The following is a 57671-nucleotide window of genomic DNA, read 5'->3' on the forward strand; positions in this document are numbered from 1 at the left end:
ATCGTGCCCAGATTGCCACGGAGTTTAGAAACTGCGGACTGGAACCTCTGGTTACCGACTATATTGTGTACAAACGTTAAGACCGTTAGGATGCCTTTTGCCTAACTGTTAAGCAGGATTTCGACGCCTTCAACATTACCCTGCTGTACCGCCAGGTCCAGCGCTGTATGTCCTCTGTGATCTTTGATCTGTTTGTCTGCGCCGTAACTCAACAAAAGCTGCAGAACGTTATTCCGGCCAAACATTGCCGCGAACATCAGCGCCGTGCCACCGTTGCCATGCTGCCTATTGAGATCCGCCCCGCCGCTGATCAACAGTTCCACGATTTCGACATAGCCCTTGAAGCAGGCGCCCATAAGGGCCGTATTACCGCCATGATCCTGCTTGTTCGCGTCGGCTCCTGCTTCCAGGAGCAGGACAGCGGCTTCCCGCTGCCCGTTATAGCAGGCGATGATCAGGGGTGTGTAGCCCCGCGGGTCTTCCTGGTTGAGGTCTATCCCAGAAGCTATGGCATTTTTGAGCTCCCGGATGTCGCCGCTACGGGCTGCTGCAAAAATCGCTGTATTTGCCAATGTATCCATATGCTACCCTGCTTTCCTCTGCCCTTAATAAGGTTTAGATGGCTTCGCCTTATCCTCAGCCATGTCGACCGCCTGATTCGCATCGCCCACAGCGCCTGCCGTCTCTTTCATCCTTTCGGCTGCCGCCTGCAGACCGTCGGCCACACGCTGTCCGTATTCCTGATCACACTGAAAGAACATGCCCACCATCTTCTCCTGTATAGTTGTGTTGCAGTGCGACAACGCATCGGTAAGGTTAGCGATAAGATCGTCCTTCTCCCACTGTTCCATATTCCGATAGGTCTCTCCTGCCTGCTTGAAGTCGTTCTGACGGTCGATCTTCTGCCGTACGAGCCGGGCCTCATAAAGCGGGTTATAATCTTTACCTGCTTTTGGTGCCTCGCGGAGCCCTCCCAACGACGAAGGTTCGTAATTGACGTGCGGGTTGGTGCCCGGGGCAATGTCCTGGTGGTAGGCCATCTGCCCGTCGCGTTGGTTGGTGGCAACATGAGCGATCGGGCGATTTATTGGCAGCTGCAGGTAATTTGTTCCCACCCGGTAACGCTGCGTGTCCGAATAGGAAAATGTCCGGCCTTGGAGCATCTTATCATCCGAAAAATCAAGCCCATCCACCAGCACGCCGGTTCCAAATGCAGACTGCTCTACCTCGGCGAAATAGTTGACCGGATTCCGGTTTAATGTCATCTTGCCTACGGGATACCATGGAAACTGTTCCTTCGGCCATAGCTTTGTATCGTCCAACGGGTCAAAATCCAGCTCGGGGTGGTCGTCGTCGCTCATTATCTGCACACATAGCTCCCACTCCGGATATTCCCCTCTTTCGATAGCCTCATAAAGATCCTGCGTAGCGTGGTTGAAGTTCTTTCCCTGGATTTCCTGCGCCTGCTGCGTCGTTAGGTTCTTTATACCCTGAAGGGGTTCCCAATGATACTTAACCAGAACCGCTTCGCCTTCTTTGTTCACCCACTTATAGGTGTTCACCCCCGAACCCTGCATATGCCGGTACGTCGCCGGAATTCCCCAGGGGGAGAACAAAAAGGTAATCATGTGCATAGCTTCCGGGGTATGGCTGATGAAATCGAACTGGCGTTCCGGATCCTGAATATTGGTTACTGGATCTGGTTTAAAGGCGTGTATAAAATCCGGAAACTTGATGGCATCCCGTATAAAAAAAATCTTCAGATTGTTGCCTACCAGGTCCCAGTTGCCCTCCTCGGTGTACATTTTCACAGCAAACCCGCGTGGGTCGCGCAATGTCTCCGGCGAGTGGTTTCCGTGTATCACCGTCGAAAATCGAACAAACAGCGGAGTCGTCTTGCCTTTTTCCTGCAGAAACTTAGCCCGCGTATACTTCGATATAGGCTCGTCGCCTACGGTACCATACGCTTCAAAGACACCATGGGCACCCGCCCCGCGGGCATGAACAACGCGTTCAGGAACCCGCTCTCTGTCGAAGTGCGACATCTTTTCTAAAAACTGGTAGTTTTCCAAAGTCGCCGGGCCACGGTTGCCTACGGTGCGTAGGTTCTGATTGTCGTATACCGGATGTCCCTGCCGCGTCGTCAAGATTGTTGAATTTTCCGCAGTAGGATCAGCTTGTCCCTGCCCCTCAGGCTTCCCTGAATTTATGCCGGAAGAAGAATGTTCTTTCATAGCCTTAAAGTTTATATGTCGAAATCCACGCCCACATATAACAGCCCCGCTGCGCTTCATAGGCGTTCTTAGGCTATAGAACGGGGCTAAGGACAAAGGGTTTTAAAGTTTGTGAATTAGGCGAAACCAGCGCCAATCTTTACGTTTTTTTAAACTACTTTCCCATGAACAATGTAGGATAAACTAAAGATATTCTATATTTTAGATGAACGTCGCATCATCGAGCCTGCTGCCGGACAGCCGACGAAGCCCGGATGTTATTGAAATGATTAACAACAGACATATGAAAAGCATTTTATTAAGTATTGTACTGACTGCACTCGCTTGTCCGTCCTTTGCAACACAGCCCCTCAGGCTGGCCATCGCGGGATTAAGCCATGGACATGTAGACTGGATTTTCAACCGGAAAGACAAAGACGATGTGCAGATAGCCGGTATATACGAGACAAATCCACAGCTGATAGCGCGTTATGCATCGCGCTACCAGCTGGACACGGCCCTCTTCTTTACCGATCTAAATCAAATGCTTGATCAGGTGAAGCCCGATGCCGTGTCAGCCTTCGGCGCTATCAGCGAACATATCGCTGTAGTGCGGGCGTGTGCGCCGCGACGGATACATGTGATGGTGGAAAAGCCTTTGGCAACTACCCTCGAGGATGCCAAGGAGATAAGAGACCTGGCCGAGCAGCATCAGATACATGTGCTGACAAATTTCGAAACGTCCTGGTACGAGAGCAACCAACAGATCAAAAGATTGCTTGACGACGGGCGCTTAGGTGAGGTGCGGAAAGTTATAGTGAACGACGGGCATCAGGGGCCGAAAGAAATAGGCGTGAGCACTGCGTTTTTCGACATCCTGACCGATCCTAAGAAGAATGGAGCAGGCGCATTGGTCGATTTCGGGTGTTATGGGGCTAACCTCATGACCTGGCTGATGGGCGGCGAGCGGCCGATATCCGTCACGGCCGTGGCACACCAAAATAAGCCGGACATCTATAAAGACGTGGACGACGAAGCCACCATCATTGTGCAATACCCGCGGGCGCAATGCATCATTCAGGCGTCCTGGAATTGGCCCTTTTCCAGAAAAGATATGGAAGTATACGGTACGGAAGGCTACGCAATTGCTGCTGATGCGACCACGGTCCATCAACGTTTGGCTGACAGTCGTTCCTTAACAACCACGCGGCTACCGTCACGGCCGGCGCCGTTCGACGACCCGTTTTCTGTGTTAGCCCATGTGGTGAACGGCACACTGGTATTGGATAAGACCGATCACTATGGATTAGCGGTTAACGTCGTCGCGGTGGAAATCCTCGAGGCTGCAATAAGGTCGGCGGCGGAAAGGAAAACTGTATTCCTGAAGAAATAGGCTGGGATAAAAAGCAGCAGATAAGCGCGGGCGGTCATGGTCCGATGGCAGCCGGCGCCGAAAAATTGAGATGTTAAAATCGGGTAATGATTAGCTAAAATAGACCTATGGACGTGTCGCTATTGTCACTAGTTTTATAAAATTAAAAATAACGGCTTCGGATCATGTTCAAACAGTATTGCACGCTTCCATCCGTATACAAGGGAGAAGGTGCGTGACAGACGACGACGTAGTCGCGGGCAGTCAAGGACGCACTGTTCGCCCCAGAAGCCGGTATTAACGGACAATAATTTAACGACATGTATAACCTATTCTTGCGCATTATTCTTATAGCTCTTCTGGCCCATGTGCATACCGCCGGCAGAGCACAAAACGGCGACCAGATACTAGACGGTATCGGCGAGACGGGCATGATAGCACGTTATTTATTTAACGGCGACCTGAAAGACTGGTCTCGAAATAGCCTACATGCAAAACACCCCGGTGACGGCGGCGCTAAATTTGTCAAGGACGACCAATTTGGACAGGTATTGTCGCTCGCCGGAAGTAGTGATGATTTTGTTTCCATTCCCGGCGAGGCACTGAACGATCTGGAGTCACTGAGCGTATCGGGCTGGATATATCTACGCACAGATCAGCCCGGACAACGTTTTTTTGATTTCGGTCAGGATGCTACCAGGCATTTCTCTGCCGCGCCCGTGGGAGCAGATGGACAGAAAGGCTTTTTAACATTGATCACCTCAGAAAACGGCAGGCAGGCCCGCACGACCGCCCCTTCAATAGCCACAAACAGGTGGGTTCATCTTGCCTTCGTAATTGATGTTCCTGCCAAATCCATGATGGTCTACGCCGACGGCAAACGAATCGGCGGAGCCGACGATACTCCATCAGAGCTGACAACACTATTCGGGCCGCAACCGGCCAACCGGCATCTGTACATAGGCAAGTCCCTGTCGCCCGGATCGCCGAACCTTCACGCTCTAGTGCACGACTTCCGCATCTACCGCGTTCCACTAAGCAGCGGCCAGGTTGCCAGAATCTACTCCAACGCACTAAAGGACATCCACGAAGATCCAGCCGGTATGGGCAAGACCGAGGACGATCTGCCAAAGTACCCATTAACCAAAGCACAGCTATATAATGCCTACCTGGTTGAGGTGGCTGACGTGGAAGTAGAAACGCAGGTCGGCGAATTGCCACGGCTGCCAAGCTACGTACAAGGAACCTATCGGGACGGAATGGTCGGCCCAAAAGTGCGTGTGCTCTGGCCGGCACCAACCGACAATGGCGAGGTCCTTCATGTCGGACGTTACACCATTACGGGACGCGTTCCGGGAACGACCCTATCGCCCAGAGCAACCGTAACCGTAAAAGGCTCTAAAAGGACAGCAGCCCCCAAACCGACGTTAGCCGCTTTCGCCCTGCACGACGTGTCCTTAGACTCCGATATGCGCGGCGACGCGACCAAGTTCGTCGAAAACCGCGATAAATTTATCACGACACTCGCACAGACCGATCCCAATTCATTTCTCTATATGTTCCGACATGCGTTCGGCCAACAACAACCTGAAGGAGCAAAACCGTTGGGCGTATGGGACAGCCAGGACACCAAACTCAGAGGACATGCTACCGGCCACTACCTTACCGCCATTGCCCAGGCCTACAGCAGCACCGGATACGATAAGGCGCTCCAGGCGAACTTCGCCGGAAAAATGGAATATATGGTAAACACCCTCTATACGTTATCCCGACTATCCGGACAACCGAGAGAAGCGGGCGGCCCCTATGTATCTGACCCGACAGCCGTACCACACGGGCCTGGAAAGTCAGCCTACGACTCGGATCTTAGCAACGAAGGAATCCGTACCGACTATTGGAACTGGGGCAAGGGCTTCATCAGCGCGTACCCGCCGGACCAGTTTATCATGTTAGAACACGGCGCGAAATATGGTGGACAGAAAAACCAAGTATGGGCTCCTTATTATACCCTTCACAAGATCCTGGCCGGTTTGCTGGATGTGTACGAGGTAAGCGGAAACCAGAAAGCTCTCACCGTTGCAAAGGACATGGGCGACTGGGTATATGCGCGCTTAAGCAAGCTTCCAACCGAAACACTAATAAAGATGTGGAACACTTATATCGCCGGCGAATACGGGGGCATGAACGAGGCGATGGCCCGACTTTATCATATAACAAAGGAGCCAGCCTATCTAAAAACGGCCCGGTTATTTGATAACGTCGATATGTTCTTCGGCGATTCGACCCGTACCCACGGCCTTGCGAAAAACGTAGACACCTTCCGCGGGCTCCATGCGAACCAGCACATACCGCAGATCGTGGGAAGCATCGAAACCTATGCCGTGTCCGGCGACCCTGCATATTATAAGGTGGCCGACAACTTTTGGTATAAAGCTGTAAACGACTATATGTATAGTATAGGCGGCGTCGCCGGAGCCCGAAACCCGGCGAACGCAGAATGTTTCATCAGTCAGCCCGCTACACTCTACGAAAATGGCTTTTCTGCCGGCGGTCAAAATGAAACCTGCGCCACCTACAATATGCTGAAATTAACAAAGAACCTGTTTCTATATGACCAACGGACGGAGCTAATGGATTATTACGAACGCGGACTATATAACCACATATTGGCATCCGTAGCGGAAGACAGCCCCGCCAATACGTACCATGTGCCCCTAAGGCCGGGATCCATGAAACAGTTCAGCAACGCAAACATGACCGGCTTTACCTGTTGCAATGGAACAGCCATAGAAAGCAGCACGAAACTTCAAAGCGCAATTTACTTTAGGAGCACAGACAACAAGACCCTATATGTCAATCTTTTTATACCGTCGACGCTGCAATGGACAGAGCGCGCCGTGACGATTCAGCAGACAACCAATTTCCCGAAAGAAGATCGCACACAACTGACCGTCAAAGGCTCAGGAAAATTCGATATTAAGGTACGCGTGCCCAGCTGGGCGACAAAAGGATTCTCTGTACGGATAAACGGCAAACTTCAGGAGCTGCATGCACAGGCCGGCAGCTATGTAACCATCAGCCGGCGATGGAAGGATGGCGATGTTATTTCGTTGGAAATGCCTTTCCAGTTTCACCTACATCCCGTGATGGACCAACCAAACATAGCTAGCCTGTTCTATGGACCAATTCTTTTGGCAGCACAGGAGGACGAGGCCCGAAAAGACTGGCGCAAAGTAACCCTAGACGCAGAAGACATCAGCAAATCCATAGAAGGAGACCCTTCGCGACTGCGGTTTTCCATCGGCGACGTCTTGTTTAAACCGTTCTACGAAACCTACGGTCGCCATTCGGTATACCTCGATGTCACGCTCAGGTAGCCCCGGTTAACAACGACGACCTATACTGCACCTGAAATAGCGGACGGCCCGGGGCATGGCCCGACCCGTCCGCTATTTCAGATTTTCAGTCGTCCAGTCCTTTTCCGTCGAGAATTTTCGGAATGTATTTGTCGATTCTGGATTCCCGTGTCGTGGGTTGTTTCGCCGTAGAAAAATAAAAAAGGTAGGCACGCTGTCTGCCCGGTGTTAACTTTGCGAAAGCCTCCCTTAACATATCGCTTTCATCCAGCCGGCGTTGGAACTCTTCGGGAACCGTATAGTCCGACGTTTTTTTCAACACCACCGTCTTGCCGGACCTTTCGACGTCTATTGCCTGTCGTATGAAGCTTTCTATGACATACCGTTGCTCTTCGATCTGGTCAAGAGAGGTGAAACGCAGCTGCCGGGCGGCCTGAACATTTTCGGTCTGCTGAATAAGTATACCTTCCGGGTCGCTTAACAACGCGCCCTTATGGAAGAGCAAAGCACAATAGGCCTTAAAATCGTGTATCAAAACCACGTTCTTTCCGTTAAAGGTATAGCACGGATGCATCCATTTATAATCTTCGCGGAGCTCTTCTATACCGGCAACGATGTCACGCAACAGTGACATCTCTTTCTGCCATCTTCCAGCCTTGTGCAGAAATTCATCCACACGGGGGTCTGCCATTACATGCATATCTATATATTGTATAATATTATATTATCTACCATAATTTCCGGCCAACACCTCCTCCTGGTCATGGATCGGCTATCTGTACGCTATCGTCCATACACGCTTCACCAAACTTCCTACCGGCATCGACGATCGCTACGATCTGACAGACCGGTAGCTCATTATGCCTGACGAAGCGACAACCGCACGTGTCCCGGGATACGCAATTTACAGACATATTTTGGCAAGATCGACAGTCCTGCCACCCTGCCATGGCAGGGCAAATGTTAAAAAACATTAAAAGTAGCCATCGTGGCAGTGGAACAACGATGTCTTTGCACGAAACTCAATAAAACACACAAATATCTAACACACAATGATTTATCATGTAACAAGTAAGATACATTTCCTTTAAGAAAAATATTTTTAAGACAAGATGCTAAAAAAAATAGCAGGATTACGGCATGAAATTTGGAAAACCACCAATTGTAAAAAAAGTATTACAATTGTATTTGTGCGTATCCATCTTTAAAGTGATTAATTAAAAATATTATCTGAAAGCTATTCTTTATGAGTTACATGGAAAAAACCCCAACGTTAGGCTTCAAAAACCGTTATTTATTTGAGCCGTCCCCATCGACAATGCACAAGCCATCGATGATGCAAAAAGAAGACTTCAACCCAATCAAAAAGGGCAGATTCGGTATTTGGGAATACGTCGTATTAAGCGCGACATTTCTTCTACTCTTCAGTTCCGTCTATGCGGTGTACCTCTTACAGCCCCAGTTCGAGGAACTTCATTTAGAAAGGATGAACACGCCTCTCGGAATCTTTATTATAGGCCTCGGTCTTTTCCTTCTGGCAGTTAAATTAAGTTTCCTGCTGTATCTATTCGTTCTTTATCTACGCTACAAGCCCGTTGCTTCGGTAACCGACGAGGAGCTACCGACCTGTACGGTTATTGTCCCTGCCTACAATGAAGGGCAGCTGGTTTATCAGACACTACACAGCTTGGCGAATAGTGACTACCCGCATGATAAGATGCAGATCATTGCAATTGACGACGGAAGCAAGGACGACACGTGGACATGGATACAGAAGGCGAAAGCAGAGCTTGGCGAACGGGTTATCATCTGCCAACAGCCCGTAAATAAAGGTAAACGTCACGCATTGTATCGAGGCTTTCACCTCGGCACCGGCGAAATTTTTGTCACGGTAGACAGCGATTCCGTGGTCAAAAAAGACACCTTACGCAACATGACCAGCCCCTTCGTTGTCAACGAGAAATGTGGGGCCGTAGCCGGTAATGTCCGAGTGTTAAACAACGAGAAAGCGCTGATTCCGCGTATGCTGAATGTAAGCTTTGTATTTAGTTTCGAATTTGTGAGATCTGCGCAGAGCATGTTAGGATCGGTTCTCTGTACGCCGGGGGCGCTGTCTGCCTACCGCAAGGAGGCCGTGATGGCTTGCCTCCCCGACTGGATTAACCAGACTTTCATGGGGCAACCTTCTGATATCGGCGAAGATAGGGCCATGACAAATATGATCCTGAAACAGGGTTATCATGTGCAGTTTCAGGAAAATGCCTACGTGTACACCAATATCCCGAAACGCTATAAAAACCTCTACAAGATGTTCATCCGCTGGGAGAGAAGCAATGTGCGCGAGAACATCATGATGAGTAAATTCGCGTTTACGGATTTCCGTGAAGGATCGAAAGTAGGACCAAGGATCTTATTGACCATGCAGTGGCTAAAATTAGCTTTATCGTACCCGCTGATTCTCCTGATGCTGTGGTTTATCCTTAACTATCCGATCCTATTTTTGAGCTCGACGTTCCTGAGTATTCTGGTATTCTCAAGCGTGCAGGCTTTCTTTTTCGCCAAGCGCAACAACAATGTACCCGAATCGTTCTGGGCATATACCTATAGTATATTCTATGCATTTACATTGTTTTGGATTACTCCCTATGCAATTGCAACGGCCAGGAGACGCGGCTGGCTGACCCGTGACTTGGCTATCAAGAAGTAATTAGCTTTCAGACAACAGGGAAAAGGCTCGCTCCGGTAATGGGGCGAGCCTTTCCTATTAACGAGTTGCAGTTAATAGCTATTGGCAGATGGCAAATGGCAGATGGCAGATGGCTAATGGCTAATGGCAAATGGCTGATAGCAGATAGCAGATAGCAGATGGCGAATGGCAGATGGCTATAAGCTGTAAAGGTGTTAATCTGTAAAGTCGTAAAGCGAGAGGTTAATAGCGGATGGCGAATGGCAGATGGCGAATGGCAGATGGCAGATAGCAGATAGCAGATGGCTATAAGCCGTAAAGTCGTTGATTCGTAAAGATGTAAAGGCCCGAACTCCTACGATGAACCGAAAATTACCTCATACCTAGTTTCTAACTACTCAAATCTCACTACTCAAATCTAATTTCTAACTTCTCAATACTCAAATCTCACGTCTAATATCTGACTTCTAACTTCTCACTTCTCCATCTGAGCACTTCGACAGGCTCAGTACAGGCCCGTCGAAGCCCAAGATGGCACATTGCCCATACCCGTAGTTCCGCACGATCTGATCTATCGCGATACCTCTCTCCCCTACACGGCTATATGCGCTGTAAGCGGTTCACGATCCCAGTTCCGGTGTTTCGCCAATGCATCGGCGATGTCGGCTGGATCTCCATTCAGAAAGATCGCCTCATCGCCGTCGAAATCCTTCGCCGCAGACAGCTGCCACAGCTCTTGTGCTTCGTCGTCAAAGGCCACTGCTTTACAGTGTTTCAATGCCTCGTTTATAAACTTGATGATCTTACCTTCTGCTTTCAACGCTTCGATGCTTGCCTTTCCTCCCGGAATATATACCGCATCATATAAAACACTCTCTGTGGTCATCAGCGCTGCATCTACCGGGTGGTTCATCTGCTTATCGCAGCGTACCGTTCCGCCATGAGGTGCAATTAGGTGCATGACTACTCCCCTTTTTGTCAGGTAGCTCTGCATTTTCTCGAACTTATCCATATTGAAGCCGGCAGCAACGAGTACAGCTACCTTTCGAGCCTCGATGCCTGCTGATAGGCGATAGCCCTGACTTAGCGCTTCCGATTTATCAAGGTAGTTTTTGGCGGGCACAGGTTCATACTTCAGCGGATCGGCGTCGGCACCAATATTTTGGTTGACCGGCTTTTCAATCGAATTGGGGATGTCCAGCCCCAGCCGCATTGCAACTTCCTGTGCCAGCTCCGCGTTAATCTGCGCTAGCAGCCAAAGCATACGTTGCTTTATATGATCATGGACACATTTGCCCAGCTCGAATGCGTAGGCGTTTATCATATGCCTTTTCTCCCAGCTTGTTAAACTGCGGAAAAACAGAGCAGGCTGAGAAAAATGGTCACTGAAGCTCGTGCTGCGGTCGCGTATTTTCTTTCCATCGATACGCTCTTCGTACGAGGTGAATCCGCCCTCAGCCATTTTTGCGAGGTACGGGCAACCACCTCCCAACGTATTCGGAAAATAGGAAGCTTTTCCTTTGTCTATTGTCATCCGCATCTGGGCATCCCGTTGGTTGTTATAAACCGGATTTAGCGGCCTATTGATCGGAATCTCGTGGAAATTGGGTCCGCCGAGACGGGAGAGCTGCGTATCGGTATACGAGAAAAGCCGTCCTTGCAGCAGCGGGTCGTTAGTGAAGTCAATGCCGGGGACAATATGGCCGGGATGAAAAGCCACCTGTTCGGTTTCGGCAAAAAAGTTGTCGGGATTGCGGTTTAGCACCAAACGTCCCACCGTCCTTACAGGAACAAGTTCTTCGGGCAGGAACTTCGTTGCATCCAGCAAGTCAAACTCATACTTGTGTTCATCGGCTTCGGGAATAATCTGCAGTCCTAGTTCCCATTCTGGATAATGTCCAGCCTCAATCGCGTCCCATAGGTCGCGGCGATGGAAATCGGGATCAGCCCCATTGATCTTCACCGCCTCGTCCCACGTCACGGAGTGAACCCCCAGCTTGGGCTTCCAATGAAACTTAACAAAGTGCGCCTCTCCCTGGGCATTCACCAGCCGGAATGTGTGTATACCAAATCCCTCCATCATACGGTAGCTGCGCGGTATGGCCCTGTCGCTCATTGCCCACATGTGGTTATGCAAGGCTTCGGGAGCCAACGAAATAAAGTCGTAAAACGTGTCGTGAGCAGACGCAGCCTGCGGTATCTCCCGGTCAGGCTCCGGCTTGACCGCATGAATGATATCGGGAAACTTCATCGCATCCTGTATAAAAAATACGGGCGTATTGTTCCCTACCAAGTCAAACACACCTTCCTCGGTGTAAAACTTCACCGCAAATCCACGAATATCCCGTGCCAGATCTGCCGATCCGCGGCTCCCCGCGACTGTGGAAAACCGGACGAACACCGGCGTTATCCGCGACGTGTCCGTTAAGAAACCGGCGCGGGTGTACCGGCTTAGATCCTCATACAGCTCGAAGAATCCGTGAGCTGCACTACCTCTCGCATGGACGATTCGCTCAGGAATCCGCTCATGGTCAAAATGCGTGATTTTCTCCCGAAGAATAAAATCTTCAAGTAGGGTTGCTCCACGTTCGCCGGACTTAAGAGAATTGGCATCATCGTTGATTTTCACGCCCTGATTGGTCGTCATGTTCTTACCGTCGCCAGAGCTGACGTACTGCTGCAGGTCCTCCGTCTTCGCATTTGTGGCGGACTTGCCGGCTGTTGGTTCGTTTTTCATGTTAGCTATGTTTTATTAAGGATAAAAAATATGCTATGTTCCAGTAGTATAACCCGTTTACTTCCGAAACGTTTTATATAATTTACCTTTAACTTGCCAAACTTTACGTCCCAGCATGCAGCTCCACGGAAATACTAAAAAAAGTGAAATATTTTTTTATTCAAATCTTGGAGAATTTAAAATTATTTTATAGCTTTAAGTGCGTCAAAAATGATCCACCAATAGTGGAGTAAATCTAGTAGGAATTCCCCGTCGTGAGATAGGGAATTTTTTTTATCAAAGAAGTGTGTCGGCCGAAGGCCGCTGTGAACCAAACCAATCTATCCAGGAAATGCGAATTGGTGTCAATATTTAGCCGGGACCCTTATGGCGCGATAAGCTTTACGGTTTCACGAATCAACCACTTTACATCTCTACCATATCTGCATACTCGCTACTTACTCCACTCACGATTTAAATACTGCAGAATACCCATTACATCGTCGGCACCATAACCGGCCTTGCTGGCAGCGGAGAAGGTCGACAATAATGTATCTCCAATCGGAAAATCGGCTCCTGCATCTTTTGCCAGACGAAGATCCTTGAGCATCAGGTCTAGCGAAAATGCCGGTTCAAACCGGTTAGTAAGCAGCATCGGTGTCTTTACGCGCGTTGCGCCGCTTCCGCTGGCACTTCCATTGACGATATCGAGCATGGTCTCCCTATCGATACCAAGTTTATCGGAGAAGAGCACCATCTCAGCCAGGCCCTGATAGATGGTCGCCAGAAAGTAGTTTATGGCAATTTTAGCCGCCAGCCCCTTCCCTTGTTCGCCCAGATGCTTGATGGTTTTACCCATCGTTTTCAGGTACGGCAAGGCCCTCTGGAAGTCCGGCTGTTGGCCGCCAACCATAATAATGAGCGTTCCCTCAGCCGCAGGTACCGTGCTCCCCGCCACAGGCGCATCAAGGAATGATGCTCCCTTCACAGAAAGCGCGTGGCTGATCGCCACAGACGCCTCTCTGGAGATAGTGCTCATATCAACAAACAGCTTTCCGACCAGCTCCAGCTGCAAAATCGCTTCATATACTTCTTTCACCGCCCGGTCGTCGGTCAGCATCGTAAAAATCACGTCGCTGTGGTGTACCAGCTCGGCGATTGTTGTACAGACAGTGGTTGTCACCTCAAACCCCGCAGATTTTGAGGGTGTCCTGTTATACACAGAAAGATGAAAGCCTGCCCGCTCCAAGTTCTTTGCCATGGGGTAGCCCATGTTTCCAAGACCTATAAATCCTATTTTCTCCATATACTAAAATACTATTTATCCGTCACTCTATCCGGCCACATATGAGGTAGTTCGCCACTAAACCCCATTTGCGGCAATGTGTTGATTTGCTCCATTTCCGCATCGGTCAATTCAAAATCGAAAATATCCAGATTTTCCCGTATGCGGGAAAGGGAGGCCGATTTTGGAATAACGACGACGCCATGCTGAATCACCCATCTCAGACACACCTGCGATACCGTCTTTCTATGTTTATTCGCTATATCTTCTAAAACTTCGTTGCCGAACACCTTTCCCCGGGCTAACGGCGACCATGCCTGCACGGTAATTCCCCGCTGTCGGCAAAACTCAACCACTTCGGGTTGCCAGTATCCCGGATGAAATTCGATCTGGTTGACAGCGGGCATGACACGCGCCGTGCGTGATAGCGCCTCCAAATGCTCAGGCCAAAAGTTGCTGACGCCTATCGAACGCACCTTTCCCTCGGCCTGAAGCTCTTCCATAGCGAGCCATGCGTCTGCATTTGCGCGCTCCCAATCAGCATAATTCTTCGCGTTTGCCGGCCAGTGGATGAGATACAGATCGATATAACGTAGATCCAGCTTTCTCAACGACTCCGCAAAGGCCTCCTTTGCTTCCTCATAACCTAAGTTTTCCCGCCAAAGTTTTGTGGTAACGACAATTTCTTCGCGTGGTACCCCGCTCTGGCGGATAGCCCGGCCGACCTGCTCCTCGTTCTGATATTTAGCGGCAGTGTCGATTAGGCGATAACCGCTCGCGAGGGCAGCCTGAACAGACTCCACCCCGATTTCTTCTGTTGCTTTGTACGTTCCCAGTCCAAGTAAGGGAATCTTATTACCATCGTTTAATGTGATGTATTGCATGCTTCGCTTCTTGTTAATGTCCAATATCTTCTCACGGAAAACCTATCTTAGTGCGGATGGTCATTAAATATGTCCACATCCCGCACCCTTCCGTCGGCCAGAAAAGATAAAAGAAATCTTTTCCCCTGGCAAATTTTATCACGATTTTGAGATGTCCCGGAACATGGACGTCTTTTTATACGTTTTCCCCTCCACCTGGTGAAGCCGCTAAAAACCGGGGACTGCCAGGTATAACACCATCCGGAAAGTTTGTAACATGCTGATGGCCTGTAACGACTTCGCTTCGCCAGCGCTGACCACCTATAAGCCAGGCCGACAATTTACGTAGTTGCCAGAAGAGCGTGCGCATAGTATCCCCGGAGGCAGCATCACCGTTCTTTGCCGGAAGTCCGGCGGCATTCAGACATATTTTCGTATTTTTGGCGTCATGATGACCATTGAAGAGTTGAAAAATGAATTGCTGGGACGTACTTACCCTGAGCGTGTGCAGATATCTCCCGACCAGGTCGTGCTCGACGCCGAAACATTTTTAAGAATACAATTCATCGAGCTGGAAGCTTGGAAAAAGGAACTCGAAAAATGTCCTGCCTACCTCCGGCTGGTCCGCTTCCGCGACGCCGTCAATGCGGGCGGCGGGTAACGAGGCTCGTCTCTATTGGTTTTCGTTCGTAGGAAAGCTGTCGATGTCGGCACTTAGGCCGAGCAGGATTTCCTTTGTTGAGGCCTCCGAGAACTGCGGAGACGACTGCCCCCGCCAGATATTTATCAGCCCCGCGTTCTGTTGTAGTTTGGCAATCTGCCGCAGAGGTTGCGTGAGTTTGTTCTGATATGGGTAGGGCAGCACGTAGCCCGAGTCCTGTAAAAGGTCGACGAACGCATTGCGCAGCCCTCTGGCCGGTCTGCCTGTAAAAGTATCCGTTAAGACAACGTCAGTCTCTTTCGTTCTGCGTAGCTGTTCTTTTTCAAACGGAAGCAGCGCACTTTCCCGGCTGCACAACAACATGCTACCCACCTGCACGGCATCGGCTCCGAGCAGATGTGCGGCCTTGGCGGTTCTCCCGCCATATACTCCCCCGGCGTATATCAGCGGCGTGTCCACATGATCGCGGACCTGCGACAGTAAAGACAGTCCTCCGATTTGCGGGTAGCGTCCTCCCAGAAAGCTTCCCCGATGTCCGCCGGCTTCTATCCCCTGCACAATTATTATATCCATCCCAATGCGCTGCAGGTGCAGAGCCTCCTCTACGGATGTGCAGGTTCCCATAAGTACGACACCTTCATCTTTCAATCGGTCAATACTCACTGGGTCTAAACATCCAAACGTGACGCTCAACAGCCTGCAACCTTCTTCGATAATGACGTCCAGCTGGTCGCGATAATCAGTAAACTGTAGATCGTCCGCTTCAGGAAACACCACCTCCAGCTGTTGCTCCGCCGCCAGACGTTCCAAAAAATCCTTCGTACGGTTATACTGGATTCTCAGATCCCCAGTTAACAAAGGAATGTGATGCGAAAACAGATTCACAGCAAACGGACGCTCCGTTAACTTTTTTGTTGCCCGTATAAGCTGTTCGCATGTTGCCGGAGCGAGATCGCCCAGCGCCAGCGAACCAAGCGCGCCGGCATCATTTGCAGCCGCTACCATTTCCGGCGTGGTAACGCCTAACATCGGCGCTTGTACTAAACGTGACTTTGTGCTCAGCTGTCTACGGATAAAGTTGTCTTTCCTTTCCATATTCGATAAGTTAAGAACGTAAACCTGTGTTATTCAAAGGTATGAAGCTACACGTATAATACCTACGACTTTGGCAAATAAGTTAGACCGGAAGAAGGGCAACCATGTTTTTAAAGGTCGTGGTATTTCCTTACCTTAGCCTGCACATCTGTACACGATAGAATCAATACGCTGTCGGTCCGTACACCACGAGGTTCACATGAGATTGCCCACAAACGAATACGTACTTGACCCTTTCGATGTCCACACGTTGAAGGAAATCGATTTATTGTCGCATTACCGCCTTGCCCAAATCCCCGACCGGAATGATGTGTATCGCCTTCGGGTTCTGGAGTTGGTTGTAGATAAAGCCGTATTCTCGTTTGGCGATCCAATCGTAACGGATCTAACACATGTTTCGATCAGGAAAACCGGCGACCGGCTGTACCTAGCCTGTTCCTGCACGTATCAGGAAGACGCGCTCTGCCCGCATGCATGGACTGCGGTGACCGCAATTTTAAACGTACGGGTGTATCGCCCTTTTTTTGATCGGCAGGCACGGCAGGAGCTGTTTGCCGCACACGGGGCAGCATACGGCCTCCAGGATGAACCGGAGCTCGACAACCTTTTCACGCTGCAGTATGACGAAGGAAACCTTTTAGTACAGCCGATAGATGACAACGTGTTATTCGTTGCAAGTTCGGCCGATGGGAGTCAATTTCCCATACTGCCGGCAGTCGGACCAAGACCTCCGCAGGGACGCTCCGAAAACCGCATACTGGTCATTGGCCGCCACCGCTTTTACAGGCAGCTCCGGTTTGAGTTGATAGACGTCGAATGGACTAAAGCCGGCAAGATCAAAAGCATTACGGAGTTCATCGATCCGGCGGCCCATGTATGGAAAACGGAGGACGCCGACGCTGTAAAATTCTATGCTGCAATACAGACTTTCCAGAACAGCTACGACGAAGAGAACAGTGTAGCGGATCTTGAGGCGCTGAAAGCTATCCAGCGAAATCCGCTGAACATACCCTTCTATTATCATCATCGAGAGTTGTCGGAGAAGATCAACGGCCGATCGCTTACGCCGATCGGGATGCAGCTGCTGGAGGCTGATCTTGTCTTATCGGTATTTAAACGTAAGCCGTTCTATGAGATCGACGCTTCGCTCGAATGGATGGGCCGCCGCTATCCGGTGCGTCAGCTCCGGTTTCGGCACCGGTATTTTTTAGCCGACGACGATCAGCTGTTTCTTATTGCTGACCAGCAGTTACTACAGCTGCTGGAGCATTTTAGAAACGGTCCGGAGCGATTTCTTGTACACGAGACGCAATTCGAAGACTTTAAGACAGGACGGCTGGATCCGCTTGCCGAGAAAATCAAGATCCACTATGCCTATATCCGGCCAGCTACAGCAGTAGAAGCAGCCCTTTTAACGGACGACCGCGAACGCATACTTTATATATCCCAGGAGGGCAGCTATATCGTGCTTACACCGGTGATGCGATACGGTGGTGTCGAAGTAGCCCTATACTCCAAGAAGGAAATCCTTGTAGAAGATGCTAACGGAAACCTTGTCCGGATTGCACGCGATCTCGATGCCGAGGACATCTTTAAAGAGCGCGTCGTGTCCCAGCACGCCGACTTTAAAAAACAGTTGGGGGAACCTCACTTTTTTTATCTCCATCACCGGGAATTTCTGGATGGCGAATGGTTCCTTGACGCCTTCGATTTCTGGCGGAACGAGGGGATTACACTCCTTGGGTTTGAACAGCTCAACATAACAAAAATGAGCCCGCACAAAGCAAAAATAGATATTAAAGTTGTTAGCGGCACAGACTGGTTTAACGCCAAACTGAAAGTTAGCTTTGGGCAACAGCAGGCATCCATGAAGCAGCTTTACCGTGCTATACGCAACGAGACCAGATATGTACAGCTGGACGATGGTGCTACGGGAATCCTACCCGAGGCATGGCTGGAGAAAATTGCCGCCTACTTCCGTCTGTCCGTTCTGGAAGGGGATCTCCTACGGATACCTAAAGCAGCGTATGCCGAACTAGGTGATGTGTTCGAATCCGGTATGTTATCCGACGAGGTCCGGGAAGCTATAGCAGGCTATGAAAAAAAACTGCGCCTGGCGAAAACCGGCGCTTCGGCGTCTGTGGTCCCCAAGGATTTAAACACGGAATTAAGACCCTATCAGCGGGAGGGGCTGCACTGGCTATTACAACTCGACGAGCTGGGCTTCGGAGGCTGCCTTGCCGATGATATGGGATTGGGCAAGACGGTACAGATTATCGCTTTTTTATTAGCACAACGAGAGAAGCGGGGACAAACGGCAAACCTCGTTGTGACATCGACCTCCCTGATCTTCAACTGGTATCGGGAGCTTCAGCAGTTTGCGCCGACGCTGCGCGTACTTATCGTCAGCGGAAGCCGCCGCAACGGACTTTGGCAACAGGCATCCGGGTACGACGTGATATTAACGACGTACGGCGTCGTACATGCTGACATACAACACCTAAAAAAAATCTTTTTTAACAGTATTATCCTGGATGAGTCGCAAACCATTAAGAATCCCAGCTCCGAGCGTTATAAGGCCGTGTCCTTTCTACGTGCACGTGTCCGGTTTGCGCTGACGGGGACACCTGTTGAGAACAACACGTTCGACCTCTACGGGCAACTATCCATTGTCTGTCCCGGCCTGTTGGGAAGCAAGCAGTATTTTAGTAATACCTACGCCATACCAATTGATAGGTTCGGGGACGGAAAACGATCGCTGTCGCTGCAGCAAAAAATCGCTCCGTTCATCCTACGCCGGACAAAAGCACAGGTTGCAAAAGACTTACCCGACAAAAACGAAATGCTGATCTATTGTGAAATGGGCGAACAGCAACGGGCGATCTATACTTCATATGAGCAGGAGTTACGCGATTTTATTGCCGGCATCGACGACGATGAGCTGGGCAGACGGCGGATGCACGTCCTTGCCGGACTTACCAAGCTGCGTCAGATATGCAACGCTCCCGCGTTGCTTAAGGAGGGGTACGACCGGCGTCTATCGGCCAAGATAGATGTATTGCTCGAACAGCTTGAAATCATCGCTACCAACCACAAAGTAGTGGTTTTTTCCCAGTTTGTCGAGATGCTCAACCTGATAAAAGAGCGGCTCGACGGGCAACAGATCGGCTACGCATACCTGACGGGGGCAACAAAAGACCGGGGGAGTGTGGTACAGCAGTTTCAGGATGATCCTCACTCACGCATTTTTTTAATAAGCCTCAAGGCCGGAGGAACCGGCCTAAACCTCACCGCCGCCGCGTACGTGTTTTTGGTAGACCCTTGGTGGAATCCGGCGGTAGAAAATCAGGCGATCGACAGAATATATCGTATCGGCCAGAACAAACAGGTTTTCGCCGTTCGCCTCCTAACGCCCGATACCATAGAAGAAAAAATCCGAAGCCTGCAGGAGAAAAAACAACAGCTGGCCACTGACGTCGTGAAGGTGGATCTCGACGTTGTGAACAAGTTCAACAAGCACGAGTGGCTACAACTTCTGTCTTAGTGGGCGAACATATCCCGGCCTTCCGCCGCGACAAATGCGGTTCCGGGTGTCAATCTTTGATTGGCGTCAGCGTGTAACCTTCATCTCTCAACAGCTGGATGACGCCATTCCGGCCCAGCAGATGTCCGGCTCCCACAGCAAAAAAACAGGCGCCGTCGGCCATCATATCCGGCATCCGCTTAAGCCAGTTATGGTTCCTGATACTTAACAGTTGGTTCTGCTTTTCCGGAGAAAGATAAGCCGCGTTAAACATGATTTCCTCCAATTTGTTGAGATCTTCGGCAAAATATGCTGCGACCATGTCTTTTGTCATGGCCTTAGCATCCACCTCGCCGGTAAAGTATGTATAAAGATCCTCTGCCGAAAAAAGGCTATCTAACAGTCCCATCTGAAACGTGACGCTTTCCAGCTCCGCGATAGGTTTTCCCTGTGCTTCCTTTAACTTCGCCAACTCGACCTCCATCATCCGCATGTCGCCCACATCGGCACAGTCGAATCCTTTGATCGTGATCAGAGATACCACCACCGATGGCGATACCTGATCGAATATCGTTACCGGAATGCCGTTCGCCAGCAACGCACTATCCACAGCCTGCTTTTTCCGGGCGTCTAGACCATCAAAGAAGTGGGGAGCGGGCTTCAGGTGGCTTTGTATCAGGGCGATATTCTCCTTTTTCATTAGGTCTACTTCGAATGCTATACGTTCCGCTTTCGCGAGCGCGCCTTTGACCTTCTCCGCAATCTGAAAATCGGCACTGCAGGCCATATGGAGCGTACCAAAAAGATAAGATTCTGTTTTCAAACCATTACCGGATATTTTCCAAAGTAATGTATTATCCTGTGCCACAGCGCTGAACCCCGCAAGGAGCAGATAGAAAATCGTAAGCAATTGTTTCATTGGTCACCTCGTTTAGTTAGTAGTTCAGACTAAAGATACGTATTTTATCGTTAGTTTCTCATTCTATTTAAACCGTCGTTTTGTCACGCTTCTACATAGCCCGTTATACATCTTCCCCATTTAACACGCTCTAAATTAGCCTTCAAATTCCGACAATAAAAGCTTATCTTTGCACTATGATTAATGTATCAAATCTGAGTCTTCGCTTTGGCAAACGTGTGCTGTTCGAAGATGTAAACTTGAAATTTACTTCAGGAAACTGTTACGGTATTATCGGTGCTAATGGAGCGGGAAAATCCACTTTCCTAAAAATTATATCAGGCGAAGTCGACCCTACTACCGGGTCTGTAGCCTTTACCCCCGGTGAGCGGATGTCGGTGCTGAAGCAAAACCACTATGAATTTGATGAGTTTAGCGTCCTGGAGACGGTGATGATGGGCAACCAGGAGCTCTACAAGGTGATGAAAGAAAAGGACGCCATCTATATGAAGGAAGATTTTACCGATGCAGACGGCGAGCGTGCCGGAGAGCTGGAGAGTCTTTTCGCCGAGATGGACGGTTGGAATGCTGAAGCAAACGCGGCGACGTTACTGAGCAATCTGGGTATTAAAGAAGACCTGCACTATAAATTGGTGAAGGAGCTTGATGGTAACGAAAAGGTGCGGGTACTTTTGGCACAGGCGCTTTTCGGCAACCCCGACATATTAATTCTGGATGAGCCTACAAACGACCTGGATATTAACACGATTGCATGGCTGGAGGATTTCCTTGCAGGCTATGAGGCAATCGTATTGGTCGTGTCCCACGACCGTCACTTCCTCGACCATGTGTGTACCCATATCGTGGATATCGACTTTGGAAAGATGACCATCTACACCGGAAACTATTCGTTCTGGTATGAGTCGTCTCAGCTGGCTCTGAAACAACGTTCAGACCAGAACAAGAAGATGGAAGACAAAATCAAGGAACTACAGGAGTTTATCCGCCGTTTCTCCGCAAATGCTTCCAAATCAAAACAGGCTACTTCGCGTAAAAAGGCACTTGACAAGCTGAATGTGGAGGAAATTAAACCCTCGAACCGGAAGTATCCAGCGATTATGTTCAATCAGATGGATAGAGAGCCGGGAGATCAAATCTTAAACGTCGAGGGATTAACGAAAAAGGTTAACGGCGAGGTATACTTTAAAGATATCACCTTTATGGTAAATAAGGGCGACAAAATAACAGTACTCTCGGACAACTCCTTGGTGACGACGGCCTTCTACGATATTCTGACGGGACGCGATAACGATTTCGAGGGCGAGTTCAAATGGGGCGTTACGATAACGCCTGCAGATATGCCGATAGAAAATGCTTCATATTTTGAAGGAAGCAACGAAAATCTTGTGGACTGGCTGCGTAACTACACCAGCAAACCGGAAGCAGACGAACAGTTCATCCGTGGGTTTCTCGGTAAAATGTTATTCTCTGGCGAAGAGGTTATGAAAAAGGTATCCGTATTATCGGGTGGTGAAAAAATGCGGTGTATGTTCTCCAAAATGATGCTTCAGGGGGCAAACTTTTTGATCTTTGATGAACCGACCAACCACTTGGATCTGGAGTCTATCACAGCGCTGAACAACGGCATGAAAGACTTCAAGGGATCCATGCTGTTTACCTCCCGTGACCACGAGCTGACCGAAACGGTCGCCAACCGTGTTATTGAACTGACTCCGAACGGAATCATCGATAAACTGATGACATACGATGAGTACATTCATTCAGACGCAGTAAAAGCACAGCGCGAAGAGATGTACGGTAAAAAGAAGTAAAACAGTATAGCTGTTTTTATTGAGAGGCTCTTCCAGTCTATCCGCCCCGCGGACGATCATGGTGAGCCTCTCTTTCTCTCCCAAAGATAGGCCCTCAACCTAAACAGACCTATTTTAACTTTCAGCCCACAACTAATTAATATGATTTCGGAACCCGACTTGCTGCCGTAGCGGCCAGGCTTTTCGATGATATGAACTATAAAACTTGTCGGTCCCCGATAAACTAAAATCTAACTAAAGGAAATTTTGTCGTATGTACCAACACAACTTTTACATTTTCACAGGCGGCCCCGGTGCCGGCAAAACAACTGTACTTAATGAACTCGCCGGCAGAGGATATTGCCGTGTTGAGGAAGATGCCCGCCGCATTATACAGGAACAGCTTGACAAAGATGGCACAGCCCTGCCATGGAAAGACAAGGCACAGTATACGCAGCTTATGCTCACGGCAGCTGTCGCAAGCTACAGGGCAGCAGGCAGCTTTTTAGACAGTCCAGTGTTCTTCGATCGGAGTCTGGTCGATAGTTATGCTTACGCAACACTGGAAGATATCAGGTTGTCGGATGCAGACCTCATGATTGCTGATCAGATCCGCTACAACAGCAAAGTGTTTTTCTTTCCCCCCTGGCCGGAGATTTATCAAAATGACGCGGCCAGGAAACAAACCTTTGACGAAGCTGTACTAACGTCGAAAATACTTCGTACTGTCTATGAAGACCATGGCTATGATCTCGTGGATGTACCAAAGGCAGACGTCGTACAACGGGCCGACTTTATCTTACAGCACATTTAAGTTAGTGCACCCAATTTTTATAGGTACCTTCCTTCGGCTTCTCTTCAAGGTCGATCAGATAGCCATTCACGACTGCGTATCGCAGCGTCGCTCCGCTACCTAGGAAAAAGTTGCTGGTGCCGCTCAGGGCTATCTGCCTTGTTGGCGTAAAGTTTTGCTGTGTAAATACCACCAAAGGAAGGTTGTGCAGGCGATTCTGTCCTTTTGACGCAACCCTAACAGCGATAAACCCTTGTTTCAGTAAGTCCCAGGCGTTGTCGAAGGAGATCTGATCGGCCGTTTTGAAAACATCTGGGTAGACCTTTCCCGGAATAAAAGACCAGCCTTCCGCGTCCAACTCGTCATATCCATATGCTTCGTCGAGATCGCCGATATCTTCTATCCTTCCCTGGACAAAGTAATCGCGTTCTACGGTTACCTCGCCTCTGCGGATAGCAATATCCGTCTTCAACGGGACAGCATCATGATCCAGACGTACATTCCTTAGCATCACATCATGCAATTGAGATGCATTAAACGGTATTTTTTCATATCCGGCAGGGTCGTACTTCTGATAGGACCCCTGGGCAATTTCCAGCAATGCATTCAATATGATTGCGAAGTTCAGTCTTCTGATTTCCTGCTTTTCGGGGTCGCCCTTCTTACCTCCTGACTCTATAAGTACTGTGCTTGCTCCCCATGCCTGAAAGTTATCTCCAAAACCGCGCGGCGTATGCGTATCGTCGTATTTCGCGACGGCATCAGGAACATATTGCTGTAAGATGTTGTTCATACCCACAATGAGCTGCATCGCTCCCCTACGGACATCATTAACTTCACGTTCATGGTTATAGGCAGGCGCCAACAATGAAATCGTCACCGGGTTTTTGGTGTTCGGCACGTTGTAATATATATTTTGGTCATGCAGGTTGAAGCCATACCGGGGCTGTATTTCTTTAGCCATCCGTTTAAGCAACGCGCCTTCGACTGTTTGTCCATCGCGGGCATCTCTATTCAGATCGATGTGCTGGGCGTTTCGACGTGCGAAACGTTCGGCGCCGTCGGGGTTCAGCATAGGAATAAAATGCAATTGCAGATTTTGCTTCAGCAGCATGCGCACCGAATCCATTCCATCCTCCTTTCCTTCAAGAAAGTTGAAAATATCAAATAGAGCCATCGTGGCCGTCGGCTCGTCCCCATGCATCTGCGACCAGAGCATCACCTTTTTTTGTCCTTCTCCATACTGCAGCTTATATATTGAACGCCCTTCCACTGATGTCCCTATTGCCTGCACAGCCAGCACGTTATTTTGCCGGTGCTTCTGTACCAGCGAATCGATGTCCTCGTGTTTAAAACGCCGGTGGTACAGCGCTGGCTCTCTGTATTTTTCGTGTAACGTATTGAATTGGCTGGTATCGAGTGTCATAGCATCAGTATATTCGGAATCCGAGTGGCTTGCAATCTGTGTGCAAGACTGGAGGGTAGTGATGATACCCAACATCAAAAAGGTTCTTTTCATAAGTAAATGATCTGTCTTTCAATGGTCGTAGGCCATACGCTATATTAACGCATCGAAATATGCGTATTCTGCCGGTAAATTTATCCAATAATCGCGGAAACCGAAAGTTGGCTCCGCATTAAAGTAACGCTTTTTCAGTTAGCTGTATTGTCCCCTTATCAGCATCCAGACGAGCCCTTACCCCAACGGGCAGAATAAACTGGTCAGCGATATGTCCTATCCGGGCCCCTGTATACGCCGGAATCCCCAACGGCTCGATATAGTCTGCAAACAGCTGATCCAACGTTAGGGAGCCGTAGCCGGAAGACGGTTTACATCGGGTACAATGCCCAAAGACAAAACCTTTAATGACCGACAAAATGCCGGCATTTTTAAGCTGGCAGAACATACGATCTAAGCGGGAAATATCTTCGTCTACCTCTTCGAGAAACAGAATTGCATCCTTAAAGTCAGGAAGGTAAGGCGATCCGCACAGACCCGAAATCAACGTCAGGTTACCACCAAGAAGCGTCCCTTCTGCCACGCCCGGATGCAACGTTCTGATACGGTCGTTATATTGGATGAAGTTATCCCCTTTGTCGGAAGGATTCTGGAAGTGCAACAGGCCATTATCGATGAACTGTTGCTGAAAGGCTGTTGCCAGCCTGTTCGTCCAGGTACTTGTACCTACCGCTCCGTGAAATGACACCAGCCCCGATTTTGCGTAAAAGGCCATGAGAAGAGCCGTTACGTCACTGTATCCGAGCACCACTTTCGGGTTGTTGGCAATCAGCTTATAATCCAACCGATCGAGGAGCCTGGAGGCGCCATTTCCGCCACGGATGCATACTATGCCGTTGACTTCAGGGTCGGCAAACATAGCATGAATATCTGCTATCCGTTCTTCGTCTGTTCCAGCGAGATGACCATACCGCGCCCGGATGTTTTTTCCTTCCCGCACATTGAACCCTAGTTTCTCCATAACCTCACGGCTTGTTGCAATCGCTTCCTCCTCGTTCAAAGCACCGGCCGGCGTTATCAAGCCCACGGTATCTCCCTCTTTCAGCGGGACAGGCTTTAATTTCTTGGGCGTCTCCCTTTCAGCGGGAAAACCCGGTAACGGAGCCGCCCCAACAGCTGCCGTCCCGATGGCGAGTGCTCTCAGAAAACTCCTCTTATCCATATTTAACGGTTAAAAAGCAGGCGATGTCCTGTGCCCACCTCCAGAATCCGTCCGTCGGTATAGGCCAGGTTTCCGGAAACGATGGTATGCGCCACTGTAGCGGAAAACGTATGTCCTTCAAATGGCGACCACCCACATTTTGACAAAATGTTATCTTTCGTTACCGTATAGGGGCGATTCAGGTCGACCAGCACGAGGTCTGCCCAATAGCCTTCGCGTATATAACCCCTACTCTCTATCTGGAACAGCGTCGCGGTATTGTGGGCCGTTTTCTGCACAAGTTGTTCCAGCGTCAGCTTGCCCTGTTTTACCATATCCAACAATGCCTGCAGTGCGTGCTGAACCAAAGGCCCACCAGAGGGGGCCTGTGCGTAGGGGCGCGACTTCTCCTCCAGCGTGTGAGGAGCATGGTCTGTGGCGATGACGTCAATGCGCCCATCAAGCACTGCAGCTAAGATCCCCTCCCTATCCTGTGCCGTCTTCACTGCCGGATTCCATTTTATGAAGTTACCTTTCTGAGCATAGTCTGCATCAGAAAACCAAAGGTGATGTATGCAGGCTTCCGCGGTGATGCGCTTTTCCGCGAGGGGCTTGGTCGTATCAAACAGCTCCGTTTCCCGCGCCGTTGATATATGTAAAATATGCAGTCGGGCATTATGCTTTTGCGCAAGCTGGACTGCCTTTGAGGAGGAAAGATAACACGCCTCGGCCGATCGGATCTGCGGGTGCATATGCGGAGCCAGCCCCTCTTCGCCATATTTTTCTGTAAACACTTCAAGGTTGCGGCGGATTGTCGCCTCATCCTCACAGTGCACGGCTATTAACGTTGGCGCCTCCGCGAAGATTTTCTCAAGCGTATCTTGGTTGTCTACAAGCATATTACCGGTAGATGATCCCATAAAAATCTTTATTCCGCAAACGTCCCTCGGGTTGGTCTTCAGTACCTCATCTAGGTTGTCGTTCGCAGCCCCCATAAAAAACGAGTAATTCGCCAGCGACTTTTCCGAAGCTATATCGTATTTATCTTGCAGCAAACGTTGCGTGAGCGTGTTCGGCACAGTATTAGGCATTTCCATAAACGAGGTAGTTCCTCCCGCCACCGCGGCACGGCTTTCATGCCAGATATCCGCTTTGTAGGTCAGCCCGGGCTCACGGAAATGCACCTGATCGTCAATAAGTCCGGGCAACAAATGTAAACCGCTGGCGTCAATGACGTGGTCGGCCGCATGATTGATTTCGTTCGCAATCATTTCAATACGGCCATGATTGATGTAGACGTCTCCCGCTATAGTTGTCCCTTCGTTAACTATCTGCGCAGATTTAATAAGAATTGAAGGCATTGTTGTCGTAAATTAAAAATAAAAAAACGTCGTAGATACATAATACGTTGTCTGCCGCCATACCGGGCCTTCGACAGCGCCCGCCCTGAATAATGGTGTGCATCATGCACAACGGTCAAAACGGGGTCGGTTCCGTCGTCCGCGAACGTTTACTGTGAACGAAATTACGAATCCACTTCGACAAATAAAATGCATAATAAAGAAAAAGCCCGCAATCGGGCGATTGCGAGCTTTCCTATTAACCAATTATAAACTTAAATTATGAGACGGCAAATTTAGCATTTGCCCGTAAAAGATGCAAGTTATAACGTGCATTATCGTGCATTTTGTTACTAACGGTCGACTTCACCAAGCACAATATCGATTGAGCCCAAAATAGCGATCAGGTCAGCTATCAGCTGCCCCTTTCCGAGCTCCGGAAGCACAGATAGGTTGTTAAAACTTGGCCCTCTTGCTTTTACACGCCGCGGAATATCGGTTTTTTCCTGGGTAACAAAATGGAATCCCAGCTCGCCCTTGGGGTTTTCGGCCCGAATGTAATATTCCTGGGGCTTTAAGTTTACCTTTCTCGGAACCATTGCCCTCGGATCAAAATCCGGTGTACGTTTAAAGTCGCCCTTCAGCCGCTCCAGACATTGTTCAATGATACGGATGGATTCCCTGACTTCGTCGACCCGCACCTTGTACCGATCCCAGCAGTCGCCAAGTTTTCCCATTTCTCCTTTCCCTACAGGAATATCAAATTCCAGCTCCGGGTATACGGAATAGCCATCTACGCGCCGCAGATCCCACTTTATTCCAGAGGCCCGCAGCATTGGCCCGCTACATCCGTATTGTATGGCAACGTCGGCCGGCAGCGCGCCTATGTTGGCTGTTCTCGAAATGAATATCTGATTCGTAGAAAGCAGATTGTCCAGCTCGATAAGCTTAGGCTTGAAATAAGAAACAAAATCCTGACAACGCTCCTCAAACCCTACGGGCAAGTCGTAGAACAGGCCGCCTATCCATATATAGTTATACAACATCCGCGAGCCCGACGCCCATTCGAGCATATTCATGATGTGCTCCCTGTCGCGGAAGCACCACATAAACGGCGTAAAGGCGCCGATATCGATTCCATAGGTGCCGATGGCGATAAGGTGGGAAGCTATTCTGTTGAGCTCGCAGACCAGCACGCGTATATACTCTATCCGTTTGGGCAGCGCCTTGTCAATCCCGAGCATGCGCTCTACCCCCATAACGAATGCGTGACTATTGTTCATTGACGCCAAATAGTCCAGCCGGTCGGTGAACGGAATGGTTTTGCCATAATTCATTGACTCTGCATGCTTGTCGAAACAGCGGTGGAGATAGCCTAGATGCGGAATAATTTCTTTCACGATCTCGCCGTCGGTGATAAGCTCCAGGCGCAGCACCCCATGCGTGGACGGGTGCTGGGGCCCCATGTTGATAACCATCTCTTGCGAGCTGATGGCAGCAATCTTCTTCTTATAGTTTTCCAGTCCTTCAGTATAACGCGTCATCTACCTTTATTTTATAGCTATTCCATGATAAGTTTCCGGATCCTCGTAGTCTTTCCGCAATGGATGTCCTTGCCAATCGTCCGGCAGGAGAATACGTCGAAGGTCCGGATGGCCGACAAAATACACCCCCATGAGGTCGAACGCTTCGCGCTCGTGCCAGTCTGCCGTGCGCCACACCGATGATACCGAAGGTATCTCCGGCAGATGCTCGAGACTCCGGTCGTTGGGCAATTCGACTTTTAGGGTCAACTGCGTCTGATAGGGAATGGAAGCTAAATGGTATACGACGTCGAAGCGCCCTTCCGGAAAGTAGTCTACCACTGATATATTCGACAGGAAGTCAAAATACAATCCTTCGGTGTCGCGGAGGAATAAGGCTATCTCCAACAGGTAGCCGGCATGGACGACAAGAATTGGCTGCAACGGCTGCTCGTCCGTGCGGATCACTGCCCCTTCGCCCAGGGCATTTATTATCTGGTCTTTTATCTGTGCAATCATGTGTTATGGTGCTAAGCGTTGTGCGGACCACATCCCCTCGTGAAATACATATTGGATACGGTCGTGTAAGCGGCTGCTCCTCCCCTGCCAAAACTCCATTCTCAAAGGCGTGACAAGGTAGCCGCCCCAGTAAGCCGGTCTGGGCACCGTCTCTTTCTCCGCAAATTCTTCCGAGAGCGCCGCAACCCGTTCTTCCAATACTGCCCGGCTAGCAATTACCTGGCTTTGGGGCGATGCCAATGCGCCGATACGGCTAGCCTTCGGCCGTGACGCAAAATACTCGTCGGAATCTTCGGACGGAAGTTTCTCTGCCCATCCCTCAATACGTACCTGCCGCTGTAGTTCCGGCCAGAAGAACAGCAGGCTGACCTTCCTGTTGGCCAGGATATCGTGCCCCTTCTTGCTGTGATAATTCGTAAAAAAACTGAAACCTGTGGGTTTGATATCTTTTAAGAGAACAACCCTGGCCGAGGGAAACCCGTCTTCGCCGATAGTGGCCAGCACCATCGCATTCGGCTCGATAACCTGCGCCGTTAATGCTTCATCGAACCACCGTTGAAACTGCATAACGGGATCGGGCAACACATCTTTTTCATCTAGCCTGTATTTGCTGTAATCCTCCCGGATAGCCGCGATATCTTTATGAACAATGGACATGTCGAAGTCTGTTGATATGAAAGCAAACTTAATTAAAAGCGACCGAATTCATGGGCAGGCGACATAAAAAATTGCGATTTTATGTAAAATGGTTTATCTTAAGCCTTATTTTAGATTACTTAGTTCGTTCGCTATGTTTAATATGTTTACACCACAAAAAGGAAGTCTTTTACTCTCCGAGCCGTTCATGCTTGACAGCAATTTTGAACGGTCCGTGATTTTGCTATGTGAACATGATATACAGAATGGGACAATGGGTCTAGTATTAAATAACAGATCAGCTCTTCTATTGTCCGATGTCATTCAGGAAGTGCACAACCAACAATTTCCGTTATACATCGGAGGCCCTGTAAATATGGAAGCGCTTTTTTTTATTCATAACGCACCTGAAAAGGTGGAAGGGGGCGACCAACTCACAGATAACATCTACTTTGGCGGAGATTTTCAACAGGCACTATTTCTGATTGAAGACAACCTCCTTCAGCCGGAAGATATAAAATTCTTCGTAGGTTACGCGGGATGGTCGCCGGGACAGCTGGAGGAAGAGATCGCCCAAAACAGCTGGGCTGTGCACAACAAATTTCCTCCGGATTTACTCCTTCTGCAGGACGGCGACGATTTATGGAAACAAGCGCTGATCAGCTTGGGACCAAAATACGCCCATGTCGCCAATTTTCCTAAAAGTCCGGATCTCAATTAGCGGCCTAGCGTGTTCGCTCTGACATCCCGTGCATTATGGTAACGGTTTTTTGCGGTGATGTAGCGTTCTACATGCATTTGTCCATTCGTTTTACGCAAACTAATCGTTGCTGGGACGATTCACGGGCGTTTCCGCGCTAAGATAGCACAGATTTTGGTCCCAGCGCCCGCCATACCACGCAGAAGCCGTTTAAAAACGGACAGACACAGCCCGTTTTTAACCAACTCTACGTATTCGTACGGTGGGCGACCCTTCCAATGCTGGGGTTTTTACGCATTGTCTCTTTAATAGTACGCAAATTAAAGACGATTGAAAACTTTTCTACAGTTGATCTTGTTGATCTTAATACAAGTGGCTCACTAAACTTTCCTGCTCGGTCAGGAGCATTACAGCACGAAAGTTCTTGATGTCCTTTGAAAAAGACATTTTCAGAAACTTAAATGATAGAGGTGATACACCAACAGTCGCAAACGTTGCTGACATCCTGAAACGGGGCACAAAGAGCCCGCTCAGGCTATCAGGAACGAACGTTGACGGGTAATCAAACACGTTCAGAAAAAAAAGACAACATGAGAATTGCTATCATTGGCACATACCCACCTAGGCAGTGTGGTATTGCAACCTTCACCTACGATCTTTATAGGGCACTTCCTGTCGAGGGAGAAAAACACGGCATTGTCGCGATAAGCGATGGGACAGAGCCGTCATTTCCTTCGGAAGTTTGTTTTACGATCAATAAAAATGTCCACCAAGATTACGTGCAGGCGGCAGCGTATATCAATCAACATTTTGATATCTGTGTGCTCCAGCACGAATACGGGATATTCGGCGGAGATGCGGGCGATTTTATAGTACAGTTGTTGAAGCGTTTGAACGTACCGGTAGTTAGCAATTTACACACCGTCCTGCAGCATCCTAGCCCTAAAGAGCACGAGACCCTGAAAACGATATGCTCATACAGTAAACTTGTTACGGTTATGACGGATATGGCGATTCGTCTTCTGCAACAGGTGTTTGGCGTTCCACGTTCCAAGATAGAGATGGTGCCACATGGCGTTCCTGCGTTTGACTATAACCAAACAGAAGCAAAAAAACAGCTTGGGCTGACGGGACGGAAGGTGATGCTTAGCTTTGGCTTCCTTGGACGGAATAAGGGCATTGAGACCGCGATTGAGGCCGTCAAGCAGGTGAACGATCCATCGTTCCTGTACATCGTACTAGGGTCTACGCACCCGAACGTCTTACGCGAGGAAGGCGAGGGTTATCGCCTGTTCTTAGAAGAGCAGATTGCAGCCAATGGCTTAAACGATCGCATTCAGCTGATTAACACCTTTGCGTCGGAAGAACTACTGGTAAAATACTTGACAGCCTGCGACATCTACGTGACGCCCTACCCCAACGAGAATCAGATAAGCAGCGGCACGCTATCCTTTGCCATCGGCGCCGGCGCAGCGGTGATCTCTACACCGTATTGGTATGCCAAAGATTTACTGGCACACGACAGGGGGCTTCTGTTTGATTTTCACGATGCCGGTGGCCTGGCCGGCCATATAAACCGGCTCCTCGATGATCCACTGATACTGGCGAAATATAGACGTAACGCTGCTGCTTACGGACGCCTAACCTCATGGCCGAATGTCGCCGGGCGTTACTATGGACATCTAAAGCAGGTGTGCACGTCGATTCCGACAATTACGCTACGTCAAGACGCGAAAAAGGTGGCGAGCCTGTTCGCCGTCAATACGACAAGACTCTCGTCGTAGAACGCAGGCATAACACCTAAAGATTGGTTCATATCAGATAACCTGTCACGCAATTGAAAAACAAGGGCGGACAATACATGCCCCCTATAATGCACAACAGGGCAAATAGGCTGTTTCTTTCCCGAAACCGCCTATTTTATTTTTCTATGAATACCATTCCGGTGAGCTCGTTCTCTTCAACATTTTCGAGCACATTCTCAATAAGCAGAAATTGGTTACGACCTAATTTAATGTAAGAATAGGACGAAAACTGAATATCAATACGATCCGGTATCCAAGATGGATCGTTACTGTTGGTATCGATGCGCGACCGCAGCGCATTATATCCTTTTACTTTGAGGTCGATAAGGACTTTGTGGTTCAATTTTACGAATTGCATCATATCGTACGGCTTATAACATTAATGCCACCAACTATTAAACATGTAGAATAATTCATTGTTTTTGCAATCTTCCATTGTCGTGCGATGTCATGTCCGCTTGCCGCGTTATACAACGTCACAACGTGCTGACGTAGTGTTTTTGAACAAGTTCTATAACCTTTTTGGCGACTCTGCTTGCCGACAGGGGATTTTGCCCTGTCACCAGGTTTTCGTCGACAGCTACACAGGGGGCGAACGGAAGCGCTGCGGCTTTAAAGTCGACACCGTGCGCACGCAATCTGCTTTCCAGCTTATACGGCACGACGCCCGAACGGAAAACTAGATTTTCTTCGGTGTCGGTAAACGCCGTTACCTTACGTCCACGCAGGTAGCCGAAGATATTCTTTTCAATGGACAATAGCGCTGCGGGACCATGGCAGACGGCGCCAATAATCTTCGAAGCACTGACAAAGTGCGAAAGTATCCGTGCCACGTCCTCGTTATCTGCCAGGTCCCACAGGGGGCCGTGCCCTCCCGGCACGAAGACCGTATCGTAGCGGTACGGGTCGATTGCTCCCAGCTGCGAAGCTTCCGAAAACTGCCGCTTCGCGTCCTCGTCTTTTGCGAAACGACGGTTCGCGGCTGACAGGCTTTCTGTTACAGTACTTAAAGGATCTATCGGCGAGGCCCCACCTTTTGGACTGGCCAGCGTCACCCTGTACCCTGCATCCAGAAAGGCATAGTAAGGATCTGTAAATTCGCCCAGCCAGACGCCCGTCTTACTGTTTGTTCCATTCATATCCGCATGGGACGTTAATATAAAAAGTACTTCTCTATGTGCCATATTGCTCTTCTATCTAATAGTATAACGGCCACGGAACGCGGATCGTTTCCAGAAACTCTGATTTTTGCAAATCGCATTAAAGGGGGAACAGATGCCTTACGAGAGCAGCGTCCGAACAGCAACGGCCTCGTCTGCCGCGGGATTTGAGAGCGCCTATCACAACCGTGAACTTTTTCGGTCCTGCAGGGTTCTTCTATCAAATTCATATTCGCATTCTACCTATTAAATACGTTAGACGATGAAGAGAAGCTTCTTATACCGCAACAGTCTTTCTATTACCTTTATTGCGCTCTTTTTATTCGCATGGGCTGCACAGACTTTTTTTGGATGGCAAACTTATATCGGCGAGTTAAAAGATGAGGGACAGCCACCGATCCCGCTGCCCGACTATCTACATACCGGACATTTAGTATCTGCTACGTTCGAGAATTTTCAAAGCGAGTTTCTTCAGATGGCGTTGTACGTGATTTTAACCATCTTTTTAAGACAGATTGGATCGGCAGAATCCAAGAGCCTGGACAAGAAGGAGGAAGTTGATCGCGAGCCGCAACCAAGAGAGGGCGCACCAAAACCGGTATTACAAGGCGGATGGCGCTTATATATCTACAAACACTCGCTATCGATTGCGTTTGTGCTGCTCTTTTTCATTACTTGGTATATTCATCTTCTTGGCAGCTTGAACGACTTTAACTTTCAAAACGAGCTCAAAGGCAAGCCTACCGAAACGCTGTCCGCCTACCTGAGCGAGCCTCAATTTTGGTTTGAAACGTTTCAGAACTGGCAGAGCGAATTTCTGTCGGTTGCCGCGATTGTCGTATTCACTATTTTTCTGAGACAAAAAGGCTCTCCTGAATCCAAGCCGGTCGACAGTCCGCACCTCGAGACTGGAAAATAGGTTGTCAATGAAGGGCCAACAACATCTAGCCTTCTTGGCCGGTACTGTATACCCAACCAAGGAGGCGGTAGCTGCTGATGTTTATTGTTGTCACAACGGTAAAAAAAGATCTTGAAACGTCTTTTCTTGAGCACCTATATACGAATAGTATCCGGGTAAAAACCAGCCCAAGGCCTGCATAACGGCTCTGTAATGAGCATGATTTTCAAATTCCCAGGGCACCAGGTTAAACACCAGATCCTGCCCTTTGCCGGCAGCACTGCGATCGATGAGACAAACCTTCGGTTCTTTTACACCCTGCGCCTGCAGAAAGCTCTTTATCACCATTCTTGCACGCTTTGGCAGGATTTCCTCCGAGGGCGCGCCGACCAAGACCTCTTCGTCCCGTTCAATAATTTCGTCGGTCTCCCCGGATTTTCCGAAAAGATGATCGTTAGGAATGGCAAACGTACGATGTACGGCATAATGTAGCAGGTCGCCATATGTCAACACCCATTCAACCTGCCCCTCTTTTGGTTCAAGCGCAACACCAAAACCATTCTCCAATAAAAAGTCGTCCAGCATATGCTCTATTACATAGCACTGAAAAGCTTTATTGGCTTCTGGCAGGAAAATCTGAAAATAAGGGAAACCATCGGGCCCTTGGATAATCTGGGGATCTCCGCATCGAAAACTTGCTGTGGCAACGTGAGACAGGAAGTTAACGATCCATTCTTCGCCACGCTCGGCCCGCGGCACCCGCAGCAAAGCATCGATAACCGCGGTATGCTCTAAGTTACCCAAATATCCCCCTGACTGGCCGTGATCGGTTCCCGGCTCGTTGCCTTGTTCTACCTCGTCTCCCACACGATCTGGAGGCGATCCGACAGCCGCTTCCGCGGACGGACTCCTCTCGAAATCCGCCGGACGCCCGACTGTAATTTCGCGCGGCGCATCGTCGCTATGAACTTCTTCTAGGCTGCCGTCCCCTGGCGAACCGCCCTCCAAGGCTTTCTTCTTTCTGAAAATGTCAAATAATCCCATTGTTCTTAAATTGACAATGAATATACCAAAACTTATATAAATCGCAACTGCCGACAGACAATTGTACAGCATACTGTTAATCGCCGACCGTCGGCAGGAACAAGCAAACTAAAAAACTACCAGTCATATAGACTTAAATTTTAGCACAAAAACACTATCTTTGCCGACGACAGCACCAATGTGTTGTATTGCAATGTAAGAGCACTGGAACATATGATAAGGCTAGAAAGGGTCAGTAAAATATTTCGAAAGAAAGACAGAGAAATACATGCGCTTCAGGATGTATCCCTAGACATCGATAGAGGCGAGATTTTTGGGATTATTGGCTACTCTGGCTCGGGAAAAAGTACGTTGGTTCGGACCATAAACCTGCTGGAACGGCCCACCTCAGGAAATGTATATTTATCTGATGAAAACATAGCCCTGCTGTCTGAGAAGGAGCTAATCCCGTATCGCAGAAGAATCGGCATGATCTTTCAGCACTTTAATTTACTTTCTTCGGCGACTGTATATCATAATATCGCATTTCCATTGCAGCTTATCGGGACCCCGAAAGAGCAGATCGATAAAAAAATTGACAGTCTCTTAGCCCTTATCGATCTGACTGATAAGCGGGACGACTACCCTGCGGCGCTATCGGGCGGACAGAAACAACGTGTGGCGATTGCGCGGGCGCTTGCTTCAGATCCGGGAATACTGTTATGCGATGAGGCCACGAGTGCGCTTGACCCACAAACCACGCGGTCTATTCTCTCGCTGCTGAAGCGGATCAACGAGGAACTGGGAATTACGATCGTGCTGATCACCCATCAGATGGAAGTGGTGCGTGCCGTGTGTCACCGCGTCGCGGTAATCTCGCAGGGCAAGATTGTTGAAATGAATGCAACTGCACAGCTATTTGCGCAGCCGCAATCGCCTATTACGCAGGAGTTGTTAAACCCCTCCCTTACATTAGACAATTAGAAAACAGCTATGTCAGACGCAACATTTTGGTTATTGGCAAAAGGGACCTGGGAAACCATCGCGATGACGTTCGCTTCGGGTTTTTTCAGCTTCTTACTGGGGCTACCCATAGGAATACTACTTTTTTTGACACGGGAAAGGCAGCTGCTAGCGCACAGGAACGCCAATCGGATCATCGCCTTTTTTGTCAATATTTTCCGGTCGATTCCATTTATTATCCTTATCGTCTGGATGATTCCATTTACCAGGGCCTTGATTGGTACATCCATAGGTATGAAAGCAGCTATTGTGCCGCTCAGTATCGGCGCAGCACCGTTTGTTGCCCGCCTTGTGGAAAACTGTCTGCTGGAAATACCATACGGCATCATCGAAGCAGCCCGTTCAATGGGAGCGACAACCATGCAGATTGTCCGTAAAGTTCTTATTCCTGAGGCGTTGCCGGCACTTATTAACAGCGCTTCGCTAACCCTGATCACATTAGTCGGTTATTCGGCTATGGGTGGAGCCGTCGGTGCCGGCGGACTCGGCCATATAGGGTACCAATATGGGTATGTTGGGTACGACGCCGTTATCATGAATCTCGTGCTGTTACTCCTCATCGGAATAGTATTTGGTATACAGTTTATTGGTGATCGATTGTCCAAGCGCGTTGACCACCGTAAATAGACAGCGCTGCTTCGAACTAGTTATGCCTTTGGAATGTTTAAGTTAAAATAACAAGAATATGAACGCGACACACAAAACAATTTTCAGCATCTTTATCTCGCTTATCCTGCTATGGTCCTGTAACCCGGCAAGTAACAGTTCCGATGTCCTACGCGTCGGCGTACAGGTAGGTCCGGAATTTACTTTAGCGGAAGCCGCCAAAAAAGTCGCGAAGGAAAAATACAATGTAGACGTCGAGCTGGTGTCTTTCAATGACTACGTTATGCCGAATGAGGCTCTACGCCAGGGAGACATCGATGTCAACGTATTCCAAAATAAGCCCTACCTCGACGTACAATCGAAAAATCGGGGATACGACTTCGCTATCGTGGGAAACACGTTTGTATACCCGATGGCGGGTTACTCCAAAAAAATAAAAGATATCAGCCAGTTGAAAGCCGAAGATACAGTGGTTATTCCTAATGATCCTACCAACCTCGGGCGGGCTCTTCTACTGCTACAACAGGTTGGACTGATCAAGCTGAGAGATAATGTCGGCCTTCTTCCCCGCCTACAGGACATTACCGAAAACAGGTTGAAGCTGCGCATTCTGGAACTCGAAGCTCCACAATTGCCCCGGACATTAGACGACGACCAGATAGCTGTTGCTATTATTAATAACAACTTTGCGGCAAGCCACAATTTGACCGCTAAGCGCGACGGCATTTTCGTTGAAAACGAAAAGTCGCCCTATGTCAACATTATTGTGTGCCGCCAGGATAATAAGGAAAACGAGAAAGTGAAAGATTTTGTCAAGGCCTATCAGTCGATCGAAGTCGAAAAGGTTGCTGACGAGGTCTTTAAAGGCGGTGCCATCAAAGGGTGGTAATGAACCCACGTATCACAGGGAGCAACCTAACAAAGTAGCGATATCAACAGCGTTTATGAACGTGGAAGCTGGAAGGCACAGGACTGTTCGGATTGCCTACAGATTGTCCTTTTTAGTGCGGTGGGAATCATGTTGTCTATCACTCGTTCATATGCCATCTTCCTACCCCGGATTTCACGGAGATTTGGCAGGAAACAGACGCACGCAGTTTCGCTTATGACGGGTGGCGTGGGTTTGATTTCGATCTTTTTTATCAGCGACCCTAATTTTTCTTTTATTCTCGATGCTGGGTATAGGGATGGTCTGGGGCAATATTCTAGCGGTGCTGTATTCCATCTTGAGTGGAAGTCTCCCGTTGCATGAGATGGGGGTATATATGGGGACTTTTAACTTTTTAATCACATTTCCCCAGGTTGTCAATGTTTTTTTAGGTGGCTATATCGTAAAATATGCTTTTGGTGGAAGTCCGGTTTACTCCCTTGTGACAGCTGCTGTGCTGTTCTTCGTTGCAGCTTTCTCGGCACTTAGGATCAAGCAGGATTGATTTTTTGTTTTATGGTTTAATTTGTTTAAAGTTTAATTGTTTAATCGTGTAAGGATTTAATATTGCACTTTGTACCTTTTTTAATTTAACACTTCTTCATCGACCGAAAAGCTTTCGTTGAAATAACGAAGTACGCCTTGCCATTTTCCGTCTACGTTATATTTTTCGCCAGTGGTTTTATTACGTATGACCAGCTTAAATGAACAGGTTATGTCGTGCCGATCGATAGATTTTCTAAAGTTTAGTTTAGACTGTGCAGGTATTTTCAGGTCAAAAGTAAATGTACTGTTACGCTTGTACGGTTCCCGTTGCTCGCTGTCGCTCATTGGAAACCGTTCTGGATAATAGGAAAATGTCCCGTTTTCATAATATACTCCAGGCACATTAACCTTAAATTTGGAGATATCTAAATCTGAGGGCAACTCGCCCCCTTCCTTATCTATCTTAAAAAAGGAAGTTTTGACGAGATCATCAAATGTTTCGACGTGCTGTATTTCCATGGGGGTATTCCCGGGATTTATAAATTCCTCTGTACCTCCTTTTATTTTCACCGTATCAATCTTGTCGTCGTCCGCCAAGAGATACGTTAAACTCTCCATTTCATATTCGTGAGGAAGAATGGTTTCGTCTTCGTCAACTTCCGGATCCAAAGAGTCCTTCGAACAGCTACCAAGAAATAAAAAGCCAATAACAACGAGAGAAAACAATTGTTTATAACGACATGTGAATCTTTGAATCATATCGAACAGTATGAACCTATAAACCAAACTTACGTAAAAAACTTAAGAAAGCGAAAGTTAAGCGAAAAAACAAATAGAACCAATGATTCTAGCCATTAGCAATTTCCTTTAAGGAAAAACAAATCTGTGGATCGCCATACTGTGTCCTGACTTGTCGCTTCTAATGCGATGGGAATAATTTCGTGACCATCGCGCTCATTTCGACGGTTGGCTCGACTTTAATGGTCTGAGTTCCCCGGTGATATGCAGATCAGGTCACCCAATTCGGTCTTCACCCGAATGCTTTTGCCGTCCTGCCTCTCGATCCGTTCGTCTATGGTGTTCAGCAAGGTTATTGCGGTAAATTTACGGAAATAAAATATCAAACATTAATATTCAACTGATTACAAAACAAAATGAGAGAGAGGGACAAGTCGGGAAAAGTCGCCCTATGTCAACATTATTGTGTGCCGCCAGGATAATAAGGAAAACGAGAAAGTGAAAGATTTTGTCAAGGCCTATCAGTCGATCGAAGTCGAAAAGGTTGCTGACGAGGTCTTTAAAGGCGGTGCCATCAAAGGGTGGTAATGAACCCACGTATCACAGGGAGCAACCTAACAAAGTAGCGATATCAACAGCGTTTATGAACGTGGAAGCTGGAAGGCACAGGACTGTTCGGATTGCCTCCGGATTGTCCTATGCCCTGCCCCTTCTCTATACCTCGGGACCCAACGTCTAACAAGCCCCCTGCCAAAACATTGTTTAGCGTAGCTCGGCCGATTGCGCCCATATGTTTATCTGTCCGTCGACAGCGTATCGATCAATCTCGGTCAGCTCTTCCGGCGAGAAGTCTACTTTATCCAAAGCTCCGACACAGTCTACCACTTGCTGAGGGTTGCTTGCACCTATGAGTGCCGACGTTACTTCCGGCTTCCTAAGCACCCATGCTATGGCCATCTGGGCTAAGGTTTGCCCCCTACGCGCCGCTATTTCGTGCAGCGACCGGATGCGAAGCAGGTTTTCTTCACTTAAGAAACGGCTCGACAATGAGCGGTTTTTGGTAGCCCGGCTTCCTGCGGGGATGTCTTTTAAATATTTATCTGTCAACATGCCCTGTGCCAGTGGCGAGAACACAATAGAGCCCAGGCCAAGCTCGTCCAGCGTTTCCAACAGACCGTCCGATTCGACCCAGCGATTAAGCATGGAGTAGCTCGGTTGATGGATTATAAACGGAGTGCCCAACGACTTCAGAATGGTATATGCTTCTTTTGTCCGTTGCCTGTTGTAAGACGAGATGCCGACATACAGCGCCTTCCCTGACCGCACAAGCTGATCAAGCGCGAGCATGGTTTCCTCCAAGGGTGTGTTCGGATCAAACCTGTGGGAATAGAAGATGTCTACATAATCAACGCCCAGCCTCCGCAACGTCTGGTCGCAGCTGGCAATAACATACTTCCTGCTCCCCCATTCGCCGTATGGACCCGGCCACATCAGGTAACCTGCTTTCGAGGAGATAATCAGCTCGTCCCGCAGCCCTGAAAATTCGTTTTTCAATATCCTTCCGAATGCCAACTCCGCACTCCCCGGGGGCGGCCCATAATTATTTGCCAGATCGAAATGCGTTATCCCCAAATCAAAAGCCGTCGTGCAGATATCTACCTTCGTTTGGTGCGGAACGTCATCGCCGAAATTGTGCCACAGTCCCAACGAAATGGCCGGTAACAGAAGGCCGCTTTTGCCGCAGCGGTTGTAGCGCATATTCTCGTAACGGGAGAAACCGGGTGTGTAGCTCATAGGAGAAAGTTTTCGTTTTCTAATGATCGAATTTAGCTAAATTCCGCCTTATCTGCAACATAGGCAAACGCTCTCCCCCTTTTTAGTTTATAAGGATCAACTTTTCGATGACGGTATAAATTTTTTTCGATAAGTTTGGATAGGTTTGCTAAAAAACAGACGGACTGAAACCTGCGCTAGTTCCATAAAACCGGCTATAAATAGCGAACTCACGAGTGCCATTGAAAAGCAAGCACCAAATGAATGACACCTTTGGAATCAGACAGTAAATGAATAAACAAACAACGACGAATCTGCATAAAGGAACCGATTGGAACGAGCTCATCGATACCATCGGAGTTTAACACGTATAGATCATTAATCAGATGAAAAAAGTAATCCTACTGTTCGCCTGTCTACTGCTCAGCAGCGGCCTGTTTGCGCAGCGTCACCGACTTCAATTTCATACAGACTTCGGCACATTTAAAGTCCTTTTATACGACTATACTCCCGCGCATCGTGACCTGATCTTAAGGGCGATTAGAGAGGATGTCTATAAAGACGCCTTGTTTAACCGCATCATTGACGGATTTGTTGTCCAAGGGGGCGAGCACGATATAGACATTGAAAAACGGGAAGCTGCACACCCAACAAAGAAAAAGGACCGCCTCCCGCCGGAATTTGACCGCCGTGCCTTTCATAAGGTGGGCGCGCTTGGCGCAGGCAGGGACGATAATCCTGCCAAAGCCTCGTTTTTTAATCAGATCTACTTTGTCGTCGGACGTCCCGTAACAGCGGAGGAGCTAGACAACCTCGCCCAGAAGAAGGGTATACACTACACCGAAGAGCAACGCGAGGTTTATCTCAAAATAGGCGGCCAGCCGCGTCTGGATCAAGACTATACCGTATTCGGAGAAGTGTATGAAGGGCTCGATGTCCTGTTGGCGATCAGCCGGTTAAAAACAGACGACGCTGACTTCCCTATTAACAACGTTCCATTCCATGTGGAAGAAATAAATAATGAAAATGAATAAAACCCTGTTCTGCTTTATGTTCCTTTTCGGATACTTTTTGATGTCAGGCCATGGTCAGGAGTATGCTGTGCTCACAGATTCGCTGAAGAAAATGCTGTCCGTAGGTAACCATCCCGGCGTAGCTGCCATGGTAGCTAAGGACGGAGAAGTGCTTTACGCTTTTTATGATGGTCAGGCTCTCCTGCACCCCAAGACGGACATTGACGGAAACACCCGGTTTCGAATGGCGTCGGTCAGTAAACAGGTGACAGCACGGGCGGTATACGCGCTCATCGAAGCTGGACGCATCCGGTTCGACACGAGGATCGGCGACTATTTCGACGGTCTGCCTGCCCGATTGGCAGCCATACAGGTAGGACATTTACTCCAACACACATCGGGTATATCGGATTACGAGAACCTGATCCCTCCAGATCAAACCGAACAGATTTTGGACGCTGACGTGCTCGACCTCATACGCCGCGCGGGGGACTTATACTTCGAACCCGGCTCCCGGTTCCGTTACAGCAACACCGGATATTGTCTTCTCGCCCTTCTGGTCGAAAAAGTCGGCGGTAAACGCTTTGACAGTTTTGTAAAAGAACACCTGTTTCTTCCGCGGGGAATAAACGGAGCCGTGGTTGCCACGCCTTCATCCAACATCGTAGACAGAGCGTTTGGCTACCATCCGGGAGCTTCTTCATCTGCCTTTGCCGATCAAAGTGTGACAAGCGCAACACAGGGCGACGGCGGCGTGTACTTTTCGTCTTTAGACTTTTTGACGTGGAGCAGCTCTATGTTGGCACACGAGCTACAGACCCCTGCTTTTCGGGAGCTCTTTGTAAACCCGGACTTACTTGTAAAAGACGTGGCACACTACCACCTGGGGCTGTTTAGCCTCGTCGACCAACAAGGCGGCCTCCATCTATTTCATTCCGGAGAATCGACAGGGTTCCGGAATGTCGTGTACTACGATGTAGAAAACCGCATGACGGTCAGCGTTTTCTCTAACAGGGACGACGATCTGGCTGCTACGGTTTTTGACTGTGTGATGACGGCATTTGGTAAAAAGAAACTGTTTGACGACCGCCTGAAACAGTCGGTGGTCTTATGGCTAAGCAAAGTATATCAGGGAGAATGACAAGCATGGATCTGCAAACGTATTACGACCAGCTCTTCGAAGAATCTGCACCGATAATCGAGCAGGGCATCCATCTGGTCGATCCCCTTGCGGGCCGGCAGGATACCCGATTTGGCCTAACCTTGCGGATTGTGCCCCCGTCTGCGGTAAAAGAGCCGATCATGTTGTTTTTAAGAGATCTGCAGCAACGTGATAGCCAACAATACTACTATCCACCCTCCGACATACATTTTACGCTCCTTTCCGTGCTTTCCTGTGAAGAAAATTTTAGACTCGACACGGTAGACGTCGCTGCTTACGTCGGGCTAATTGATAAAGTTCTAAAAAACGAACGCACATTCGTTATGAAAGTAAACGGGATTACCGCTTCACCGGCCTGCATACTTCTACAGGGCTTTCCCGAGCACGACATGCTGAATGCGATCCGTCAACGGTTACGTCTGGCATTCGGGCAGTCGTCATTAAAGCAAAGTATAGATCAGCGCTATACGTTGCACACCGCACACAGTACGGTTGTTCGCTTCAGACACCCCGTATCGGACGGACCTGACCTTCTGCATGTGCTGAGGAAGCACAGAGGCGTTAATTTTGGCGCTTTTTCGGTGACGGAGATTGAGTTGGTATACAACGACTGGTACCATCGACAGGTAACGATTCTTCATCGTTTTCAATTATTGGAAACAATTAACAGCGACGACGGTTTATAACGTATCACCGTGCAACACATATGACCAATACACTGATTGTTGTCGGGCTCATTATTTTGAGCTTCACCGTTCTCCCGCTTGTCCGTAGCGACTACTGGACATTCCGGGTGTTTGATTATCCCCGCATACAGAAGCTGGTGCTAACGCTGTGCTGGATGATGGCTTTTATCGTGTGGGGCGACTATCAGCACCTCGCGTCATCACTTATAGCGGCACTTATGGTGGCAAATGCCGTATACCTTGGCTATCTGATTTATCCTTTTACTATTTTGGGCGCCAAACAGGTAAAACGTGCGAAGCATGCCGATGACCACCACAGCATACGGATTCTGATTTCCAACGTATACGAAAAAAACCGCAACGTCGAGGGCTGCCTGTCTCTTGTCAGGCGGGTCGCTCCGGATATGGTATTGCTTCTGGAAACAAATGAGCGTTGGGCGGACGCCCTTAGCCCTTTGGAGCATACGTACCCTGCTCACATCAAGATTCCGTTAAACAACACCTATGGTATGCTGCTATACTCGCGGTTTCCGCTTATAGAGAAGGAGATACGCTTCTTGGTAGACGACGATGTTCCGTCGATCCGCTGCCAGGTGCAGCTTCCCAGCGGCCAGCAGGTACAGGTGTACGCAGTCCACCCGACGCCTCCTGTTCCAAATGAAAATCCAAGATCAACGGAACGTGACAAAGAATTGCTGTTGATTGCCGATGAAGTGAAGAACAGCGCATTGCCCACCATTGTCGTTGGCGACCTCAATGACGTCGCCTGGAGCTATACGACCACCCTGTTCCTTAAAATCAGCGGGCTGCTAGACCCCAGACGTGGGCGCGGCTTTTTCAATACGTTCCACGCGCACTATCCTTTCCTACGTTTCCCGCTGGATCATGCATTCACTTCCCCGCATTTTAAACTGCGGGAGCTGCGAAAAGAAGACAACTTTGATTCGGACCATTTTCCGATTCTCGTCCATCTGCAGTTTGAGAAACAGGCAAAAGAAGAACAAGAAAAATCCATGTTTCATCCGGACCAGGAAGACAAGGCCGTCGCTGAAGAGAAAAAACAAGCAGATACATAAGGCTGCTTTCCGAGTGTGCTACCTTTTTTAAGCTGCGGCATCACCAAGAGACCGGCCTCTGAGTTCGTTGGGCGCTTTCGCTGTGTGTGCAGGTCAACATTATTCCCACGGTGCTTGGAGACAGATGCCACAGCAGCCCGTCGGGCTGATATTGAGCCCGTAGGTATGGAAAAATTGACGAAGCTGTGGCACATGTCATCTTCTTTTGCCTCGAACGAAATAGAAGAAGCAGAACGAGTCCCGCAAAAAATCTGTACCTTTGCGCAGTTTTTATTTGAAGAGAGAATATATGCAACATACTTACGCTTCTAGACCATACGCGGCAATAACAGCGATTGGCGGCTACGTACCCCAAAAGCGAAGAACGAACTTCGACTTAGAACAGGTTTGTGACACCTCCAACGAGTGGATTATAAAACGTACAGGGATCAAGGAACGGCGTATATTGGATAAAGATTTAGCCACTTCTGATATGGCGGTTATGGCCATTCAGGATCTTTGCCTGCGTTACGAAAAGAACCTGGCAGACATCGAAGCTATCCTGGTGGCAACGTCGACGCCTGACGTCATGATGCCGGCCACGGCAAATATCATTGCGAGGAAGCTGGCATTAAAGAACGTTTGGGCTTTTGATATGAATGCCGCCTGCTCAGGGTTTCTATACGCCTTGGACATGGGAGCGTCGTTAATCGAATCTGGTCGATATAAAAATGTCCTTGTTGTCGGAGCGGACAACATCAGCGCATTCGTGGACATCAAAGACCGGTCGACAAACATACTTTTCGGCGATGGCGCCGGTGTTGTATGGCTTGAGCCCTCTTCTGAAAACGGAATTATTGATGCCTTCATGCAGAGCAACGGCGACGGCAGGGAGTTTCTGAATATCGAAGGGGGTGGTTCTTTATACCCCGCCAACAACGGCCTTATTGAGGTCGAAAAGAAATATATTCGGCAAGATGGAAAGGTCGTATTTAAACAGGCTATTCAATCGATGAGCGACGCGTGTAACCAGGTATTGTCAAGGAACAACATGCGTATCGACCAGGTTAATTGGCTCGTTCCCCACCAAGCGAATAAACGGATTATTGACGCTGTCGGTAAAGAGATAAACATTCCGGAAGGACGGACGCTCAGCAATATTGAATATCTGGGGAACACCATTGCTGCCACCATCCCTTTATGCATCTGGGAAAACATTAAACGGATACAAAAAGGAGATCTGCTCATGCTTACGGCTTTCGGAGCGGGCTTCTCGTGGGGAGCAAGTCTCCTCCGCTGGGCAATTTAACTGGTATATTCTTAAAATGGTCTTCCGGCGAATATCATCCTAGGCTTCGACAGTCCTGTACTAAGGATGCCGAAGTGCGCTGCCTGACATTGTCGAAGGGTAGACAGTGGAAGAAGCCATCTGAAAGGTATCCCGTATCATTTTATTAAGATCGCGTCATCGTGCCTCCCCGCGATGACGGTATTTATATTTTTCATTCGACCCCGTTGGGGTCGTGATCAATACACGGCTTTCTATTGAGATATGACCCCTATGGGGTCAATCGTTGTACTTCGCCCCAAACGTTACGAACAACCTATCTAACTTCCCAACACTACCCTTCGCGTAAAGCGCAGCGTCGCTAAAGCTCAGCCTGACATTGTCATCCTAGGCTTCGACAGTCCTATACTGAGGATGCCGAAGTGCTCAGCCTGACATTGTCGAAGGGTAGACACTGGGTAGAGGCGATCTAAAAGGTACCGCATAGGGGTCAATATATGCACCGGCATTCAGATGGCTAAACATCTCTGCGCGGTGCTGTTGTGTCGCGCTGTGGCCCGAAGAACACCGCACCAACACCGCCCCCTTACCGCCCGGTGGTTGGGTCGGCTTCGGGTCGGCTTCGAGTGGTGCTCGGGTCGTGCTCGGGTCCCACCCGAAGCCACCCCAAGGAAACCCAAGGCCTCACCCGAGGAACGGCAGGTAAAAGGGCGAAGAAAGGGCGGTGTTGGTCAGGTAAAAGTGTGCAATGAATAATTATCTTTTGGGTAGGAAAAGAAGTTCTTTTTAGCTAGATTTATAAGAAAAAAAACTCATGAAGATCCTCTCTCCAGCGATGATCAGACAGCTTGAAAAAGAGACGATGGTCCGTCAGGGCATTTCTTCCTTAGCTTTGATGGAAAGGGCCGCACGCGCTGTCCTTGGCGAATTACAACAGCTTGCGGGCGAATGCTGCCATCAGTTCGTTGTACTTTGCGGATTCGGCAATAACGGCGGAGACGGACTTGCACTGGCGCGTCTGCTGCACCTGTCCGGACATGATGTCAAGCCTTACCTCCTGGTTAACGGCCGCTACAGCGACGAAAACCTCGTGCAGCAGGAGAGCTTACGCAGGCTCAATATAACAATAGAACCGCTGGAGATGACGACTGCGCTTACCCTCCCGCCAGGCGCTTTTATTATTGACGCATTATTCGGGCACGGGCTGTCCCGTCCCCTGGAATCCGCTTGGAAGGGTATCATACAGCAGCTGGACGTCAGCCCCAACCCCGTTTTCGCCATAGATGTTCCTTCCGGCCTTCTCGCAGACGCACCTTTGCCGACCGACGCGCCTATTGTCCGCGCAACCTATACCTACACCTTTGCCTGCCCTAAGCTTACCCTGACCTTTCCCGACTATGCACCGTACACGGGACAATTCTCCGTATTGGATATCGGCCTGGATAAAGATATACATGCTACATTATCCTCTGATCTTTTCTACATGGACAAGCAGGATATTGCGAAACTGGTCAAGCCCCTGACAAAATTCTCGCACAAAGGAACTTTCGGCCACGTGTGGGTCGGCGGCGGGCGGCTCGGCAGTATTGGAGCGGTTGTCTTGGCCAGTAAGGCAGCTTTAAAGACGGGCTGTGGATTAGTTACCGCGTATATCCCCTCCTGCGGCTACCAGATTATGCAGACTGCGTTTCCAGAAGCGCTGACGGCCGTGGATCCCTCGTCCGATATCATCAGCACGTTCCCCAATGATCTCGGGCGATATTCTGCTTTCTGCGTCGGAATGGGCATGGGTACTGATCCGCAAACCCGTGAAGCATTCTTTCAGCTGCTCCACACCTTCCACAGCGCTGGCGGCCACGGCCGTCTTGTTTTGGATGCCGATGCATTAAATATCCTGTCCTTACACCCGGAATGGCACGACCTTCTTCCTCCAGAGAGCATTCTGACGCCGCATCCAAAGGAACTCCAACGGTTGATCGGGAGTTGGAGTAACGACTTTGACAAATTGGAAAAAGTCAGAAGCTGGTGTAGACATCGCCGGCAAATTATCGTGATCAAAGGCGCTAATACAGCTATCGTCATGCCCGACGGAACGGTCCACATCAATTCTACCGGCAATACCGGCATGGCCACCGCAGGCAGTGGCGACGTGCTCTCAGGTATCCTTGCTTCCCTCTTGGCGCAAGGTTACGAACCTAAGACGGCAGCATTAATCGGTGTATACTTGCATGGCCTGTCCGGCGATTGTGCCGTCGGCACAGTTCACGAAAAGAGCTTAATCGCCAGCGATATCATAGATCATATTTCTGTGGCGTGGCATCATCTCACTCCGGGCGACCACCTCCGAAAGAATCGCATTTAATCCGGGAGATTAATTTATCCGTCCCCTAAAAAAATGGCGGGGTGTCGTCCCTAGATATTTTTTAAAATCTTTTATGAGATGATTGGCGTCGCAATAGCCACTTAAAAAGGCAACAGCATGCAGGCTCTCGGCTGCTGCGGTCTCTAAGCGGCGAAAAGCGCAAAGGAAACGCTGCAATTGCTCGTATTGGTACGGGCTTACCCCAAAACGTTTTTTAAAAAAACGCTGCACCCATTTGGGATGGTACTCCTGTTTCCAGGTTTTTACGGAAAGCGTATGCGGACTTTTAAAAAAAAGAACATCCTGCGGATCGGCCCCTATCCCGTCCTCTACGTCGCTAAACATCGCCCTCAGAAGTTTCCCGATCTCTTCTTTTCCTATTCCGGGCTTGCACAAGGGAAGAAATTTGGCTTCAAGCTCCGGGTGATATGTCGCCATATCGTGTATATACGGAGGCTCTCCCGTCGGCTTCGCCGATAATTTTTGCCAGGCCTGCGGCCGAAAACGTATAATAGTAAGCTTGCCTGTCGTACCCGACGGTTCCCATACGGCCCTTTGGAGGATGCCGGCCGTGAACCACACCGCTCCCAGCGGGATGATCTGCCCATCCACACGGCAGACGGATCCCATCCCGGCATCGGGCATTAGCATAAGCGCCGGACAACCATCGCTGAACAGGGCAACGTGTTGGTTGAAGTCGGCCAAAGAAAACTGGTATACACCTTCTACTGCGCGGCCTACTGCATCGTCCGGAGATAATGGAAAGAGCGCAGACTGCGATGAGAACTTGATCGCTGTGAGACAGTGTATTGGCATATTTAATACAAAATTAAACAAAAAAATCAATAGCGGAAATGAAACATTTGAGCGAGGATAATTTGTCCAGTATTTACTATCTGTGCCAAAGCGGTTAACCTATCTTTGGAGAACTTTGACAATCCGGCAAAACCGACGCCACGATGTGCTTCTTGAAGCCAGAACGGGCGGTAACCACGATACAACGCACCTGGGAACACGTCGGGCAGAGGTGGCCGGGCACTTATAACGGAATAAGGATATGATAGTAACAAATGAAGCGGAGTTATCTATGCTCCTGCAGGTGGGACGGGTCGTCGCCGAGACATTACACAAGATGATCGTTGAAGTCCGCGCCGGCATCAGTACGAAAGAGCTCGATGTTATCGGCGAAGCCTACCTTTCTTCGAAAGGAGCGCGATCGGCACCCAGGTTGACATACGGCTTTCCGGGCAGCACATGTATCAGCGTCAACGACGTTGTCGCCCACGGTATACCGTCTGCCGACGTACTGCTGCAGGAGGGTGATATCGTCAACATCGACGTCTCGGCCGAACTCGATGGCTTTTGGGCAGATAACGGGGCCTCGGTCGTCGTCGGAAAAGATATCAATGGACGACAGCCATTGGTTGACCATTCGCTGGCCACATTACGCGGTGCTGCCGCCCTGTGTCAATCAGGCCGGCGGATAAATTCGGTCGGCGGGTTTATCGAGCAGTCGGCCAAAAAGGCAGGATTCAAAATAATAAAAAACCTTGGCGGACATGGTATAGGCAGAGCCCTCCACGAGGAGCCCGGAGACATCCTTAACTTCCGGGACGGCACGGACAAAAGACGGTTCCGAAAGGGTGCTGTCGTCGCCATCGAAACCTTTTTTAATACCCGATCTACACTGGCAATCGAACAGTCCGACGGCTTTACCCTTCTCGGAAACCGGGGCGGATCGGCGGCACAGCACGAGGTGAGTCTCGTTATAACGGATGGCCCTCCGATCATCCTCACACCGATTCTCTATGCCTAACGCGGGCCGCACTCTCCCACTCCGTTTAGAAAGCACGTCTTAGGCTACATCTTGCACGTGTAGAACATTTCGTTATCTTTATACTTTTACATAAGATTCTTTACATGGTCAAGCACAACTGTATCGGTATCCGCCGTTATGTCGCTCACGATAAACTTCAGCTTATCATGACGCTGGAGCTGCTTGTGCCCGCTTTTTTCGCGCCGGAGGAAGTCGACGACTTTGCGGCTTACCTCGATCAGGAAACAGAAGACTACTTCGTAGCCGAGCTGAAAGGCAAGGTTATCGGGGCTGGCGGAATAAACTACGGCTTAGACGGGGAGACCGGAATAATCAGCTGGGATTTTGTTCATCCGGATTATCGGGGGCACGGTGTAGGCAGTGCACTGCTATCGCATCGCCTGCACATTCTTCAAGCCACAAAGGGCATTCGCACGGTTACGGTGCGAACATCGCAGATGGCGTACCAATTTTATGAAAGACATGGCTTTTGTCTACGCGAAATACAGAAAGACTTCTGGTCGGAAGGCTACGACATGTATTTCATGACGCTTGATCTGTAAAGAAGCATATACGATGTCGGCAGATCTGCGGCAATTTATCGGCCGGCACTGTATATAACGTCGAATTTTATATAAGTTTGTCCTGCTTTCGACAAAATATGGAAACCTTAGTATATAGAGATGCCCGTTTAACGGACTTGAACGATATCGTCGCGATTTATAATACGACGATTGCTTCCCGCATGGTTACGGCCGATACCGAAGAGGTCACCCCTTCCAGCAGACTCAAATGGTTTGAAGAACATTCACCGGACAGGCGTCCGCTGTGGATTATCGAGAATAGTGGCGGCCATACCATTGGCTGGGTAAGTTTTCAACCGTTCTACGGCCGTCCGGCTTACGATGCCACAGCGGAGGTGAGCATTTATCTAAATCCGGAGGCGAGAGGCAAAGGAGTGGGTAAACAGGTATTGGAGCATACCTTGACGCGGGCGCCTCTTCTAGGCATTAAAACGTTGTTAGCTTTCATCTTCGCGCACAACAAACCGAGCCTGTCCCTATTTTATCGTTTCGGTTTTGAAGAGTGGGCGCATTTTCCGCAGGTGGCCGAGATGGACGGACAGGAATACAGTCTCAAGATCTTGGGTAAACGACTTGTACCGTAGCGGTATCAGGCGTTTCTTACAAGCCGGATCCCGGTATATTGCCAACGGGCAGACGGGGGAAAGAAATTTCGGTACGTTACTCTGCTGTGCCCCGTGGGAGTCACATCGGACGCGCCGCGCAACACCATTTGGTTGACCATAAATTTGCCGTTGTACTCGCCAAGGGCTCCCTCTGCTTTCCGAAAACGCGGATAAGGCAGGTATGCGCTGTTGGTCCATTCCCAGCGCCGTCCCCATTCGATCTGAGGCGCAGCAACCTCCCACTCGGCTTCGGTCGGAAGCCGGCATCCCTTCCATGCGGCATACGCGGAGGCCTCGTAAAAGCTTATATGGCACACCGGTTCGTCGATATCCAGCTTGCGCATGCCGGCCAACGTATAGTACATCCATTCTCCATCTATTTCGTACCAATACAGCGGTGCCCGGACCTGCTCTTTACAGACCCACTCCCACCCTTCCGCGTGCCAGTGCCTGAAGTCGGTATATCCCCCATCCCGTATAAACGCCAGGAACTCGCCGTTGGTAACCGGCTGTGTCGCTATCTCATAACTGTCCAGCCATATCCTGTGTATATCCCGTTCATTATCAAAGCAGAAGCCATCGCCTTCGTATCCTATCTGGTATAGCCCTTCTGGGATACATTGATATGCTGCGTTACAGACCGTTGTGGCTGGCAGCTTATAAACAGGTTGATAAGGGGGAAAAAGTGGGTTGTGACCGAGAATATATTTAATGTCCGTAAGCAACAGCTCCTGATGCTGCTGCTCGTGGTTGATGCCCCATGCCATTATCTCGTCCAGTTCTTCCCCGTGGCCGCCCGCCGATATCCATTGTGCGACGTGCTCATCAACATATCGGCGATAGGCGTACACATCGTCAACCGTGGGACGGCTTAGATTTCCGCGATCGGTGCGGATCACGCGGGCTCCGACAGATTCATAATAGCTATTGAAAACGTAATTGTATTGTGGATCGAATATCCGATAGTCTTTCCTTTTCGAGAGCAAAAAGGTTTCGTAAAACCATGTCGTATGTCCGAGATGCCACTTTGGGGGACTGACATCCACAATAGGCTGAACAACGTAGTCCTCCTTGGCAAGAGGAGCACATATGTGTTCGGACTGCTCCCGAACCTCCTGATAAGTACGCAACCAACGGTCCATAATCTTTGTTGATTTAAACGGCTTCCCAAACCACGTCTACAAACCAGCGTCGCTCGTCGTAGAACGATCGTAAGGGTAAGAATCCTGTTTTCGAGGCCATATCCGTTATCTCGGATTCGCGGTACTTTTGAGAGATTTCCATGTGAATCAGTTCGTCCCTGTCGAATTGGACCGTGCGGTCGGGGAAATTTACCTGATGCGCTTCCAAGCTTACGAGATAGCTGACGCATTGGCCCGTTTCGGGAACGTATGTGCAATAGTGCTCGAAAAGGTCTGTATTAAAGTCTGCGCCCAACTCGGTATTGATACGATGCAACAAGTTGATGTTGAACGCAGCCGTTAGGCCGGCGCGATCGTCATAGGCTCTTTGTATGATACGGGGATGCTTTACTAAGTCAAATCCGATCAAGACCTTGTCGCCCGGCCGCAGGCTGGCCCGCAGATGCCGGCAAAAAGCTTCTGCATCCTCCTTGGCCATGTTACCTATATTTGCCCCAAGGAACAGAACAACCACCCGTTGGCTCGGACGCAGCATAACGGTTTCTAAGCCGTCAAAATATTCAGCGTGCACCGCGTCCATCCTCAATTCGGGGAGCCTATCCTGCATATTTGCCGTCAGCGTATGTAAGATGTGCTGGGAAATATCGATGGGCCGATAGACAACCGCGTACTTTCTATAAACAAGGTGTTCCAAGAGGAAAAAGGTTTTCGTTCCGTCGCCGGCACCCAGCTCAACGAGATCAGTCGCCGCCGTATCGGAAAAAAGAACCTCGGTAATAGCTGCGCGCTGCCGTTCCAGGATCTCTCGTTCGCAACGAAAAAGATAGTACTCCGGAGCTTGCATAATCTGCCGGAAAATCTCGTCTCCCCTGGCGTCGTAAAAATACTTTGACGAAAGCCGCTTTAATGGGGCCGACAGTCCTTCAACGACGTCATCATAAAATTGCCTGGCCGAAAAAGGAAATGGCCTGTTTATTACTGTATTGCCGTTCATAGGTGGTCTTCTTCTCCGTCGCTCGGGCTACAAATTAAATTCCGCGGCTCGACAGTTAGTTTCCGGAACGGCGCAAGGAGTCCTCGCGTTGCAGGGAGTCCTGTTTCAATGTATCCGAGGTTCCGTACAACGGTTCGTCGGTAGAATTTAGGTTGTACCTGGACTTGTCTGCTTCACTCACTGGTCCGGGAGTCGACTCCCCGCCCTCTGTAGTGGTACTTTTGGAGCTGTCACCGCACGCGATAGCGATTAACGAACAGCTTACTGCGAATAATAGAACTAATTTTTTCATCTATATATAATTTGCTTTTAGCGGTGATAAAGTTCTGCATATCTATCACCGGCATTTGTTAAACATGTATCCGTCCCCTCCATCCGGCTATCTGTTGCGCTCCATATAATAACAGCTGTCCTTTGAACTGGTTGATCGCTCCGAAATAAACCGTATTTATACGCACCGACCTCGTCGTCGGACCGTATTTTAAGCGCGACTGGGGATTTTTTTCATTTTTTGGTCGATAACATCTTAAATCGTGAGGCCCTTCAAACGAAAGACTTAGCAGGCTGTTATTTATGAAACGAGATAATTAAAACAGAACTGGTATGCTATTTCCTATATTATTTGCCATTGTTTTCATCGCGCTGTCGGTGTTTTTGGTCTTAAGGATACGTTCTAAAAGAGAGAAACGGCAATAGTTAGACGTCGAACAATTCCGGATACGGATCGGTGAAAGAATAAATTTTTCACAATACACATCTATGGACGAAACAGAAAAAACGCAAGAGTCTTCCGCAGACTTTTTCAAAGAGGCAATCGGCCTCCTTAATGAGAGCAAAGTGCCCTATATGTTGGGTGGCGCTTTCGCCATGTTCAACTATACGGGTATTTTTCGGGACACCAAGGATCTGGATATATTTTGTAAAAGCTCAGAATATACGGGGATCCTAAAATTCTTTTCGAACAAAGGATTCCGTGTCGAACATACGGACGTCCGCTGGTTGGCCAAAGTATTCAAGGAGAACTTTTTCATTGATATTATTTTCGACAGTGTCAACCATATCTGCACCGTAGACGATACGTGGTACGAGCGGGCCGTGCAGGGGACGTTCATGGATATGCCTGTTCGCTTCATTCCGCCGGAAGAGCTGATCTGGTGTAAGCTCTATGTACAGAACCGGGAAAGGAATGACAGCGCAGATATAAACCATACGCTCCTAAAATATGGGAAACAGCTGGACTGGGAACACCTGCTGTTTAGAATGGACGCCCATTGGCACCTGTTGCTTAGCCAGCTGTTGTGTTTCCAATTTGTATATCCGGCAGACTATAACGATATCATTCCCAAGTGGCTTTTCATGGAGCTGCTTCGACGGGCCAATGAGCAGTATGAACTGCCTCCACCCGTGGAAAAGGTATGTCGAGGGCCACTTATCGACCAGACACAGTATCAGGTAGACGTCCGTGATTGGAACTATAAATCGTATACCATCAAAACCGTATAACTTATGACAGAGCGACAACCCGTAAAAATTGCCGCAATGGCTGATCTTCACGTGAAGATGAGTGATAAAGGAAAATGGAAGAGCTGCTTTGAGGAGATATCCGAAAAAGCAGATATTTTGGTGATATGTGGCGACCTCACCGATACAGGCGACGAAGAAGAGGCCCAAATACTGGCAGACGAGCTTCACGCGCTACATATACCGGTCGTGGGGGTGCTTGGAAATCACGACTTTGAAAAGGGCAGGCATAAACTCATCAGGCAGGCCCTAACGGCGGCCAATTTCCATGTGCTGGACGGCGAATCGTTGGTCATCAAAGACACGGGGTTCGCCGGCATAAAAGGGTTTGGAGGCGGGTTTGACCGTTACATGCTGTCGATGTTCGGTGAAGATGCTATGAAAGCATTCGTTCAGGAGGCCGTCAACGAGTCTATGCAATTAGATCGGGCGCTGGCACGCTTGGAGCAGGAACATCCTGAAATTCCCAAAGTTGCCTTGCTTCATTATGCACCCATCGCAGAAACAGTAAAGGGAGAGCCAGTTGAAATTTATCCCTTTCTTGGGTCTTCACTGCTTGCGGAACCATTACAGCGCCGCGAGGTATCAGCTGTGTTCCATGGCCATGCACATGCTGGGCAGATGTTAGGTAGCATTGCAGACAAACTCCCCGTATACAACGTTGCCCTTCCTGTACTACGCAAACACCAACAGGGCTCTCACTTTTTTGTTATGGAACTGTAGAGTCTTGTGGTAGGTTACACGAAGTACGTTACCGCGACGCAGAAGGTGGCCGCCCGTTCGGCTGCAATGGCGCGGCAACAGGCTGCAGAACAGATCCCGCCGGACGTCCTTCCGCAGGATGTGCTGTTCATAACCGTTCCCCTTTGTTTAGGGCAACGGTTGTTCCGGTCATAGAAAAAAGACCGGCGGCACGTGTAAAAAATAGAGGCTCTTCCAAGCCTGATGTCCGTCTTCTTGCCGCGGCATCGTATCTTTGCCGTCTTTATCTGCCCGTGCTGTTCCTTTTCTGCCCATGCGGGCTTTGGCGGTCCCTTTATCTTTTCCCATGAGTACAATAATATCCGGATAAAGTTAGGCGATCCCGTTCCTTCGGAAATTGACCTATGCCAAGAAATTTCAATCACCGATGCTGATGCCCATAGGCCCCGATACAATTTATCAGCGGCTGAAGGCCGCTTATCGTGTCCGGATTTATCAGGAAACAGTAAGTTTTTTGAAAGGTGTTTCCTATCTTTACTCAAATAGTTAGACCGATATCATAACATTACCGATGAAAAAATTTTCATACCCCTTATTTATTATTCTTTTGTTTGTTACCTGCAACACCCAGGCCCAGCTGATGAAAGCGAAGGAGATATTCAGCAAAGCCGACTCCCTTCGGGGCACGCTGACCCCTCTCCGTACCTGTTACGACATTACCTATTATCATCTGGATGTTAAGGTCGATATCGACAACCGGTTCATCTCCGGAAGCAACCTCTTTCAATTTAAAGCCACAGACGATTTCTCGCGGCTACAGTTTGATCTATTTGAAAACCTTTCTGTAGACAAAGTTATTTACCACGGCGAACCCCTACCTTTTTCCAGATCGTATAACGCGGTATTTGTGGATTTTCCTAAAACGATAGAAAAGGGGAAGATCGACTCGTTTTCCGTGCATTACTCCGGCACGCCCACGGCGGCTACCCGGGCACCGTGGGACGGGGGGTTCGATTGGAAAAAGGACAGCAACGGCAAACCATGGGTCGCTACTGCCTGCCAGGGGCTGGGAGCAAGTGTTTGGTGGCCAAACAAAGATCATCAATCCGATGAGGTCGACAGCATGCTGATTTCGGTAGCCGTGCCCACAGGCGTGATGAACGTATCCAACGGAAGGCTTGTCAACGTCGAAAAGCTGGATAGGAAGTATACCAAATATCATTGGCGGGTAACCAACCCTATCAACAACTACAATGTGGCACTCAACATTGGCGATTACGTACATTTCGAGGAGCTATATGACGGGGAAAAAGGTCCGTTGACGGTGGACTACTACGTGCTGAGAGAGAACAAGGACCGCATCAGCCACCTACAGAAGAACGCCCGGGAAACGTTGGATGCATTCGAACATTGGTTTGGCCCGTATCCGTTTTACGAAGACGGCTATAAGCTTGTAGAAACTGCACATTTGGGGATGGAACATCAAAGCGCCGTAGCGTACGGAAACAAATATCAGAACGGCTATCTGGGACGGGATGCCTCTGGAACCGGGTGGGGGCTGAAGTGGGACTTCATTGTTGTACACGAGTCTGGCCATGAATGGTTCGGAAACAATATAACCTCAAAAGACCTGGCGGATATGTGGATTCAT

General features: G+C 49.2%; 51 protein-coding genes and 1 pseudogene (2 of these 52 cut by a window edge). 28 read left to right on the top strand and 24 right to left on the bottom strand.

The window, feature by feature from the left end; all coding sequences use genetic code 11:
* On the top strand, positions 1–80 hold the 3' end of the coding sequence (locus BC792_RS03135; RefSeq protein WP_148907534.1) for a DinB family protein. It extends 364 nt beyond the left edge of the window; 80 of the gene's 444 nt are visible here — the last part of the coding sequence; its start codon lies beyond the left edge, outside the window; it ends in the stop codon at positions 78–80.
* A 21-nt stretch (positions 81–101) separates the two neighbouring features.
* On the opposite strand, the gene BC792_RS03140 is transcribed toward BC792_RS03135, so the two are convergent.
* Together BC792_RS03140 and BC792_RS03145 are read right to left on the bottom strand one after the other, a co-directional pair.
* A complete protein-coding gene (locus BC792_RS03140; RefSeq protein ID WP_148907535.1) occupies positions 102–581 on the bottom strand; it encodes an ankyrin repeat domain-containing protein in 480 nt (159 codons plus the stop codon).
* Positions 582–605: 24 nt separating this feature from the next.
* Positions 606–2234: a catalase gene (locus tag BC792_RS03145; RefSeq protein ID WP_148907536.1), complete on the bottom strand. Its 1629-nt coding sequence runs from the start codon at positions 2232–2234 to the stop codon at positions 606–608.
* Positions 2235–2517: 283 nt separating this feature from the next.
* Between BC792_RS03145 and BC792_RS03150 the strand changes: the two genes are divergently transcribed.
* Positions 2518–3606, top strand: a complete 1089-nt coding sequence (locus BC792_RS03150; RefSeq protein ID WP_148907537.1) for a Gfo/Idh/MocA family protein — start codon at positions 2518–2520, stop codon at positions 3604–3606.
* A 299-nt stretch (positions 3607–3905) separates the two neighbouring features.
* Positions 3906–6962: a beta-L-arabinofuranosidase domain-containing protein gene (locus BC792_RS03155; RefSeq protein WP_148907538.1), complete on the top strand. Its 3057-nt coding sequence runs from the start codon at positions 3906–3908 to the stop codon at positions 6960–6962.
* An 85-nt stretch (positions 6963–7047) separates the two neighbouring features.
* On the opposite strand, the gene BC792_RS03160 is transcribed toward BC792_RS03155, so the two are convergent.
* A complete protein-coding gene (locus BC792_RS03160) occupies positions 7048–7632 on the bottom strand; it encodes a YdeI/OmpD-associated family protein (RefSeq protein WP_148907704.1) in 585 nt (194 codons plus the stop codon).
* 555 nt (positions 7633–8187) lie between these two features.
* On the opposite strand from BC792_RS03160, the gene BC792_RS03165 reads away from it, so the two are divergent.
* Positions 8188–9648, top strand: coding sequence for a glycosyltransferase family 2 protein (locus BC792_RS03165; protein ID WP_211357462.1), 1461 nt, complete (start codon positions 8188–8190; stop codon positions 9646–9648).
* 571 nt (positions 9649–10219) lie between these two features.
* Here the strand turns inward: BC792_RS03165 and BC792_RS03170 are convergent.
* The 3 genes from BC792_RS03170 to BC792_RS03180 all read right to left on the bottom strand — a co-directional run bounded on the left by BC792_RS03170 (position 10220) and on the right by BC792_RS03180 (position 14512).
* Positions 10220–12364 (bottom strand): catalase, encoded by a 2145-nt coding sequence (locus BC792_RS03170; protein WP_148907539.1) that lies wholly within the window; start codon positions 12362–12364, stop codon positions 10220–10222.
* A gap of 433 nt (positions 12365–12797) precedes the next feature.
* Positions 12798–13649 carry an NAD(P)-dependent oxidoreductase gene (locus BC792_RS03175; protein ID WP_148907540.1) on the bottom strand — a complete coding sequence of 284 codons (852 nt, stop codon included), beginning with the start codon at positions 13647–13649 and terminating at the stop codon, positions 12798–12800.
* A gap of 11 nt (positions 13650–13660) precedes the next feature.
* Positions 13661–14512 (bottom strand): aldo/keto reductase, encoded by an 852-nt coding sequence (locus BC792_RS03180; RefSeq protein WP_148907541.1) that lies wholly within the window; start codon positions 14510–14512, stop codon positions 13661–13663.
* A 328-nt stretch (positions 14513–14840) separates the two neighbouring features.
* On the opposite strand from BC792_RS03180, the gene BC792_RS03185 reads away from it, so the two are divergent.
* Positions 14841–15152 (top strand): DUF6965 family protein, encoded by a 312-nt coding sequence (locus BC792_RS03185; protein WP_148907542.1) that lies wholly within the window; start codon positions 14841–14843, stop codon positions 15150–15152.
* Between the two features lie 12 nt (positions 15153–15164).
* On the opposite strand, the gene BC792_RS03190 is transcribed toward BC792_RS03185, so the two are convergent.
* On the bottom strand, positions 15165–16247 hold the full coding sequence (locus BC792_RS03190; protein ID WP_148907543.1) for an NAD(P)H-dependent flavin oxidoreductase: 1083 nt from the start codon (positions 16245–16247) through the stop codon (positions 15165–15167).
* A gap of 199 nt (positions 16248–16446) precedes the next feature.
* Here BC792_RS03190 and BC792_RS03195 point away from each other — a divergent pair, with 199 nt between their 5' ends.
* Positions 16447–19791 carry a DEAD/DEAH box helicase gene (locus tag BC792_RS03195; RefSeq protein WP_148907544.1) on the top strand — a complete coding sequence of 1115 codons (3345 nt, stop codon included), beginning with the start codon at positions 16447–16449 and terminating at the stop codon, positions 19789–19791.
* Between the two features lie 49 nt (positions 19792–19840).
* On the opposite strand, the gene BC792_RS03200 is transcribed toward BC792_RS03195, so the two are convergent.
* Positions 19841–20689 carry a TraB/GumN family protein gene (locus tag BC792_RS03200; RefSeq protein ID WP_148907545.1) on the bottom strand — a complete coding sequence of 283 codons (849 nt, stop codon included), beginning with the start codon at positions 20687–20689 and terminating at the stop codon, positions 19841–19843.
* Positions 20690–20865: 176 nt separating this feature from the next.
* Between BC792_RS03200 and BC792_RS03205 the strand changes: the two genes are divergently transcribed.
* Both BC792_RS03205 and BC792_RS03210 read left to right on the top strand, forming a co-directional pair.
* Positions 20866–22500, top strand: a complete 1635-nt coding sequence (locus tag BC792_RS03205) for an ABC-F family ATP-binding cassette domain-containing protein (protein WP_148907546.1) — start codon at positions 20866–20868, stop codon at positions 22498–22500.
* A 253-nt stretch (positions 22501–22753) separates the two neighbouring features.
* Positions 22754–23293 (top strand): AAA family ATPase, encoded by a 540-nt coding sequence (locus BC792_RS03210; RefSeq protein WP_148907547.1) that lies wholly within the window; start codon positions 22754–22756, stop codon positions 23291–23293.
* Position 23294: 1 nt separating this feature from the next.
* On the opposite strand, the gene BC792_RS03215 is transcribed toward BC792_RS03210, so the two are convergent.
* From BC792_RS03215 to pdxH, 6 genes are all read right to left on the bottom strand, one after another.
* The gene (locus BC792_RS03215; protein WP_246154821.1) at positions 23295–24791 is read right to left on the bottom strand and encodes a M14 family zinc carboxypeptidase; all 1497 of its coding nucleotides are present in this window, start codon (positions 24789–24791) and stop codon (positions 23295–23297) included.
* Between the two features lie 118 nt (positions 24792–24909).
* Positions 24910–25953, bottom strand: a complete 1044-nt coding sequence (locus BC792_RS03220; protein WP_148907548.1) for a S66 peptidase family protein — start codon at positions 25951–25953, stop codon at positions 24910–24912.
* A gap of 2 nt (positions 25954–25955) precedes the next feature.
* Entirely contained in the window at positions 25956–27293 is a 1338-nt protein-coding gene (locus BC792_RS03225) for a dihydroorotase (RefSeq protein WP_148907549.1), read from the bottom strand.
* 332 nt (positions 27294–27625) lie between these two features.
* On the bottom strand, positions 27626–28816 hold the full coding sequence (locus BC792_RS03230; protein WP_148907550.1) for an NADH-quinone oxidoreductase subunit D: 1191 nt from the start codon (positions 28814–28816) through the stop codon (positions 27626–27628).
* A gap of 6 nt (positions 28817–28822) precedes the next feature.
* On the bottom strand, positions 28823–29314 hold the full coding sequence (locus tag BC792_RS03235; protein WP_148907551.1) for an NADH-quinone oxidoreductase subunit C: 492 nt from the start codon (positions 29312–29314) through the stop codon (positions 28823–28825).
* 3 nt (positions 29315–29317) lie between these two features.
* Positions 29318–29971: a pyridoxamine 5'-phosphate oxidase gene (gene pdxH / locus BC792_RS03240; RefSeq protein ID WP_148907552.1), complete on the bottom strand. Its 654-nt coding sequence runs from the start codon at positions 29969–29971 to the stop codon at positions 29318–29320.
* Between the two features lie 187 nt (positions 29972–30158).
* On the opposite strand from pdxH, the gene BC792_RS03245 reads away from it, so the two are divergent.
* Both BC792_RS03245 and BC792_RS03250 read left to right on the top strand, forming a co-directional pair.
* Positions 30159–30671 carry a YqgE/AlgH family protein gene (locus BC792_RS03245; protein ID WP_246154839.1) on the top strand — a complete coding sequence of 171 codons (513 nt, stop codon included), beginning with the start codon at positions 30159–30161 and terminating at the stop codon, positions 30669–30671.
* A 569-nt stretch (positions 30672–31240) separates the two neighbouring features.
* Positions 31241–32434: a glycosyltransferase family 4 protein gene (locus BC792_RS03250; RefSeq protein ID WP_148907554.1), complete on the top strand. Its 1194-nt coding sequence runs from the start codon at positions 31241–31243 to the stop codon at positions 32432–32434.
* A 136-nt stretch (positions 32435–32570) separates the two neighbouring features.
* On the opposite strand, the gene BC792_RS03255 is transcribed toward BC792_RS03250, so the two are convergent.
* Positions 32571–32816 (bottom strand): hypothetical protein, encoded by a 246-nt coding sequence (locus BC792_RS03255; protein WP_148907555.1) that lies wholly within the window; start codon positions 32814–32816, stop codon positions 32571–32573.
* A gap of 115 nt (positions 32817–32931) precedes the next feature.
* A complete protein-coding gene (locus tag BC792_RS03260; protein ID WP_148907556.1) occupies positions 32932–33639 on the bottom strand; it encodes a type 1 glutamine amidotransferase domain-containing protein in 708 nt (235 codons plus the stop codon).
* 238 nt (positions 33640–33877) lie between these two features.
* Between BC792_RS03260 and BC792_RS03265 the strand changes: the two genes are divergently transcribed.
* A complete protein-coding gene (locus tag BC792_RS03265; RefSeq protein ID WP_148907557.1) occupies positions 33878–34534 on the top strand; it encodes a DUF6766 family protein in 657 nt (218 codons plus the stop codon).
* Positions 34535–34624: 90 nt separating this feature from the next.
* Here the strand turns inward: BC792_RS03265 and BC792_RS03270 are convergent, their stop codons facing one another.
* On the bottom strand, positions 34625–35557 hold the full coding sequence (locus BC792_RS03270) for a hypothetical protein (protein WP_148907558.1): 933 nt from the start codon (positions 35555–35557) through the stop codon (positions 34625–34627).
* A gap of 213 nt (positions 35558–35770) precedes the next feature.
* Between BC792_RS03270 and BC792_RS03275 the strand changes: the two genes are divergently transcribed.
* The 4 genes from BC792_RS03275 (at position 35771) to BC792_RS03290 (ending at position 38598) form a co-directional block, all read left to right on the top strand.
* Entirely contained in the window at positions 35771–36520 is a 750-nt protein-coding gene (locus BC792_RS03275) for a methionine ABC transporter ATP-binding protein (protein ID WP_148907559.1), read from the top strand.
* A 9-nt stretch (positions 36521–36529) separates the two neighbouring features.
* Positions 36530–37186: a methionine ABC transporter permease MetI gene (gene metI / locus BC792_RS03280; RefSeq protein WP_148907560.1), complete on the top strand. Its 657-nt coding sequence runs from the start codon at positions 36530–36532 to the stop codon at positions 37184–37186.
* Positions 37187–37244: 58 nt separating this feature from the next.
* Entirely contained in the window at positions 37245–38054 is an 810-nt protein-coding gene (metQ, locus tag BC792_RS03285) for a methionine ABC transporter substrate-binding lipoprotein MetQ (protein ID WP_148907561.1), read from the top strand.
* A 283-nt stretch (positions 38055–38337) separates the two neighbouring features.
* On the top strand, positions 38338–38598 hold the full coding sequence (locus BC792_RS03290; RefSeq protein WP_148907562.1) for a hypothetical protein: 261 nt from the start codon (positions 38338–38340) through the stop codon (positions 38596–38598).
* An 80-nt stretch (positions 38599–38678) separates the two neighbouring features.
* Here BC792_RS03290 and BC792_RS03295 read toward each other — a convergent pair whose 3' ends face one another.
* Positions 38679–39338, bottom strand: coding sequence for a hypothetical protein (locus BC792_RS03295; RefSeq protein ID WP_148907563.1), 660 nt, complete (start codon positions 39336–39338; stop codon positions 38679–38681).
* A gap of 429 nt (positions 39339–39767) precedes the next feature.
* Here BC792_RS03295 and BC792_RS03300 point away from each other — a divergent pair.
* A pseudogene (locus BC792_RS03300) lies at positions 39768–39905 on the top strand (MetQ/NlpA family ABC transporter substrate-binding protein); the annotation flags it as partial.
* Positions 39906–40079: 174 nt separating this feature from the next.
* Here the strand turns inward: BC792_RS03300 and mgrA are convergent.
* The gene (gene mgrA, locus BC792_RS03305) at positions 40080–41111 is read right to left on the bottom strand and encodes an L-glyceraldehyde 3-phosphate reductase (RefSeq protein ID WP_148907565.1); all 1032 of its coding nucleotides are present in this window, start codon (positions 41109–41111) and stop codon (positions 40080–40082) included.
* Positions 41112–41476: 365 nt separating this feature from the next.
* Between mgrA and BC792_RS03310 the strand changes: the two genes are divergently transcribed.
* The 6 genes from BC792_RS03310 to BC792_RS03335 all read left to right on the top strand — a co-directional run bounded on the left by BC792_RS03310 (position 41477) and on the right by BC792_RS03335 (position 48656).
* The gene (locus BC792_RS03310; RefSeq protein ID WP_148907566.1) at positions 41477–42124 is read left to right on the top strand and encodes a peptidylprolyl isomerase; all 648 of its coding nucleotides are present in this window, start codon (positions 41477–41479) and stop codon (positions 42122–42124) included.
* Positions 42111–43244: a serine hydrolase domain-containing protein gene (locus tag BC792_RS03315; RefSeq protein ID WP_148907567.1), complete on the top strand. Its 1134-nt coding sequence runs from the start codon at positions 42111–42113 to the stop codon at positions 43242–43244. Before BC792_RS03310 ends, BC792_RS03315 begins: the two co-directional genes overlap by 14 nt.
* The gene (locus BC792_RS03320; RefSeq protein WP_148907568.1) at positions 43214–43951 is read left to right on the top strand and encodes a 2'-5' RNA ligase family protein; all 738 of its coding nucleotides are present in this window, start codon (positions 43214–43216) and stop codon (positions 43949–43951) included. The genes BC792_RS03315 and BC792_RS03320 overlap by 31 nt, the downstream gene beginning before the upstream one ends.
* A 20-nt stretch (positions 43952–43971) precedes the next feature.
* Positions 43972–45027, top strand: a complete 1056-nt coding sequence (locus BC792_RS03325; RefSeq protein WP_148907569.1) for an endonuclease/exonuclease/phosphatase family protein — start codon at positions 43972–43974, stop codon at positions 45025–45027.
* Positions 45028–45316: 289 nt separating this feature from the next.
* Positions 45317–46315, top strand: coding sequence for a beta-ketoacyl-ACP synthase III (locus BC792_RS03330; protein ID WP_148907570.1), 999 nt, complete (start codon positions 45317–45319; stop codon positions 46313–46315).
* Between the two features lie 793 nt (positions 46316–47108).
* The gene (locus BC792_RS03335) at positions 47109–48656 is read left to right on the top strand and encodes an NAD(P)H-hydrate dehydratase (RefSeq protein ID WP_148907571.1); all 1548 of its coding nucleotides are present in this window, start codon (positions 47109–47111) and stop codon (positions 48654–48656) included.
* 9 nt (positions 48657–48665) lie between these two features.
* On the opposite strand, the gene BC792_RS03340 is transcribed toward BC792_RS03335, so the two are convergent.
* The gene (locus tag BC792_RS03340) at positions 48666–49472 is read right to left on the bottom strand and encodes an AraC family transcriptional regulator (RefSeq protein ID WP_148907572.1); all 807 of its coding nucleotides are present in this window, start codon (positions 49470–49472) and stop codon (positions 48666–48668) included.
* A 241-nt stretch (positions 49473–49713) separates the two neighbouring features.
* Here BC792_RS03340 and map point away from each other — a divergent pair, with 241 nt between their 5' ends.
* From map to BC792_RS03355, 3 genes are all read left to right on the top strand, one after another.
* Positions 49714–50472 (top strand): type I methionyl aminopeptidase, encoded by a 759-nt coding sequence (gene map / locus BC792_RS03345; RefSeq protein ID WP_148907573.1) that lies wholly within the window; start codon positions 49714–49716, stop codon positions 50470–50472.
* A gap of 104 nt (positions 50473–50576) precedes the next feature.
* Entirely contained in the window at positions 50577–51035 is a 459-nt protein-coding gene (locus BC792_RS03350) for a GNAT family N-acetyltransferase (protein ID WP_148907574.1), read from the top strand.
* Between the two features lie 98 nt (positions 51036–51133).
* Entirely contained in the window at positions 51134–51640 is a 507-nt protein-coding gene (locus tag BC792_RS03355) for a GNAT family N-acetyltransferase (protein WP_148907575.1), read from the top strand.
* A gap of 5 nt (positions 51641–51645) precedes the next feature.
* On the opposite strand, the gene egtB is transcribed toward BC792_RS03355, so the two are convergent.
* From egtB to BC792_RS03370, 3 genes are read right to left on the bottom strand one after another with little or no spacing between them, the layout of a single operon-like run.
* Positions 51646–52803 carry an ergothioneine biosynthesis protein EgtB gene (egtB, locus tag BC792_RS03360; protein ID WP_148907576.1) on the bottom strand — a complete coding sequence of 386 codons (1158 nt, stop codon included), beginning with the start codon at positions 52801–52803 and terminating at the stop codon, positions 51646–51648.
* A gap of 13 nt (positions 52804–52816) precedes the next feature.
* Positions 52817–53797: an L-histidine N(alpha)-methyltransferase gene (locus BC792_RS03365; protein WP_148907577.1), complete on the bottom strand. Its 981-nt coding sequence runs from the start codon at positions 53795–53797 to the stop codon at positions 52817–52819.
* Positions 53798–53852: 55 nt separating this feature from the next.
* Positions 53853–54089: a hypothetical protein gene (locus tag BC792_RS03370; protein ID WP_148907578.1), complete on the bottom strand. Its 237-nt coding sequence runs from the start codon at positions 54087–54089 to the stop codon at positions 53853–53855.
* A gap of 467 nt (positions 54090–54556) precedes the next feature.
* On the opposite strand from BC792_RS03370, the gene BC792_RS03375 reads away from it, so the two are divergent.
* Positions 54557–55300, top strand: a complete 744-nt coding sequence (locus BC792_RS03375) for a nucleotidyltransferase (protein ID WP_148907579.1) — start codon at positions 54557–54559, stop codon at positions 55298–55300.
* A gap of 3 nt (positions 55301–55303) precedes the next feature.
* Positions 55304–56041 (top strand): metallophosphoesterase family protein, encoded by a 738-nt coding sequence (locus tag BC792_RS03380; protein WP_148907580.1) that lies wholly within the window; start codon positions 55304–55306, stop codon positions 56039–56041.
* A 168-nt stretch (positions 56042–56209) separates the two neighbouring features.
* Here the strand turns inward: BC792_RS03380 and BC792_RS18270 are convergent, their stop codons facing one another.
* Positions 56210–56368, bottom strand: coding sequence for a hypothetical protein (locus BC792_RS18270; protein WP_170249941.1), 159 nt, complete (start codon positions 56366–56368; stop codon positions 56210–56212).
* A 223-nt stretch (positions 56369–56591) separates the two neighbouring features.
* Here BC792_RS18270 and BC792_RS03390 point away from each other — a divergent pair, with 223 nt between their 5' ends.
* Positions 56592–57671: the 5' portion of a M1 family metallopeptidase gene (locus BC792_RS03390; protein ID WP_148907582.1), read on the top strand. Its footprint extends 579 nt past the window's final position; the window shows 1080 of its 1659 coding nt (coding positions 1–1080); its start codon is at positions 56592–56594; its stop codon lies beyond the right edge, outside the window.

Origin of the sequence: Sphingobacterium allocomposti (assembly GCF_008124885.1) — a bacterium.
Taxonomy (GTDB): Bacteria; Bacteroidota; Bacteroidia; order Sphingobacteriales; family Sphingobacteriaceae; genus Sphingobacterium; species Sphingobacterium allocomposti.

What these genes read in the sequence shown, in the direction of transcription:
- BC792_RS03140 (WP_148907535.1), bottom strand. Translation starts at nt 581, where the DNA reads ATGGATACATTGGCAAATACAGCGATTTTTGCAGCAGCCCGTAGCGGC.
- BC792_RS03145 (WP_148907536.1), bottom strand. Translation starts at nt 2,234, where the DNA reads ATGAAAGAACATTCTTCTTCCGGCATAAATTCAGGGAAGCCTGAGGGG.
- BC792_RS03150 (WP_148907537.1), top strand. Translation starts at nt 2,518, where the DNA reads ATGAAAAGCATTTTATTAAGTATTGTACTGACTGCACTCGCTTGTCCG.
- BC792_RS03155 (WP_148907538.1), top strand. Translation starts at nt 3,906, where the DNA reads ATGTATAACCTATTCTTGCGCATTATTCTTATAGCTCTTCTGGCCCAT.
- BC792_RS03160 (WP_148907704.1), bottom strand. Translation starts at nt 7,632, where the DNA reads ATGGCAGACCCCCGTGTGGATGAATTTCTGCACAAGGCTGGAAGATGG.
- BC792_RS03165 (WP_211357462.1), top strand. Translation starts at nt 8,188, where the DNA reads ATGAGTTACATGGAAAAAACCCCAACGTTAGGCTTCAAAAACCGTTAT.
- BC792_RS03170 (WP_148907539.1), bottom strand. Translation starts at nt 12,364, where the DNA reads ATGAAAAACGAACCAACAGCCGGCAAGTCCGCCACAAATGCGAAGACG.
- BC792_RS03175 (WP_148907540.1), bottom strand. Translation starts at nt 13,649, where the DNA reads ATGGAGAAAATAGGATTTATAGGTCTTGGAAACATGGGCTACCCCATG.
- BC792_RS03180 (WP_148907541.1), bottom strand. Translation starts at nt 14,512, where the DNA reads ATGCAATACATCACATTAAACGATGGTAATAAGATTCCCTTACTTGGA.
- BC792_RS03190 (WP_148907543.1), bottom strand. Translation starts at nt 16,247, where the DNA reads ATGGAAAGGAAAGACAACTTTATCCGTAGACAGCTGAGCACAAAGTCA.
- BC792_RS03195 (WP_148907544.1), top strand. Translation starts at nt 16,447, where the DNA reads ATGAGATTGCCCACAAACGAATACGTACTTGACCCTTTCGATGTCCAC.
- BC792_RS03200 (WP_148907545.1), bottom strand. Translation starts at nt 20,689, where the DNA reads ATGAAACAATTGCTTACGATTTTCTATCTGCTCCTTGCGGGGTTCAGC.
- BC792_RS03205 (WP_148907546.1), top strand. Translation starts at nt 20,866, where the DNA reads ATGATTAATGTATCAAATCTGAGTCTTCGCTTTGGCAAACGTGTGCTG.
- BC792_RS03210 (WP_148907547.1), top strand. Translation starts at nt 22,754, where the DNA reads ATGTACCAACACAACTTTTACATTTTCACAGGCGGCCCCGGTGCCGGC.
- BC792_RS03215 (WP_246154821.1), bottom strand. Translation starts at nt 24,791, where the DNA reads ATGAAAAGAACCTTTTTGATGTTGGGTATCATCACTACCCTCCAGTCT.
- BC792_RS03220 (WP_148907548.1), bottom strand. Translation starts at nt 25,953, where the DNA reads ATGGATAAGAGGAGTTTTCTGAGAGCACTCGCCATCGGGACGGCAGCT.
- BC792_RS03225 (WP_148907549.1), bottom strand. Translation starts at nt 27,293, where the DNA reads ATGCCTTCAATTCTTATTAAATCTGCGCAGATAGTTAACGAAGGGACA.
- BC792_RS03230 (WP_148907550.1), bottom strand. Translation starts at nt 28,816, where the DNA reads ATGACGCGTTATACTGAAGGACTGGAAAACTATAAGAAGAAGATTGCT.
- BC792_RS03235 (WP_148907551.1), bottom strand. Translation starts at nt 29,314, where the DNA reads ATGATTGCACAGATAAAAGACCAGATAATAAATGCCCTGGGCGAAGGG.
- pdxH (WP_148907552.1), bottom strand. Translation starts at nt 29,971, where the DNA reads ATGTCCATTGTTCATAAAGATATCGCGGCTATCCGGGAGGATTACAGC.
- BC792_RS03245 (WP_246154839.1), top strand. Translation starts at nt 30,159, where the DNA reads ATGCTTGACAGCAATTTTGAACGGTCCGTGATTTTGCTATGTGAACAT.
- BC792_RS03250 (WP_148907554.1), top strand. Translation starts at nt 31,241, where the DNA reads ATGAGAATTGCTATCATTGGCACATACCCACCTAGGCAGTGTGGTATT.
- BC792_RS03255 (WP_148907555.1), bottom strand. Translation starts at nt 32,816, where the DNA reads ATGATGCAATTCGTAAAATTGAACCACAAAGTCCTTATCGACCTCAAA.
- BC792_RS03260 (WP_148907556.1), bottom strand. Translation starts at nt 33,639, where the DNA reads ATGGCACATAGAGAAGTACTTTTTATATTAACGTCCCATGCGGATATG.
- BC792_RS03265 (WP_148907557.1), top strand. Translation starts at nt 33,878, where the DNA reads ATGAAGAGAAGCTTCTTATACCGCAACAGTCTTTCTATTACCTTTATT.
- BC792_RS03270 (WP_148907558.1), bottom strand. Translation starts at nt 35,557, where the DNA reads ATGGGATTATTTGACATTTTCAGAAAGAAGAAAGCCTTGGAGGGCGGT.
- BC792_RS03275 (WP_148907559.1), top strand. Translation starts at nt 35,771, where the DNA reads ATGATAAGGCTAGAAAGGGTCAGTAAAATATTTCGAAAGAAAGACAGA.
- metI (WP_148907560.1), top strand. Translation starts at nt 36,530, where the DNA reads ATGTCAGACGCAACATTTTGGTTATTGGCAAAAGGGACCTGGGAAACC.
- metQ (WP_148907561.1), top strand. Translation starts at nt 37,245, where the DNA reads ATGAACGCGACACACAAAACAATTTTCAGCATCTTTATCTCGCTTATC.
- BC792_RS03290 (WP_148907562.1), top strand. Translation starts at nt 38,338, where the DNA reads ATGCTGGGTATAGGGATGGTCTGGGGCAATATTCTAGCGGTGCTGTAT.
- BC792_RS03295 (WP_148907563.1), bottom strand. Translation starts at nt 39,338, where the DNA reads ATGATTCAAAGATTCACATGTCGTTATAAACAATTGTTTTCTCTCGTT.
- mgrA (WP_148907565.1), bottom strand. Translation starts at nt 41,111, where the DNA reads ATGAGCTACACACCCGGTTTCTCCCGTTACGAGAATATGCGCTACAAC.
- BC792_RS03310 (WP_148907566.1), top strand. Translation starts at nt 41,477, where the DNA reads ATGAAAAAAGTAATCCTACTGTTCGCCTGTCTACTGCTCAGCAGCGGC.
- BC792_RS03315 (WP_148907567.1), top strand. Translation starts at nt 42,111, where the DNA reads ATGAAAATGAATAAAACCCTGTTCTGCTTTATGTTCCTTTTCGGATAC.
- BC792_RS03320 (WP_148907568.1), top strand. Translation starts at nt 43,214, where the DNA reads ATGGCTAAGCAAAGTATATCAGGGAGAATGACAAGCATGGATCTGCAA.
- BC792_RS03325 (WP_148907569.1), top strand. Translation starts at nt 43,972, where the DNA reads ATGACCAATACACTGATTGTTGTCGGGCTCATTATTTTGAGCTTCACC.
- BC792_RS03330 (WP_148907570.1), top strand. Translation starts at nt 45,317, where the DNA reads ATGCAACATACTTACGCTTCTAGACCATACGCGGCAATAACAGCGATT.
- BC792_RS03335 (WP_148907571.1), top strand. Translation starts at nt 47,109, where the DNA reads ATGAAGATCCTCTCTCCAGCGATGATCAGACAGCTTGAAAAAGAGACG.
- BC792_RS03340 (WP_148907572.1), bottom strand. Translation starts at nt 49,472, where the DNA reads ATGCCAATACACTGTCTCACAGCGATCAAGTTCTCATCGCAGTCTGCG.
- map (WP_148907573.1), top strand. Translation starts at nt 49,714, where the DNA reads ATGATAGTAACAAATGAAGCGGAGTTATCTATGCTCCTGCAGGTGGGA.
- BC792_RS03350 (WP_148907574.1), top strand. Translation starts at nt 50,577, where the DNA reads ATGGTCAAGCACAACTGTATCGGTATCCGCCGTTATGTCGCTCACGAT.
- BC792_RS03355 (WP_148907575.1), top strand. Translation starts at nt 51,134, where the DNA reads ATGGAAACCTTAGTATATAGAGATGCCCGTTTAACGGACTTGAACGAT.
- egtB (WP_148907576.1), bottom strand. Translation starts at nt 52,803, where the DNA reads ATGGACCGTTGGTTGCGTACTTATCAGGAGGTTCGGGAGCAGTCCGAA.
- BC792_RS03365 (WP_148907577.1), bottom strand. Translation starts at nt 53,797, where the DNA reads ATGAACGGCAATACAGTAATAAACAGGCCATTTCCTTTTTCGGCCAGG.
- BC792_RS03370 (WP_148907578.1), bottom strand. Translation starts at nt 54,089, where the DNA reads ATGAAAAAATTAGTTCTATTATTCGCAGTAAGCTGTTCGTTAATCGCT.
- BC792_RS03375 (WP_148907579.1), top strand. Translation starts at nt 54,557, where the DNA reads ATGGACGAAACAGAAAAAACGCAAGAGTCTTCCGCAGACTTTTTCAAA.
- BC792_RS03380 (WP_148907580.1), top strand. Translation starts at nt 55,304, where the DNA reads ATGACAGAGCGACAACCCGTAAAAATTGCCGCAATGGCTGATCTTCAC.
- BC792_RS18270 (WP_170249941.1), bottom strand. Translation starts at nt 56,368, where the DNA reads ATGGGAAAAGATAAAGGGACCGCCAAAGCCCGCATGGGCAGAAAAGGA.